Genomic DNA, 56,695 nt, shown 5'->3' with positions numbered 1-56,695 from the left:
CTTGCGGGGCAGTTGGATTTTCGGCTCGTTGGCCTGACGATAGATGGTCAGCACGTGGCCGATGCTCTGTACTTTCACCGCGCCGGTTTCACGGACGATGGCATCCATAACCAGCTGTTTCATCTCACGATCTTCAGACGCAACCTTAACCTTGATCAGCTCGTGGTGGTTGAGCGCCAGATCGATCTCGGCCAGCACACCTTCGGTCAGACCGTGTTGTCCCAGCAGGACGACCGGCTTCAGACTGTGGGCAAGGCCCTTGAGGTACTGTTTCTGTTTATTGTTGAGAATCATGGCAATTTCTTCATAAGTCAGGGTTGAAAGGGGCGTATTCTACCCCCACTTAGCCCTTAATACTAATAACCCTTGTGGTTTTTTAAAGTCGACGATCATGACCCAGAAAAAACATTCCCCCAGTTCAACCCGCTGGTTAAAAGAGCATTTTGACGATCAATACGTCAAAAAAGCCCAGAAGTTGGGACTGAGATCCCGTGCCGTGTTCAAGATCGACGAGATCCAGGGCAAGGACAAACTGCTCAAACCGGGCATGACGGTGGTGGATCTGGGGGCGGCCCCCGGTGGCTGGTCCCAGTTTGCCATCGACCAGGTCGGTGACAAGGGCCGGGTGATCGCCTGCGATATTCTGCCGATGGATTCCATCGCCGGTGTCGATTTCCTTCAGGGCGACTTTCGGGAGGAAACTGTACTGGGCGCTCTGCTTGAACGGGTTGGTCCGGACAAGGTTGACGTCGTCATGTCCGACATGGCGCCCAACATGAGCGGTACCCAGCAGGTGGATCAGGCCCGTTCCATGTATCTGGTCGAACTGGCGCTGGACATGTGCAATCAGGTCCTGCGTGCCAACGGCAGCTTCGTGGTCAAGGTGTTCCAGGGGGAGGGGTTTGATATCTATCTCAATGAAATCCGTAAACTTTTCACTGCCGTCAAGATTCGTAAACCAGACTCGTCTCGTGCCCGTTCACGAGAAGTCTACATTGTGGCTACCGGTTTTAAACTGTAGTACCCTAACCTTCATCGTTAACTGTCAGTCTGCGAGGTTACTGATTTGAGTGACATGGCGAAAAACCTAATCCTGTGGCTGGTCATCGCCGTCGTGTTGATGTCGGTGTTCAATAGCTTCAGCCCCAGCGATACCACCAGTCGCCAGCTGGACTATTCCAGCTTCGTTAAAGAAGTGACCCAAGAGCAGATCCGTGAAGTGCGGATGGATGGCAAGGTCATTAATGGCGTCAAGCGCACCGGTGAACGCTTCACCACCATCATCCCGGCGCCGGATCCCCAGCTGCTCAACGACATGCTCAATCACAATGTCAAAGTGATGGGCGAGAAGCCGGAAGAGCCGTCTCTGCTGACGTCCATCTTCATATCCTGGTTCCCGATGCTGCTGCTGATCGGTGTCTGGGTCTTCTTCATGCGTCAAATGCAGGGCGGTGGTGGCAAGGGTGCCATGTCGTTCGGCAAGAGCAAGGCTCGCCTGATGAGTGAAGATCAGATCAAGACCACCTTTGCCGACGTGGCTGGCTGTGACGAGGCCAAGGAAGAGGTGAAGGAGCTGGTCGACTATCTGCGCGATCCGAGCAAGTTCCAGAAACTGGGCGGCAAGATCCCGACTGGCGTGCTGCTGGTTGGTCCTCCCGGTACCGGTAAGACCCTGCTGGCCAAGGCCATTGCGGGCGAGGCCAAGGTGCCCTTCTTTACCATTTCGGGTTCTGATTTCGTCGAAATGTTCGTGGGTGTCGGTGCCTCCCGGGTACGCGACATGTTCGAGCAGGCCAAGAAGTCTTCTCCCTGCATCATCTTCATCGACGAGATCGATGCGGTCGGCCGCCAGCGTGGCGCCGGTCTGGGCGGTGGTCATGACGAGCGTGAGCAGACCCTGAACCAGATGCTGGTCGAAATGGATGGTTTTGAAGGCAATGAAGGCATCATCGTCATCGCCGCCACCAACCGTCCTGACGTACTGGACCCGGCCTTGCTGCGTCCGGGTCGTTTTGACCGCCAGGTTGTGGTCGGTCTGCCGGATGTGCGTGGTCGCGAACAGATCCTGAAAGTGCACATGCGCAAGGTGCCGCTGGCGGATGATGTCAATCCGGCGCTGATTGCCCGCGGTACCCCCGGTTTCTCTGGTGCTGATCTGGCCAACCTGGTCAACGAAGCCGCCCTGTTCTCGGCCCGCGAGAGCCGTCGCGTGGTCTCCATGGCCGAGTTTGAAAAGGCCAAGGACAAGATCATGATGGGTGCGGAACGTCGCTCCATGGTGATGAAAGAGTCCGAGAAAGAGATGACGGCCTATCACGAAGCCGGCCACGCCATCATTGGTCGTCTGGTGCCGGATCATGACCCCGTCTACAAGGTCTCCATCATTCCGCGCGGTCGTGCGCTGGGTGTGACCATGTACCTGCCGGAGCAGGATCGCTGGAGCCACTCCAAGCAGCATCTGGAGTCCATGATCTCCAGCCTGTACGGCGGCCGTCTGGCGGAAGAGCTGATCTACGGTGCCGAGAAGGTATCGACCGGTGCGTCCAACGACATTGAGCGCGCCACCGACATAGCTCGCAAGATGGTGACTCAGTGGGGTATGTCCGAGCGTCTCGGCCCCATGCTCTACGCGGAAGAAGATGGCGAGGTGTTCCTCGGTCGCAGCATGGCCAAGGCCAAGCACATGTCCGATGATACTGCGCGCGTCATCGATGCCGAGGTCAAGCAGGTCATCGATCGCAACTACGCCCGCTCCAAGCAGATCCTGCTGGACAACATGGACGTGCTGCACAGCATGAAAGATGCGCTGATGAAGTACGAGACCATCGATGCCAAGCAGATCGATGATCTGATGGCTCGCCGCGAGGTGCGTGCCCCCAGCAACTGGCATGATGAGCACGGTGATACCCCGCAAGGCGGTGCCACGGTTGCAGCAGAAGCCAAGCCGGCGGTAGCCGAGACCGAGCAGGTGGCTGATGTCGATATCGATAAGGCCAACGATCTGCCGGCCAAATAAATCGTGATGATACAAACCCCGGGCTGGCCCCGGGGTTTTTCTTTATATCAACGGAAGTAACGATGCAGCTAACCAGCAAGGGGCTTAGCCTCTCCCTCGAACGTCCCCACGTCATGGGGATCCTCAATGTGACACCGGACTCCTTTTCCGACGGCGGTCATTTCAATCAGCTGGAGCGGGCGATGACCCATGCGCGCCAGATGGTGGCGGAGGGGGCGACCCTCATCGACATCGGTGGTGAGTCGACCCGTCCCGGTGCTCCCGATGTGAGCGAGCAGGAGGAGCTGGACAGAGTCATTCCCGTGGTGGAGCGCATGGTCGCCGAGTTGGAGGTGATGATCTCCCTGGATACCTCCAAGGCGGCGGTGATGCGGGAAGGCTGCGCGGCGGGTGCCCATCTTATCAACGACGTACGAGCCCTGCTCGAGCCGGGGGCCCTGGCCGCGGCCGCCGTTGCCGACGTTCCGGTGTGCCTGATGCACATGCAGGGACAGCCGAGAACCATGCAGGCAGAGCCGTATTATGACGATCTGCTGGGGGAGGTGAGGGCTTTCTTCGACGAGCGGATCGCCGCCTGTCTGGCAGCGGGAATACGGAGGGAGCAGTTGTTGCTGGACCCCGGTTACGGTTTTGGCAAGACGCTCGCGCACAACTATCAGCTGCTTGCCCAGCAGGAGAAGTTGCTCGATTACCAGCTTCCGCTCTTGGTCGGTATGTCGCGAAAGTCTATGATAGGCAACCTGCTTGGCTGCCCGGTTGATGAACGGCTGGCCGGCAGTCTGGCCTGTGCGCTCATCGGGATGCAGCGCGGTGCCCGGATCATTCGGGTGCACGATGTGCGAGCGACCATGGATGCCTTGCGTACCGGCTGGATGGTCATGACGGGACAAGATTTCATATCCAAATAAAAAACGAGAACAGACAATGGCAAGAAAGTATTTTGGCACCGACGGTGTACGCGGCAAGGTGGGTGAATACCCGATCACCCCGGATTTCGTGATGAAACTGGGCTGGGCTGCGGGCAAGGTGCTCTCCAAGAAGGGTACTCGCAAGGTGCTGATCGGCAAGGATACCCGCATCTCCGGCTACATGCTGGAGTCCGCACTGGAGGCGGGTCTGTCCGCCGCGGGTCTCAAGGCCATTCTGATGGGCCCCATGCCCACCCCGGCCGTCGCCTACCTGACCCGCACCTTCCGGGCCGAAGCCGGCATCGTCATCAGCGCTTCCCACAACCCCTATTACGACAACGGCATCAAGTTCTTCTCCGCCGACGGTACCAAGCTGCCTGACGAAGTCGAGATGGCCATCGAAGCCGAGCTGGACCACGAGCTCAAGTGCGTGGAGTCCGCCGAGCTTGGCAAGGCCCTGCGCATCGATGATGCCGCCGGTCGTTACATCGAATTCTGCAAGAGCACTTTTCCCTCCAATCTGAGCCTGGAAGGGCTGAAGATGGTGGTTGACTGTGGTCATGGTGCGACCTACCACATTGCGCCTTCCGTGTTCCGCGAGCTGGGGGCTGAAGTGATCGCCATCGGCTGCAGCCCGGATGGTCTCAACATCAACGACGGTGTCGGTTCGACCGCCCCCGAATCCCTGGCGGCCAAGGTGCTGGAGTGCAAGGCAGATCTGGGGGTGGCCTTCGATGGTGATGGCGACCGTCTGGTGATGGTGGACAACACCGGCTATATCATCGACGGCGATGAAATCCTCTACATCATCGCCCGCGATGCACTGCGCAACGGTCGCCTCAAGGGCGGTGTGGTGGGCACCCTGATGGCCAACATGGGTCTGGAACTGGCGCTGCAGACTCTCGGCATCCCGTTCGCCCGTGCCAAGGTGGGCGACCGCTACGTGCTGGAGATGATGAACGAGAAGGGCTGGCGCATCGGCGGCGAGAATTCCGGTCACATCATCTGCCTGGATCAGACCACTACCGGGGATGGCATCGTCGCCGCCCTGCAGGTACTGACTGCCATCTGCACTGCCGAGATGCCGCTGGCCAAGCTGCGCTCCGGCATGAACAAGTTCCCGCAGGTGCTGGTCAATGTGCGCTTTGCCGAAGGCAAGGACCCGCTGGCGGCCGACGCCGTGCAGCAGGAAGTGGCCAAGGTGGAACAGGAGCTGGCTGGTCGTGGCCGTGTGCTGCTGCGCAAATCAGGCACCGAACCCCTGATCCGCGTGATGGTGGAAGGGGAACATGAACAGCAGGTGCGTGATATGGCCCAACGCATCGCACAACAGGTTGAATCGGCGTTTTAATGAACAAAAAGGGCGGCTTTTAAGCCGCCCTGGTTGTATCTTGTTCAAACGATTCGAAAGTTTGAAAATAGCGCTTGTCAGCTGACAATCCTCTGGATATTATCAGCCCCGCTTTCGCAAGGGAGTTGCCGATGGGACATCGCAAGCCGTTTGTAGCAGCCAACTGGAAGTTACACGGTAGTAGGTCGCAGTTAGAGCAGTTTACCGGTCAATGTCTGAAGGACGTTGATGAACGAGTAGACGTGGTCTTGTGTCCATCCCATGTGCATCTCGACTTTACGGCCGCACTGCTCGGTGAGCAGCGGGCAATGAAGTTGGGGGCTCAGAACGTGAGCCAGCACAGACAGGGCGCTTACACGGGGGAAATCTCGTGTCAGATGCTGGTCGAGGCAGGGTGTCGATACGTACTGGTAGGGCACTCCGAGCGCAGGCGTCTCTTTGGTGAGACCAGTTTTATCGTCGCAGAGAAGTTTGCGGCAGCCAGAGCGGCAGGTCTGATTCCCATCCTCTGTTTGGGTGAATCAGGGGCTGCGAGGCAGGCGAGAAGAACTTTCGAGGTGATCGCCGAAGAGCTGGACATCGTCATAGAGAAAAATGGCGCGATGGCTTTCGATAATGCTATCATCGCCTACGAGCCGATTTGGGCTGTAGGTACAGGTAAGTGCGCCACACCCGAGCAGGCACAAGAGGTTCATTCCTTTATACGTGGTCGCTTGGCGGAGGATACTCCGGTCATAGGTGAGAAAGTCAGAATCATCTATGGTGGGAGCGTGACGCCGGCCAATGCGAGAGAGTTGTTTGCCCAGCCCGACGTTGACGGCGGCCTGATTGGTGGAGCAAGTCTCGATGACCAGACGTTTTTAGGAATTGTTGAAGCGGCAAAGGGTGCAAGTTAAATGTACGAGATTCTTTTGGTCGTTTATCTGCTGGTGTCACTGGCTCTGATTGGTCTGGTGATGATTCAGCAAGGTAAAGGGGCTGACATGGGCGCCTCCTTCGGCGCAGGGGCATCGAATACCGTATTCGGCTCCGGTGGTTCAGGCAGCTTCCTGACCCGCACAACAGCGATTTTGGCTACTCTGTTCTTCTTGATTAGCTTGGTGCTTGGCTCTATGTCCAGCAACAAGGTCAAACAGGGTAGTGAATGGGAAAATCTGCAACAAACCCAACAGGTTGAGCAGAGCAAAGCGCCAGTCAAGAAAGACACTGACGTTCCCGAGTAAGAGTTTTGCCGTGGTGGTGGAATTGGTAGACACGCTATCTTGAGGGGGTAGTGCTCTAGGGTGTGCGGGTTCGAGTCCCGCCCACGGCACCAATTAAGCAGTGAGCCCGGGTAACCGGGTGTATTATAGCCAGTCAGTCTTGTGTGACGAGGGTGAAGTGGCTATAATCTCGCACGATTTCGGACGCGGGGTGGAGCAGCATGGTAGCTCGTCGGGCTCATAACCCGAAGGTCGTCGGTTCAAATCCGGCCCCCGCAACCAAATTTCACGCATTTCCTACGCTCAGGAAGGCGGTCGCTGCGAGGCGACAATCAGGGTAAAGCGCCAAGCCCCGATTTGACATCGGGGCTTTTTGTTATGTGCAATTTACTCTGAACTAATTTCTATCTGGGCTTTATGCCCTTTTTTTGTTTTTTCGGAGGGTGACTTTGGCTACGTTGGAACAACGTTTGACCGATCTGCTCGAGGCTCCTGTCGTTGCCTTGGGCTTTGAACTGTGGGGTATTGAGTTTATCCGTGCGGGTAAACACTCCACCTTGCGCGTCTATATCGACGGCGAGCATGGCGTGAGCGTCGAGAACTGTGCTGAGGTCAGCCATCAGGTTGGCGCCATCATGGATGTCGAAGATCCCATCACCGAGGAGTATTACCTCGAGGTGTCTTCCCCGGGTCTGGATCGTCCCCTGTTCAAGGTTGCCCAGTTCGAAAAATACGTTGGCCAAGAGGCGGCGGTAACGCTTCGGATGGCAACAAACAACCGCCGCAAGTTCAAAGGCGTAATCAAAGCTGTGCAGGGCGACATGATCACCCTGACGGTAGATGGTAAGGACGAAGTGTTGGCTTTCACCAATATCCAAAAAGCGAACATAGTGCCGAACTTTGGTTAACGAGGCTATCGGATATGAATAAAGAGATTTTGCTGGTCGTTGACGCAGTTTCCAACGAGAAGGCGGTACCCCGCGAGAAGATTTTCCAGGCTCTGGAAACCGCGTTGGCGACAGCGACCAAGAAAAAGTACGAAGGCGAGATTGAAGTTCGGGTCGAGATCGATCGCAAGACCGGTGACTACGACACTTATCGCCGCTGGGTCGTCATTGCAGATCAAGCTGCGATGGAAAACCCCTACGCCGAGATTACCCTGGAAGCTGCCCAGATCGAGCAGCCAGAAATCCAGATCGGTGAATACGTTGAAGATCAGATCGACTCTGTCACCTTCGACCGCATCACCACCCAGACTGCCAAGCAGGTCATCGTGCAGAAAGTGCGCGAAGCCGAGCGTTCCCAGGTCGTTGACCAGTTCAAGGACAAGGAAGGCACCATCATCAGCGGCGTGGTCAAGAAGAGCAACCGCGACAACGTGATCCTGGATCTGGGCAGCAACGCCGAAGCCGTGATCTTCCGCGACGACATGCTGCCGCGCGAGACCTTCCGCCCGGGTGACCGCATCCGTGGTCTGCTCTACGCCGTGCGTCCGGAAGCCCGTGGTTCCCAGCTGTTCGTCAGCCGTTCCAGCCCGGACTTCCTGAAAGAGCTGTTCCGCATCGAAGTACCGGAAATCGGTGAAGAGATGATCGAAATCATGGGCGCAGCCCGTGATCCGGGTTCTCGCGCCAAGATCGCGGTGAAGACCAACGATCGTCGTATCGACCCGATCGGTGCCTGTATCGGCATGCGTGGTGCCCGTGTTCAGGCGGTCTCCGCCGAGCTGAGCGGTGAGCGCGCCGACATCGTGCTGTACGATGACAACCCGGCCCAGTACGTGATCAATGCCATGGCGCCTGCCGATGTGGCCTCCATCATCGTTGATGAAGACAACCACACCATGGACATCGCCGTGGAAGCCGCCAACCTGGCCCAGGCCATCGGTCGCAACGGTCAGAACGTGCGTCTGGCTTCCCAGCTGACCGGTTGGGAGCTGAACGTGATGACCGTCGAGGACATGCGTGCCAAGCACCAGGCCGAGAACGACCGCATCCTGACGCTGTTCACCAGCACTCTGGACATCGATGACGATTTCGCCAGCCTGTTGATGGAAGAGGGTTTCTCCACTCTGGAAGAGATCGCCTTCGTGCCGGTCAACGAGCTGCTGGCCATCGATGGCCTGGACGAAGACATGGTGGAAGAGCTGCGCAAACGCGCCAAAGATGCTCTGACCACCAAGGCTTTGGCCAAAGAAGAATCCTTTGAAGGTGTAGAACCTTCCGAAGAACTGCTCAATCTGAACGGCCTTGGCCGTGAAATGGCGTACGCACTTGCCGCTCGCGGCATCGGTACCCTGGAAGATTTGGCAGAGCAAGGCATCGATGACCTTGCTGATATTGAAGGGCTGACGGCAGAGAAAGCCGGTGAGCTGATTATGGCTGCTCGTAATATCTGTTGGTTCGGAGAAGAGCAGTCTGAGTAAGATCAAACGGAGGAAAATGAATGGCAGAAGTATCAGTCAAACAACTTGCCACTGACATCGACACACCGGTTGATCGTCTTCTCCAGCAGTTTGTCGATGCCGGTATCAGCAAGAGCAAGGCCGACGACATGGTCAGCGAGTCTGAGAAACAGACACTGCTGGCCCATCTGAAGAAACAGCATGGAGGTGACGAGGTCGCCGCACCTGCCCGCATGACCTTGCAGCGCAAGACCAAGAGCACCATCAGTGTTCAGGGGACTGGCGGCAAGAACAAGGAAGTGCAGGTAGAAGTGCGCAAGTCTCGCACCTATGTAAGACGTTCGGCGCTGGAAGATGAACAGCGCCAGGCGGAAGCCGAGGAAACAGCGCGTTTGGAAGCAGAAGAAAAAGCTCGTCGCGAGGCCGAAGAGAAGGCCCGTCTCGACGCTGAAGAGAAGGCTCGCCGTGAGGCTGAGCAGGCTCGTCGTGAAGCTGAGGAAAAGGCGCGGATCGAGGCACAACAAAAGGCTCGACAGGCTCAACAGCCCGCCAAAGCAGCCGGTAGCACAGCTCAGCAAGAGGCAGAAAAGATGGCCAAGCGCGAAGCAGAAGAACTGAAGCGCCAACAAGAACAAGCAGCCTTGACCAAGGCTGAGGAACTCGCCGCGAAGAAAGCCGAAGAGGCTCGTGTCATGGCGGAACAGAACGCAGCCCGCTGGGCTGAAGAAGAAGCCGCTCGCGCCAAAGAGAGCAGCGATTACCATCTGACCACCAACAAGCACGCTCAGGCGGCTGAAGATGAGTTGGATCGTAAGGAAGAGACCAGCCGCCGCACTGCCGCTGCTGCCAAGGGCCCGAAAAAGGCCGGTCGTCGTGAAGACGATCGCGATGCGCGCAACCCGCGTGCTCGCAAGGGCAAGCGTGGCAAGGTTGCCACTCCGAACGCCATGAAGCACGGCTTCAACAAGCCGGCGGCCGCGGTGAACCGCGACGTGGTGATCGGCGAGACCATCACTGTGGCCGACCTGGCCAACAAGATGGCCGTCAAGGGCGTTGAAGTCATCAAGGTGATGATGAAGATGGGTGCCATGGCCACCATCAACCAGGTGATCGATCAGGAGACCGCTCAGCTGGTCGCCGAGGAGATGGGTCACAAGGTGGTGCTGCGCCGCGAGAACGAGCTGGAAGAGGCGGTACTGTCCGATCGTGACGAGACCTCCGAAGCCAAGCCGCGCGCGCCGGTCGTGACCATCATGGGTCACGTTGACCACGGCAAGACCTCGCTGCTGGACTACATCCGCAAGGCCAAGGTTGCCGCGGGCGAAGCCGGTGGTATTACCCAGCATATCGGTGCTTACCACGTCGAAACCGACAGTGGCATGATCACCTTCCTGGATACCCCGGGTCACGCGGCGTTTACCTCCATGCGTGCTCGTGGTGCCAAGGCGACCGATATCGTGGTGCTGGTCGTTGCTGCCGATGATGGCGTGATGCCGCAAACCATCGAAGCCATCCAGCACGCCAAGGCCGCTGAAGTGCCCTTGGTGGTGGCGGTCAACAAGATCGACAAGCCGGAAGCGGATCCGGATCGCGTGAAGACCGAGCTGGCCCGTTACAACGTCATGTCCGAAGACTGGGGTGGCGATTGCCAGTTCGTCCATGTCTCCGCCAAATCCGGCCAGGGCATCGATGACCTGCTGGAAGCCATCCTGATCCAGTCCGAAGTACTGGAGCTGAAAGCGGTGGTTGACGGCATGGCCAACGGCGTCGTGATCGAGTCCTTCCTGGACAAAGGTCGTGGCCCGGTTGCTACCGTACTGGTACAAGAAGGCACCCTGCGTCAGGGCGACATCGTGCTGTGCGGCCTGGAATATGGTCGTGTCCGTGCCATGCGTGACGAGCTGGGTCGCGAGATCAAGGAAGCGGGTCCGTCCCTGCCGGTGGAAATCCTCGGCCTGTCCGGCGTTCCCTCTGCCGGTGACGAAGCCACTGTCGTGCGTGACGAGAAGAAAGCCCGTGAAGTGGCGCTCTACCGTCAAGGCAAGTTCCGCGAAGTCAAGCTGGCTCGCCAGCAGAAGGCCAAGCTGGAAAACATGTTCGCCAACATGACCGAGGGCGAAGTGTCCGAAGTGAACGTGGTGATCAAGGCCGACGTACAGGGTTCCGTGGAAGCGATCTGCGATGCCCTGGTCAAGCTCTCCACCGACGAAGTGAAGGTGAAGATCGTGGGTTCCGGCGTGGGTGGTATCACCGAGACCGACGCTACCCTGGCTGCCGCGTCCAGCGCCATCCTGGTGGGCTTCAACGTCCGTGCCGATGCCTCTGCACGCAAGGTCATTGAGGCCGAGAGCCTGGATCTGCGTTACTACTCCGTCATCTATGACCTGATCGACGAAGTGAAGCAGGCCATGAGCGGCATGCTGGCCCCCGAGTACCGTCAGGAAATCATCGGTCTGGCCGAAGTGCGCAGCGTGTTCAAGTCACCGAAGTTTGGTGCCGTGGCCGGCTGTATGGTCACCGAGGGTGTGGTCAAGCGTTCCAACCGCATTCGCGTTCTGCGCGACAACGTGGTTATCTATGAAGGCGAGCTGGAATCCCTGCGTCGCTTCAAGGATGACGTCAACGAAGTCAAGAACGGCTACGAGTGTGGTATCGCGGTCAAGAACTACAACGACGTACGCGAAGGCGACCAGATCGAAGTTTACGAGACCGTTGAAATTCAACGGACTCTGTAAGGCTGGAGTCAGATTAAATAGGGGGCCGCGGCCCCCTTTTATCGCAGGATAGAATATGGCCAGAGAATTTAGCCGGACCCGTCGGGTCGGACAGCAGATCCAGCGTGAAATCGCGCTCATTCTGCAGCGCGAGGTCAAGGATCCGCGCATCGGCATGGTGACCGTTTCCGATGTGGAAGTGTCCCGTGACCTCAATTACGCCAAGGTGTATGTCACCTTCTTGCAGCTGGAAAATGATGCCGAGCGCATCAAGGAAGGGCTCAAGGCGCTGACGGAAGCCGCTGGCTACATCCGCAGCCTGCTGGGCAGCGCCATGCGTCTGCGTGTGGTGCCCGAGCTGCGTTTCTTCTACGACCAGACCCTGGTCGAGGGGATGCGTCTCTCCAACCTGGTGACCAACACCATCCGTGAAGACAAGCGTCGCATGGCCGAATCCGGTCGTGAAGAAGACGATGCCGCGCCGGATGAAACTACTGAGGATAACGCCTGAGATGTCTCGTAGACGTCGTTTCAAGGGCCGTGACGTACACGGTATCCTGCTGCTGGACAAGCCGACCGGGCTGACCTCCAACGATGTGTTGCAGAAGGTCAAGCGGATCTACAACGCCGCCAAGGCTGGCCACACTGGCGCCCTGGACCCGCTGGCAACCGGCATGCTGCCGATCTGCCTCGGCGAAGCCACCAAGTTCTCCCAGTATCTGCTGGAAGCGGACAAGCGCTACGAGGTGACCGCCAAGCTGGGCGAGCGCACCAATACCAGCGACTCCGATGGCGAGGTGGTCTCCACCCGGCCGGTGAACGTGGCCGTGGGTACCCTGATCGAGTCGCTGGACCAGTTCCGCGGCCCCATCATGCAGGTGCCGTCCATGTACTCCGCCCTCAAGCACAACGGTCGCCCGCTCTACGAGTACGCCCGTGAAGGCATCGAGATCGAGCGGGAAGCCCGCCCCATCACGGTGTTCGAGCTCAAGCTCATCAGCTTTGAAGGGGATGAGGTCAAGCTGGAGGTGCACTGCAGCAAGGGTACCTACATCCGCTCTCTGGTGGACGATCTGGGGGAGGTGCTGGGCTGCGGCGCGCACGTCACCCAGTTGCGCCGTACCCAGGTGGCCAGCTATCCCTATGAGCGGATGCTGACCCTGGAACAGCTCGAGTGCATCTTCGAGCAGGCCAAGGCCGAAAGCATTCCGCCGCGCGAACAGCTGGATCCGCTGCTGCTGCCGATGGACACCGCCGTGGCAAGCCTGCCCGAGGTGAACATGCTGGCCGCCGTGGCCGCCTATGTGAACCAGGGCCAGGCCGTGCAGGTCGCCGGAGCGCCACAGAGCGGTCAGGTGCGGATGACGGTCGGTCCGGAGCGCGAGTTCATCGGCGTGGGCGAGATCGACGACGAGGGGCGCGTGGCGCCCAAGCGTCTGGTGCGTTATCACGACGAACACGACGAGGAGTGATCCTCAGGCGGTATCGACGCGTGTTGGCCGTTGTGGCGCTTTCCCGTTGCGAAAAGTGACGGGGACGATTATGATACCGCCCTCATTTCACGGCTGAATTAGAGATTGGCTGTGAACCTTTAAACACTCTACTGGAGTAATACCATGTCTCTAAATGCTGAGATCAAAGCTCAAATCGTTGCTGACAACGCTCGTTGCGCCAACGACACTGGCTCCCCCGAAGTGCAAGTTGCCCTGCTGACTGCCCAGATCAACCATCTGCAAGGTCACTTCAAGGAGCACTCCAAGGATCACCACGGTCGTCGCGGTCTGCTGCGCATGGTTTCCCAGCGTCGTAAGCTGCTGGACTACCTGAAGCGTAAAGACGTTCAGCGTTACGCTGCTCTGATCGCCAAGCTGGGTCTGCGTCGTTAATCGACCATCAGATTTCGCGAAAAAGGGGAACCTCCGGGTTCCCCTTTTTTATTGCGCGTCAGGCTGTTGCCGCCCTCACAGAATTTGTGTCGCTGCTTACCTTTTGCATCGAATCAAGTATACTTGCACGCGAATTTAAAGCGCCAAATTGTAAAAAGGAAATTCACGTGAATCCTATTGTAAAGTCATTCCAGTACGGTCAACACACCGTCACTCTGGAAACCGGAGTGATGGCCCGTCAAGCCACTGCGGCCGTCATGGTCAGCATGGACGATACCTGCGTATTTGTGACCGTAGTTGGCAAGAAAGAGGCCGATCACGGCCGTGATTTCTTCCCGCTGACCGTCAACTACCAGGAGCGTACCTATGCTGCTGGTCGTATCCCGGGTGGTTTCTTCCGTCGTGAAGGCCGCCCGAGCGAAGGCGAGACCCTGATCTCCCGTCTGATCGACCGTCCTATTCGTCCGCTGTTCCCGGAAGGCTTCCTCAATGAGGTTCAGGTGGTTGCCACCGTCATGTCCGTGAACCCGGCCGTTTCTCCCGACATCGTTGCCATGATCGGTGCCTCCGCGGCGCTGGCCATCTCCGGTATCCCGTTCGGCGGCCCGATCGGTGCAGCCCGCGTGGGCTACATGAACGGTCAGTACGTGCTGAACCCGACCACTACCGAACTGCCGCAGAGCGATCTGGACCTGGTAGTGGCCGGTACCGCCAACGCCGTGCTGATGGTTGAATCCGAAGCGGCCATCCTCTCCGAAGAGGTGATGCTGGGTGCCGTGGTGTTCGGTCACGAGCAGATGCAGGCCGTTATCAACGCCATCAACGAATTCGCTGCCGACGTCGGTACCAAGCCGTGGAACTGGACTGCTCCTGCCGTCAACGAAGCGCTGAAAGCCAAGGTTGCCGAGTTGGCGACAGCTGAGCTGGGTGAAGCCTACCGCATCACCGAGAAGGCCGTGCGTTACGAAACCATCGGCGCCATCAAGGCTCGCGTGGTTGAGCAAGTCATCGCTTCCGGCGTGGAAGAAGATGCCAAAAAGATCGGCGAAGAGTTCCATAGCCTGGAAAGCCGCATCGTCCGTGGTCGCGTCGTCCGTGGCGAGCCGCGCATCGATGGTCGCGATCCGGAGATGATCCGCGCCCTGTCCGTCGCCACCGGCGTACTGCCGCGAGCCCACGGCTCCGCCCTGTTCACCCGTGGTGAGACTCAGGCCATGGTCGTTGCCACTCTGGGCACCGAGCGTGACGCCCAGAACATCGACGAGCTGACCGGCAACCGTGCCGATCGCTTCATGCTGCACTACAACTTTCCGCCATACTGCGTCGGTGAAACCGGCATGATGGGTAGCCCGAAGCGTCGTGAAATCGGTCACGGTCGTCTGGCCAAGCGCGGCGTTGCTGCCGTGATGCCGAGCGCCGACGAGTTCCCGTACGTGGTACGCGTGGTGTCTGAAATCACCGAATCCAACGGTTCCTCCTCCATGGCCTCCGTCTGTGGTTCCTCTCTGGCGCTGATGGACGCCGGTGTGCCGATCAAGGCCTCCGTTGCCGGTATCGCCATGGGTCTGGTGAAGGAAGAAGAAGGTTTCGTCGTGCTGTCCGACATCCTGGGTGACGAAGATCACCTGGGTGACATGGACTTCAAGGTTGCCGGTACCACCGAAGGTGTGACCGCACTGCAGATGGACATCAAGATCGAAGGCATCACCAAAGAGATCATGGAGATTGCCCTGAAGCAAGCTCGTGGTGCTCGCCTGCACATCCTGAAAGTGATGGACGAAGCCATCCAGGCACCGCGTGCCGAGATCTCCGATTTCGCCCCGCGCATCCACACCATCAAGATCAACCCGGAGAAGATCAAGGACGTCATCGGCAAGGGTGGCTCCGTGATCCGCGCCCTGACCGAAGAGACCGGCACCAACATCGAGCTGGATGATGACGGTACCGTCCGCATCGCCGCCGTTGACGGTGATGCCGCCAAGGAAGCGATCCGCCGTATCGAGGCCATCACCGCCGAGATCGAAGTGAACCGCATCTATGAAGGCAAGGTTGTCCGTCTGGCTGACTTCGGTGCCTTCGTCAACATCCTGCCGGGCAAAGACGGTCTGGTGCACATCTCCCAGATCACCGATGCACGCGTGCAGAACGTGGCCGACTACCTGAAGATCGGTGACGTGGTGAAGGTGAAGGTACTGGAAGTGGACCGTCAGGGCCGTGTGCGTCTCTCCATCAAGGAAGCGAACGCCCCGACTGAAGCCGCCGCCGAGCCGGCTGTTGCCGCCGTCGAAGAGCCGGCCGCCGAATAAGCCGCCGAGCCGTGAAAAAGCCGACCTCAGGGTCGGCTTTTTTTATATTTGCGACTTGGCGTTGTTGCTTTTGAGACCTGTTGTTATAACGATAGGCTTCCCGTGCGACGGGCAACAAGGAGCAGTGTGATGTCGTGGGCCCTCCTAAGGCAGTTTCCTCCCCTGGTCTGGACCGTGATCCTGGGCACCTTCATGGTGCGCACCAGCTATTACATGGTCTGGCCGTTTCTCTCCATCTTGCTCTATCGGGAGTATGGCCTCTCGGCGACCGCCATCGGCGCCATGCTGGGGGCGACTGCGGCCATCTCCACCCTGGTCAGCTTCTATGGCGGCTGGCTGTCCGACAAGCTGGGGCGGCGCAACATCCTGCTGGCGGGTTGTCTGGTCTCGGTGCTCTGCTACGGCCTGCTCGGCTTCTCCCATTCGGTGTTCTGGCTCGGACTCGGGGTACTCGGCAGCGGCCTCTCCTCCGGGCTCATCGATGCGCCCGGCAAGGCGCTGATGGCTGACAGCCTGGCTTCGGCCAAGGCGCGCGAGCTGGCGCTGCACCTGCGCTACTTCCTGCTCAACCTGGGGGCGGCTCTCGGCCCCCTGCTGGGGGTGACCCTCGGCATCAGTGCCCAGCAGCAGACCTTCCTGCTGCTCAGTGGCAGCTATCTGCTGCTGGGGGCTGCCTTCCTCTGGGGATTTGCGCAAAGCAGGGTAGTGGCGACCCACGGCAGCGAGCTGGGCTTGCGTGCGGCCATCAAGGTGCTGTGGCTGGACCGGGGCTTCTTGCTGCTGGTGCTGGCCAACCTGCTGATGAACCTGGTCTATTCCCAGTTCCACTCACCGCTGGTGCAGTATCTGACCCGGGCCGGGACGCCAGAAGTAGCGAGCCTCATCGCCCTTCTGGTGGCCACCAACGCCCTGACCGTGGTGCTGCTGCAGTTTCCCCTGCTGCACTTCCTGGCCCGCTGGCCGGGCAAGGTGCGCCTGCAGGTCGGCATCACCCTGTTTTTGGGGGCTCAGGTGCTGTTTGCGCTGGGGGATCCGCAGCAGTGGTCGCACTGGGTCGGGGCAGTACTGATGCTGAGCGTGGGGGAGACCATACTGTTTCCGCTGCTCAACGTGCTGATCGATCAGATGTCGCCCCCGCACCTGAAGGGGAGCTACTTCGGTGCCGGTGCGCTGGCCGGGCTGGGTGGCGCCATCGGCGCCTTGCTGGGGGGCTGGATCCTTGCCGTGTGGGGCGGTCAGGCGCTCTACATGCTGATGGCGGTGCTCTGCCTGTTTACCTTCCTGCTCTATGAGTGGGGCGCCCGCATTGCGCGCCCGGAACGGATTCAGGTCAGGCAGGATTGAACCTCAGTGGGTACTGTTCTGGTTGACCTGCTTCATCGCCTTCTTGGCGGCATACATGCGCTCGTCGGCCAGCCGGATCAGGCTGTTGCCCTCGTCGAACTGGACCGGCCCGGTCTGTACCAGACCGATGCTGAGGGTGACGTCACTGAGCTGCTCGGCCAGCGCATTGGTCAGCCGCTGCAGGTAGACGTCTCTGGCCTGCTCCTCGTTGCAGTTGGGCAGGATCAGGCAGAACTCGTCCCCGCCGTAACGGAAACAGCAATCCTCCGCCCGTGAGACCTTGCGAATGCAGTCGCCGACGATGCGCAGGATCTCGTCCCCGCGCTGATGGCCCTGGCTGTCGTTGATCTGCTTGAAGTCGTCTATGTCGAGATAGGCGATGACCACCGGCTCTGAGCGGCGCTGGCAGGTACGCAGGGTGCGGGTCAGGTTCTCCTGCAGGTGGCGCACGCTGAGCAGGCCGGTGAGGGCATCGATCCGGCTCATCTCCTCCAGCTGCTGGGTGCGCTCGCGCACCTTCTCCTCCAGCGACTTGGCGTAGATCTCCGATTTCTCCTTGGAGGACTCTATCTCCGACACCAGGCTGCGAATATAGGTCTCGAACACCAGGGTGATGTCGAACAGGAACAGCTTGTCGAGGGCGGTCAGCATGGTGATGCGGTCCGGCTCATGGTCTATCTGGGTAAAGATATCCTCGATGAGCAGCCCCTTGAGGGTGTTGATGGCAGCCAGATAGAGCTTGGGCTCCACCCCGATCCGCTTGTGCACCAGCCCGATCCGCAGCCGGTTGTTGACGTATTCCAGGTCGTACAGGCCGCTGAACAGGTCGAGAATGTAGCGGCGCTGGGCGGCCCGCAGCCGGGTGAGGGTGTCGGCGTCGCCGATCAGCAGGGCAATTTCGGTGATCCCGGTCTGCAGGGTGTAAAACTTGTCGACCAGGGCGTCGATGTGGGGCTCGATTTTGGGACGGTAGCTGGCGAGCAGGGCGAAATCCCGTTCATCCAGCAGCAGCAGCTCCTTGCGATGAGCGATTTCGAACTCGGTGATCCGCATTTGTTCCAGCAGAGTCTGTTCGGTTGGATTCATGGCAGTTCCCTGAACGAAAATGAAAGCGCGCACGTTGTTATCTAACTGACAGTGTAGACATTAACAGCTGTGAACAGGTTTTCAAATGGCGCAGGATTGTTGCAGATAAATGCCTGCGCCCGGTTCTCGCTCCGCTAGAAGGTCAACACCTTGTCGGCCGCCAGTATCCACTGGGCCAGCAGCGGCAGGGTGCCTACCTCGATCCCCTCGATGAGCGGCAGCGCCGTGATGCCACGGGCATCGGTACAGGTTTTGCAAAGGCGGATGCTGATCCCCTGAGCCAGCAGGATCTCCAGCATCTGGCGCAGGTTGTAGCCCTCGGCCGGGGCCTGGCCCGCCAGTGCGGCGCTGACCGCATCTGACATCAGAAACAGTTTCAGGTTGGCACCGCCCTGTTCGCGCAGGGCGATGGCTAGGCGCAGGGCATTGAACAGGGATTCGCTGCCATAGGGGGCGCCGTTGGCGATGATGACAATCTCTTGATTCATAACAGACTCCTTGATGAAAGTAGCCATTGTAGGCCCATCGGTACCCGGTTGGCGTGATGTCGCACAAACTCTGTCGTAGCGGTTTGCCCGCGCCTTGACCCGGCCGGCCGAGTACGGTCTGATAGGCGGCCATCAAACATGACAGGGGAACGAGGTCGTTATGTGGAAGGTTATCGGAATGAGCATGCTGCTGTTGGCCGGCCAGGCCTATGGCAGTGAGGCCGTTGGCTGCAAGGCGCGCCAGCAGGCCGTCAAGGATCAGCTGGTGTTTGCCAAGGCGCACGACAATGCGGATCAGGTCGCCGGGCTGGAGCGGGCTCTGCGCAATATCGAGACTCACTGCACCGACGCCGGCCTGTTCAAGGAGCAGCAGCAGCGGGTGGCCGAACTCAAGGTGCAGGTCAACGAACGGTTGGTCGAGCTGCAAAACGCCAGGGTGACGGGCAAGCCCGACAAGATTGCCAAGAAGCAGGCCAAGCTGGAAGAGGCCCAGACCAAGCTGCTGGCCGCCCAGCGCGAGCTGGATGCCCTGAGCAAGCTGATCAAACCCTGACTCATCGATGAAAAAAGAAGCCGGCGCAGTCCGGCTTCTTTTTTATCTCGTGTTTCCCGCCGGGCTGGCTCAGCCGCCGCGCCGACCCACCATGCCGGCCGGCACCACCCAGGCATCGAACTGCTGCGCCGTCAGGTGGCCGGAGGCGATGGCCGCCTCCCGCAGACTGAGCCCCTCATGGTGGGCCCGCTTGGCGATCTCTGCTGCCTTGTCATAGCCGATATGGGGGTTGAGCGCCGTCACCAGCATCAGGGAGCGGGCCAGCAGCTCGTCGATGCGGGGCCGGTTCGGGGTGATGCCGACGGCGCAGTGATCGTGGAAGCTCTGCATGCCGTCCGCCAGCAGCCGCACGCTCTGCAGGAAGTTGTGGGCGATCATCGGCCTGAACACGTTGAGCTCGAAGTTGCCGCTGGCGCCGCCGATGTTGATGGCCACGTCGTTGCCCATCACCTGGGCGCACAGCATGGTGAGCGCCTCGCACTGGGTCGGATTGACCTTGCCGGGCATGATGGAAGAGCCAGGCTCGTTTTCCGGGATGAGCAGCTCCCCCAGCCCGCTGCGGGGACCGCTCGCCAGCCAGCGCACGTCGTTGGCGATCTTCATGAGGGAGGCGGCCAGCGTCTTGAGGGCGCCGTGGCCATGGACCAGGGCATCGCTCGCCGCCAGCGCCTCGAACTTGTTGGGGGCGCTCACCAGCGGCAGACCGGTCTGCTCGGCCAGGGTGGCGGCCACCGCCTCGGCAAAGCCGGGCGGGGTGTTGAGGCCGGTGCCGACGGCGGTGCCCCCCAGCGCCAGCTCGCACAGATGGGGCAGGGCGGCCCGGATATGGCGCTCCCCTTGCTCGAGCTGGGCGACCCAGCCGGAGAACTCCTGCCCCAGTGTGAGCGGGGTGGCATCCTGCAGATGGGTGCGGCCTATCTTGACGATGTCGTCGAAGGCCGCCGCCTTGCCGGCCAGGGTGGTGCGCAGGGTGGTCAGGGCGGGCAGCAGGTGCTGGGTGATGGCCGTGACGGCCGCCAGGTTCATGGCGCTCGGGAAGACGTCATTGCTCGACTGGCTCTTGTTCACCTCGTCGTTGGGGTGCACCAGTCGCCCCTCGCCACGGGTGCCGCCGAGCAGTTCGCTGGCCCGGTTGGCCAGCACCTCGTTGAGGTTCATGTTGGTCTGGGTGCCGGAGCCGGTCTGCCATACCCGCAGCGGGAACTCCTCATTATGCTGGCCGCACAGGATCTCGTCGGCGGCGCTCATGATGGCCTGGGCCGTGCGGGCGGGCAGCAGCCCGTTGGCGTGGTTGACCCTGGCACAGGCCGACTTGATGCGGGCCAGGGCGTGGATCAGCGCCATCGGCTGGCGCTCGCCGGAGATGTCGAAGTGTTGCAGGGAGCGCTGGGTCTGGGCTCCCCACAGCCGATCGGCCGGCACGGCGATCGCGCCGAAGCTGTCGTGTTCAGTCCTGCTCTTCATCTCATCCTCCCTTCATTGCGAAAAAAGGGGCGACATCCTGCGCCCCTGTGGGTTTTCAGCCGGTCAGCACCATTCAGCTGCGCGGGCGAAACGGCGTCAGCTCGGCCAGCGGCGCGGCTGTGCTGAACTCCTGGGTGGTCTCGGCGTGTTTGAAGATTTTGAAGCCTTCGCCGCGGGCGCTCCAGTATTCGATGTGCTCACCACTGACCTGGAGCAGGCTCGCCTCGCGCAGGGCTACCACGTGTTCGCTCGGGTTGATGGCGCAGAACTCGGCCAGGCGCTCGTCGCGGGTCTCCCCCATGTGGCCGCTGATGCTGGCATCCAGATAGTGCGGATTGATCTGCAGCGGGAACAGCCCCAGTGCAGGCAGCACGGCGGCGCTGCAGACCGGCATGTCGTTGGTGGTGCGGATGCTGGGGGTCGCCACGTTGCAACCTGCGCTCCAGCCCACATAGGGCACGCCCCGCTCGCGCACGGCGCGCTGGATGGGCACCACCAGGCCGTTCTCGTGCAGCAGCTGGTTGAGGCGCCAGGTGTTGCCGCCGCTGATAAAGATGGCATCGGCATGGTTGATCGCGTCCACCGGGTCATCGAACTGATGGATGCTGATGGCCTCCACCCCCAGGCTCTCGCTGAGCTCCAGGGCGCGGGCATCCCAGTCGCTGCGGATCACCGCGTAGGGGATCAGCAGGATGCGCTTGACCTGTTTGCGGGCGAGCAGGGTCTGCACCCGATCCCGGGCCCAGCCGAGCAGGCCCGGGCATTCGGTGGCTTTGCCGTTGCTGAGAAGAAGCAGTTCCATGAAGCGTGTCCTCGATAAGTGAAAGCGCGAAGAGGTCACCGGCCCCAGGCCGGGTGACGGAAGCCCCCATTCTAGCCCGATCGCTGCTCGGGTTCTGTGATCGATGGCGCCATGTATCCTGATGAGGCCGTTTTTTGACCGCAGATGCAACAAACCCCGGCATGCCGGGGTTTGTTGTTGCAGCGGATGGGTCAGCTGGCGCTGGCCGGGGCAATCCGGAACTCGGGTTGCTGGCGCAGTTTCCACAGCTCAATCCACTTGCGGATAGCCGACACCAGGATGACGGCGCCCAGCCCCAGCATCAGCAGCGAGATGCCGCCGTTGAGCAGGTTGTAGCCCTTGGCTTCCGGGTTGAAGTAGACGTGGCTGACCATCCAGTAACCGGCGTAGTTGACGGTGACGAACAGGTAGGCCAGCGGGATCAGGCAGGTCAGCATGTAGCGGCGCTTGCTGGCCAGTCGCAGGATGATGGTGGCACCTATGATGAGGCCCACCGAGGCCATCAGCTGGTTGGAGACCCCGAACAGCGCCCACACAGATCCGATATCGCCGGACATCAGCAGATAACCCCACATCACGCAGGCGAGCACGCTGGCCCCGATGGCGCCCGGCATCCAGTCGATGCGCTTGAGGGGCGGGTAGAACTCGCCGAAGAAGTCCTGAATGAGGTAGCGGGAGACCCGGGTGCCGGAGTCGACGGCGGTCAGGATGAACACAGCTTCAAACATCACCACGAACTGGAAGAAATAGGAGGCGAGGTTACTGAACCAGGGCACCTTGGTGAAGATGTAGGACATGCCCACCGCCAGGGTGACGGCGCCGCCGGTGCGACCGTTCAGATCCATGCCGATCTCCTGGGAGAGGAACGGCAAGTCCACCACCTGCATCCCCAGCTTGGCGAAGGCCTCCGGGGTGGCGTTGATGGCGAAGTAGTCGGCAGGGTGCAGGGCGGTGGCGGCGATCAGTGCCATCACGCCCACCACGCACTCGGCCAGCATGGCACCGAAGGCGACCGGCAGGATGTCGCTCCATTTGTCCACCAGTTTCGGGGTGGTACCTGAGCCGATGAAGGCGTGGAAGCCTGAGATGGCGCCACAGGCGATGGTGATGGAGATGAAGGGCCAGACCGGGCCGCCCAGTACCGGGCCGCCACCGTGGACGAACTGGGTCATGGCGGGGAACTGGATCTCGGGGTTGATGCAGATGACGCCGATGACCAGGGCGCCGAATACGCCGATCTTCATGAAGCTGGAGATGTAGCCACGCGGGGTGAGCAGCAGCCAGACTGGCAACGCGGTGGCGAAGAAGGCGTAGATGGGCAGCGCCAGACTGATGGTCTCGGCGCGCAGGGTCAGCCAGGCACCGAAGGCGCTCTCCTGCACGTAGGGGCCGAAGAAGACGCAGGCCAGCACGGCGATGAAGCCCACCCAGGAGGCGGCTTGCAGGTTGCCGGTCAGCTTGTGCCAGATCCCCACCACCATGGAGATGGGAATGGTCATGAACACCGCGAACACGCCCCAGGCGTTACGCTCCAACGCGTGCACCACCACCATGGAGAGACCCGCCATGGTGATGGTGATGATGAACAGCATGGCGAGCCCCGTGCACCAGCCGGCGATGGGGCCGAGCTCGGCCTTGGCCACCTCGGAGAGTGACTTGCCCTGATGCTTCATGGAGGCGAACAGCACGACTGTGTCGTGCACCGCGCCGCCGATGACGCAGCCGATCAGCAGCCAGAGAAAGCTCGGCAGGTAGCCGTACTGGGCGGCCAGGACCGGGCCCACCAGCGGGCCGGCGGCGGCGATGGCCGCGAAGTGCTGGCCGAAGTTGACCCACTTGTTGGTTGGCACATAGTTTTTGCCATCTTCCAGCTGGTGGGAGGGGGTGACCAGCTTGTCGTCGGCCATCAGCACCTTGCGCACAAAGAACACGCCGTAGAGGCGATAGGCGATGGCGAGGATGCAGAGGGCCGCAATGACGAAGGTGATTGCGTGTTGCATGACGGAGTTTCCTTTTCCTGCGGCCAATCTGGCCGGGCTCAGGCTGCACTCTACCGATGCGGCAGGGAAAGGGGAGCGCAGAAAAGGTCAGTGGCAGAGGGTCGCCAGCGAGCGGCAGAAAAGCGGCCCCGAGCGGTTTGAGGGATGAGCCGGCGGGCGTGGGAGGCGGGTGAGTGGTAACGGGCAGAGCAGGAGCGGAGTGAGTGGCCCGCTCCCTCCCTCAGGGGATCTCCAGCAGCTCCTTGAGGGGCTTGAGGTAGCGGCGGCTCACAGGCACCTTGTGGCCGCCCTGGGTCACCACCTCCGCCAGCCCGCCGTCGAGCAGCAGGATCTCGCGGATCTGGCCGGGGTTGAGCAGGTACTGGCGGTGACAGCGCACGAAGCCGGTCTTCTCCTCCAGGGTGCGCAGGGTCAGCTCTGTGGTGCCCTGCTGCTGGGCGCTCACCACCTTGTTGCCGGCCAGATCGCTGTGGACGAACTCCACCTCGCCAAGAGGCAGCAGCAGAATGCGGTTGTGGCCGCTGCAGGGAATGCTGCGCAGGGGCTGGGCGATGCGGGTCGGATCCGGCAGCGGTTGGCCCGCCAGCTCACCCTTTGGCGAAAGCAGCCGCTGGATGCGCTCCAGCGCCTTGTTCATCCGCTCTGCCGTGACCGGCTTGAGCAGGTAGTCGAGAGCGTTCTCCTCGAACGCGCGCAGGGCAAACTCGTCGTAGGCGGTGATGAAGACGATGTGGGGGCGCAAGTCCGGATCCAGCATGCTCACCAGCTCCAGCCCGCTGATGCGCGGCATCTGGATGTCGAGAAACAGCAGGTCGGGTTTGAGGCGATGGATGGCGGGCAGCGCCTCCATGGCATGGGCACACTCCCCCAGCAGGCGGATGTTGCCCGCCTGCTCCAGCAGTAGCCGCAGCTCCTCGCGGGCGAGGGGTTCATCGTCGACGATCAGGGCGGTCAGCATGGGCTCTCCTGCAGGGGAAGGGTGATCCTCACCCGGGTGGATTGATGGGGCTCGCAGCGAATGGTGACCCCGTACTCGGCGCCGTAACGGGCCTTGATGCGCCGGTCCACTATGTTCATGCCAAGTCCGCTCTCCTCCCGTTTGGCCTGATAGAGGCCGGCGTTGTCACACACCTCCAGCACCAGCTGCTCGCCCTCCTGCCGCGCCGTCAGGGTGAGCCGGCCGGGCTCGAACATCTGGGAGATGCCGTGCTTGATGGCGTTCTCGACGATGGGCTGCAGGGAGAAGGTGGGCAGCCGGTACTCCAGCAGCGGCTCGGGAATCTGGATCTGCACGCTCAGGTGCTCGGCGAAGCGGGCCTGCTCGATGTGCAGGTAGGCGTTCACGTGCTCCAGCTCGTCGGCCAGGGTCACCTCGTCCCCCTGGCGCTTGAGGTTCTTGCGAAAGAAGGTGGAGAGGTGATGCACCAGGGTGCGGGCATCCTCGGGGTCGCGCCGGATCACCGCCGCCAGGGTGTTGAGGGCGTTGAACAGGAAGTGGGGGTTGATCTGCGCCTGCAACAGCTTGATCTCCGACTGGGCCAGCAGCCGCTTCTGCTCGTTGTACTTGCTGGCCAGGATCTGGCCGGAGAGCAGCCGGGCGATCCCTTCCCCCAGGGTGCGGTTGATGGAGGAGAAGAACTTGCGCTTGGGCTCGTAGAGCTTGATGGTGCCCACCACCGACCCCTCTTCCCCCCGCAGCGGAATGACCAGCGAGGAGCCGAGCCGGCACTGGGGATGCAGGTTGCAGCTGTAGGGGATGAGGTTGCCGTCGGCATAGACCACCTCGTTGTGCTGGATCGCCTTGAAGGTGTGGGCCGAGTTGATGGCGGTGCCCGGCAGGTGGTGATCCTCGCCGATGCCGATGAAGGCGAGCAGTTTCTCCCGATCGGTGATGGCCACCGCGCCCACCCCGGTCTCCTCGTAGAGGATGCGCACCATCTGCTGGCACGCCTCCTGGGTAAAGCCCTTGTCCAGTACCCGCATCGCCCGCTCGGCGATCTTGAGGGCGCGGGCGGAGAAGGCGACCGAGTACTTCTCCAGCATGGCGCGGTGATCGAGGATCATCCGCATGAACATGGCGGCCCCCAGGGTATTGGCCACCAGCATGGGGGCGATGATGTTCTCGATGAGGTGGACGGCGTCGTCAAACGGGCGGGCCACCAGCAAGATGATGCCCATCTGCATCAGCTCGGCGATGAGGGCCACCGAGCCGACTACCCAGGGGCTGAACAGCAGGTCGAGCCGGTGGCGGGCGATGAAGTGGCGGTGTACCAGGCCGCCGAGCAGCCCCTCGGCGATGGTGGAGAAGGTGCAGGCCAGCGCGGTAAAGCCCCCCAGCGAGTAGCGATGGATGCCGCCGGTGAGCCCCACCAGCAGCCCCACCACCGGGCCGCCGACGATGCCACCCAGCACGGCGCCGATGGCGCGGGTGTTGGCGATGGAGTCCTCGACTCTCAGGCCAAAATAGGTGCCCATCACGCAGAAGCCGGAGAAGATGAGGTAGCAGAGGATCTTGTGGGGCCAGCTCAGGGTCACCTGGGTCAGCGGCATGAACAGCGGCGTCTTGGAGAGCAGCCAGGCGATCACCAGATAGACGCAGAGCTGCTGGAAGAGAGATATCACGAGCGCGAATTGTTCGAAAGCCACGGCACACTATCTCGAAAGGGGATGCTCATCCAATGGACGCGGAGTATTAGCAAACCCCGATTTGCGCTGCAAGCCGCGGGCGCCGGAATAGCGCGCCTGCGCACAGATTTGCCGGCACCCTGAGCCAAAGGCATCCCCTGCACAGGCAGACGGGAATGGGCATAGGCCCGGCAAGTGGGTCACTCTCCCGGCCTAGATCAGGGGCCTGGATTAGTGGCCCGGCTCAGGGAGCTGAATGGACGTTTGCATAGAGCAGCATCAGCTCGGCCAGGGAATCGACCTCAAGGCGTTTCATCAGGCTGGCGCGGCACACCTCGACGGTGCGCACCGAGATGCAGAGATCCTGCGCAATCTGCTGATTTTTGTGGCCCCGGGCGATGAGCTGCAGCAGCTGGTGCTCGCGCGGGGTGAGCCGCTGATAGGCGGCCAGCTGGGCGAAACGGGTGGCCGCACTCAGCGTCGCGTGCTCGGCCCGTGCGATGGCGGCGAGCAGGGGGGCCAGCTGCACCGGCTTTTGCAAGAAATCCACGGCCCCCTGCTTGAGGGACTCCACCGCCAGCGGCACCTCGCCGTGGCCGGTGAGAAACAGGATGGCGATGGGGCTCTGGGCCGCCTTCAGCCGCTGCTGCACCTCGGGGCCCGACAGCCCCGGCATGCGGCAGTCGAGGATGAGGCAGGCGGGCTGGTGCAGGTCGACCTCGGCCAGAAAGCGCTCGCCATCGGCAAAGCTGAACAGCTGCCGCTCGTCGCAGCTCTCCAGCATGAAGCGCAGGGAGTCGAGCACGGCCTCGTCGTCGTCGACTAGATAGAGCGGGGGGCGGGAGGGGGACGTCATCTCAGTTCCTCGGTGTCGGCGGGTGGGGGGGGGTGGCTGAGGCGGGATCCTCCGGTGGCGGCACGGGCAGGGTGACCCGGGCCAGGCAGCCTTGGGGGCTCAGGTTCTCCAGGCTGAACTGGCCGCGATGGCTCTCGACCACCTCCCGGCAGATGGCCAGCCCCAGCCCCATGCCATCCGGCTTGTCGCTGTAAAATGCCTGCTGCAGTTCGGTCGCGGGGACCCTCAGGCCGGCGCCGTTGTCGCGGATCTCCAGCAGCAGGCTCTGTGCCTCGAAGGCGATCAGCAGCTCGACCCGGGCAGGCGCCTGCGCCGATGCCTGCGTAGGGGGGTGAGCAGGAGAGTGAACAGCGGCGCGCGCCCTCTTCACCGCACTCTTCGCTACACTCTGCGCAGCACTCTCGGCGCCATTCTTGATGAGGTTGACCAGCAACTGCTCCATCCCGGTGCCGTCCAGAGGGAGCCGGCGCGGCTGGCCCCGCCAGTGGAGGGTGAAGGCGACGTCGAGCGGCGCCAGCATCTGCTCCAGCAGGGGGCGCAACTCCGCCACCAGGGTGGGCAGATCGCAAGGCGCGAAGCGGGGAGGGCGCTTTTGCAGCCTGGCTCTGAGCCGGTTTACGGTCTGGGTGATGCGCTGGACCTGGAGCCCTATCTGCTCCAGGGCCTGACGCAGGGAGGCTTGGGCGGCAACCTGGGCCGGATCCTGTGCCAATCTGTCCAGTCTCAACAAGGCCCCTGGCTGTAGTTGGCGATGGCGCTGAGGGGCTGATTGATCTCGTGGGCCACGTTGGCGCCCAGCTCGCCCAGTTCGGCGAGCCGTCTGGCCTGTGCCAGCTGGCGTCCCTTCTGCTCGAGCTGGTAGCGGGCTTTGAGCAGCCGGCGCTGGCTGCGGTTGAACAGGTATTGCAGCAGCAGGTGGTGGCCCCCCAGCAGCAGTACCAGCGCCAGGGCGCCCCAGCCCCACTGTTGATGCTGGCGCAGCCAGTGCCAGGCCGCTTGCCACCAGGGGCCCTGCAGCGGGTGGCGATCCAGCGCCTTGAGCAGGCGGTCGATGGCGAGCTCGCTGGTGGGCACGGTCCAGCCCGCCGAATCGGCAGCGATGGCCGCCTCGCTATCAGCGGGCAGGTCGAACAGCGCGCGGGTCACCGCCAGCGCCAGCGCGGGGGAGGCCCGCTCTGTCTTGGCGAAGGACCAGTTGGGGTAGAGCCGGGTCGAGCTCTGGCAGCCAAAGCCGGCTGGCGCCTGATCGTCCAGCACCCGATATGCCCCCCTGGCAACCTTGCCTTCCCGCTCCATGCGCTCCAGCTGGCACACCGGCACGATGGCGGCAGCCACCTCGCCTGCCGCCAGCCGCTCAATGAGCCGGTCCAGCGGAAAGCCGGTGAACTGCACGGTAGAGAAGAAACGCTCCAGCCTGATCCCCTGTTCGCCCGCCTCGAAGCGGTAGGCGAGGTAGCCGCCGAAGGCGTTCTCCGAAACGGCGGCGACCGCTTGCCCCTCAAGGTCACGCCAGTGTCGGTAGGGGGCCTGGGCGGGCACCACCAGGGCGGCGCCGATGGCGAGGTTGTCCCCCCCGGCCGGGCTCTTGAGGGTAGCGAGCCAAGCCAGCGGGTACTGGCGCGCCAGACTCACCGACTGGCCCGGGTTGGTGATGACGAAATCGAGGTGCTCGCGGGCGACGGCCTCGGCCAGTTCATCGAGCCCCAGCGGATGCAGCACGAAGCGATGGCCGGGCACGCGCTGTGCCAGCCAGTGCAGCAGCGGTTGCCACTGAGCTCTGGCCAGGGCCGGGCCGCGGGTCGCCAGCACGCCGATGCGTATCGGCTCGGCCAAGGTCCGCACCGGCGTGGCCTGGGATGGTGCGGATTCCTGTCGGGCCGGCGCTGGCGAAGAGGGGGTCGGGGCGGCCTGCACCCGCAGCGGCAGGGCTGACAGCGCGAGCCAGAGCAGCAGGCTGAGCAGGGGCAAGGGAACTGGGGCGTGCAGGGGGCTTTCCTCTCGATGCAAAGGGGGCAGTCTATCACCGGGACGTGCGCTTGCACGCGAACGGGGCCGGGAGGGGTGGCAAACGCCGCCCCGGTCACAGTTCAGCAGGGCTGGGGCATTTTTTATTGCGCTGGATCAACCCGGCTCCCGGTATGTGGAAAACCACAATAGAGGCGACTTCCTGCGTTGAGGACAATCGGCCCAACCCCTTTCAAGCCAGCTCAGCAGAAGGAAAGACGCCATGGAGCCCAGCAAGCGCCGATTGTTATCCGGGATCGCCGCCCTCACCGCAGGGGCGGCCCTGATCCCCGTCACCCAGGTTCAGGCGCAGTCCGCTCCCGCTCTCCGCAACGGGCGGGCGGCCATCAGCCGGGGGGACGGGCGCAAGCGTTACGGCATGCTGATCGACCTGCGCCGCTGCGTCGGCTGCCAGGCCTGCACCGTGGCCTGCACCATCGAAAATCAGCCTCCCCTCGGCCAGTTTCGCACCACGGTGAGCCAGTACGAGGTGAGCGACGTGGCCGCCCTTGAGGCTCCCGCCTCCCTCTTGATGTTGCCGAGGCTGTGCAACCACTGCGCCGAGCCCGCCTGCCTCGATGTCTGCCCCACCGGCGCCACCTTCCAGCGCGATGACGGCATCGTCGTGGTCAACAACGACTGGTGCGTCGGCTGCGGTTACTGCGTGCAGGCCTGCCCTTACGATGCCCGCTTCATCAACCACGAGACCAACACCGCCGACAAGTGCACCTTCTGCGCCCATCGACTGGAGGCGGGGCTCTTGCCCGCCTGCGTGGAGAGCTGTGTCGGCGAGGCGCGCATCATAGGCGATTTGAACGATCCCAAGAGCCGGATCAGCCGGCTGCTGCGCGAACACGAGCCGGCGCTCAAGGTGCTCAAGCCGGAGGCCAATACCCAGCCGCGGGTCTTTTATCTCGGCATGGACGAGGCCTTCGTCAGCAAGGTCGACGGCAATCCGGCCCTGCGCACCCTGCTCACCGACGATGGCAAGGAGATAGCCCATGGTCATTAACGAACTGCTGGCCCCGGCTCAGCCCATCACCTGGCTGCCCTGGGCGGTGCAATATTTCTTTCTGATCGGCCTCGCCTACGGGGCCCTCTGGCTCGGCGCGTTTGAGCTGTGGCGCAAGGCGCCGGACCCGCGGCTGCAGACCCTGGCGGCGGTGCTGATGGTGGCGGCCGGTCTGGTGGCTCCCATCGCCTTGACCGCGGATCTGCACCAGCCGGCCCGGGCCTGGCACTTCTACGCCCAGACGCGCTTTGGTTCCGTCATGTGGTATGGCGCCTATCTGCTGCCGCTGTTCAGCCTGCTCTCCATGCTGCTCGGCTGGCTGCTGCTAAGGCCAGCCCTGGTCCGACGCGGCGCAGAAGGGGACAAGATAGCCCGCCTTGCCCGGCTGCTCTGCCTGGGAAGCTGGTCGGGGCACGTCTGGCAGCGGCCCCTCTCTTTGCTGGCCGCCCTGAGCGGGCTCAGCATCGCCCTCTACACCGGGCTCGAGACCATGGCGGTGGCGGCGCGCCCGCTCTGGCATACCTCCTGGTTGCCCTGGCTGCTGGCCCTGAGCGCCGTGCTGGGGGCCCAGAGTGCCCTGCTGCTGCTCAACCGCTTGCTGACGGGCTGGGGGGCCGAGACCGAGTCGACCCTGCTGCGCCAGAGCGGCTGGACGTTAGGCCTGCTGGCGCTCTCCCTGCTGGGCTGGGCCCTGTTTGGCGGCGCCTCGGCGGCAGAGGCCGCAGCCCTCTATCGGCTCGACCCGAGCTGGCGGCTGGCGGCCCACTGGCTGTTGCTGACCCTGGGGCTGGCCAGCCTGCTGATGCTGGTGCGGCCAAGGATCTCTGCCCGCCTGTCACTCTGGGGGCTGGCGCTGCTGGGGCTGCACCTGGTGTGGGGCCTGCGCTGGCTGGTGCTGATCCAGGGACAGCTCGCGCCCAAGTACGGGGCCGGCGTCTATCTCTATGAAATCGCCTGGGGGCCGGCCGGTGTGCTCGGCATTCTCGGCACCTTCGGTCTGCTGCTGGCCCTGCTGGTGGCCCTCTCGGAGCTGGTGCGCCCCTCTGTTTCCCCCGCCATCAAGGCATCCACAACTTTTGCACGCGAGGCACTCTGATGGATCACAGCAAACGCAAATTTCTCAAGGGCGCCGCCATCGCTGGTGGCACCGGATTGTTCGTCGCCGGTTACAGCGACACCCTCAAGCAGGTGGCGACTGGCCTCGCCACCGGCAGCTCGGGCCAGCCGACCCGGGATCCCATCCATGGCAACTCGCTGGCCGTGGAGTACCGGGTTGACGAGCGGGGGGAGTTACATCCCAACCCGGCCCAGCGGGTTGCCAATACCATGTGCCTCGGCTGCTGGACCCTGTGCGGAGTGCGGGCCCGCATCGACAACGAGCGCGACCAGATAGTGCGGATCCTGGGCAACCCCTATCATCCCCTCTCCGCCCGCCATCACATCGACTTCAAGACCCCGGTCAAGCAGGCGCTGCTCGCTACCAGCGGCTACCAGGAAGGGGGGCTGGACGGGCGCTCCACCGCCTGCGCGCGGGGCAATGCCATGCTGGAGCAACTCGACAGCCCGCAGCGAGTCACCCGTTGTCTCAAGCGGGTGGGGCCCCGTGGCAGCGGTCGCTGGCAGAGCATCCCCTTCGAGCAACTGGTGGCCGAGGTGGTGGAGGGGGGCGATCTGTTTGGCGAGGGCCAGGTTGATGGGTTGCGGGCCATTCGCAACCTCGCCGAGCCGCTCGACCCGGCCAACCCGGAGTACGGCCCCAGGGCCAACCAGCTGCTGGTGAGCAACGCCTCGGACGAGGGGCGGGATCACTTCATCAAGCGCTTCACCTTCAACAGCTTCGGTACCCGCAACTTCGCCAACCACGGTGCTTACTGCGGCCTGTCGTTCCGGGTCGGGGCCGGCGCCCTGCTGGACGATCTGGAGAAGAACGCCCACCTCAAGCCGGACTGGGACGAGAGTGACTTCCTGCTGTTCATGGGCACCTCGCCCCAGCAATCGGGCAACCCCTTCAAGCGTCAGTCACGCCAGCTGGCGGCGAACCGGGCGCGACCGGGCAAGCCATTCTCCTACGTGGTGGTGGCCCCCAGCCTGCCCAATACGGTGAACATGCCGTCCGCCCCCGCCAACCGGTGGCTGCCCATCCGCCCTGCCACCGACTCGGCGCTGGGCATGGCCATGCTGCGCTGGATCATCGACAACCAACGCTACGCCGAGCCCTTCCTGACGGCACCCCATGCCGCTGCCGCCGAGCGAGCCGGCTATCGCGGTTTTTGCAACGCCAGCCACCTGGTGCTCTGCGACGAGTCCCACCCGCGCTTTGGTCAGATGCTGCGGGCCAGCGATCTTGGCTTGCCCTTTGAGGGGGAAGCCTATGGGGAGGGGGACGCCATGCTGGTAGAGGAGGAGGGCAGCGGCGAGCCGAGACCCGCCGACCAGTGTGAGCGGGCCAACCTCTGGGTGGATCGCCTCATTCAGGGCCCCAAGGGGGAGTTCGTGGTCAAGAGTAGCTTCCAGCTGCTGGCCGAGGCGTGCCGGGAGCACTCCCTCGCGCAATACAGCGCCGAGTGTGCCGTGCCAGTGAGCGATATCGAGGCGCTGGCGCGGGAATTCACCAGCCACGGTACCCGCGCGGCGGTGGTCTCCCACGGCGGCACCATGAGCGCCAACGGCTTCTACTCAGCCTGGGCCATCATGATGCTCAACGTCATGGTAGGGAACTTGAACGCAAGGGGCGGCGCCGTGGCGAGCGGCGGCAAGTTCGATCCCTTCGGGGCGGGGCCGCGCTACGATCTGGCGAGCTTCCCCGGCATGGTCAAGCCCGCCGGGGTCTTCCTGTCGCGCTCCAAGTTCCCCTACGAGAAGACCTCTGAGTATCGGCGCAAGCGCGAGGCGGGCCAGAACCCCTATCCGGCGCAAGAGCCCTGGTTCCCCATCTCCGGCCCACTGCTCGGCGAACACCTGACTGCGGCGGTGAACGGCTACCCCTACCGGCTCAAGGCCTGGATCAATCACATGGGCAACCCCCTCTACGGTCAGGCCGGGCTCGCCAAGGCCATCGGTGAGCAACTGAAAGACCCCAAGGTGCTGCCGCTCTTTATCAGCATCGACAGCTTCATCAACGAGTCGTCGGCGCTGTCTGACTACCTGGTGCCGGACACCTTGACCTACGAATCCTGGGGGTGGGCCACCGCCTGGCACGGGGTGCTGACCAAGGTCTCCACCGGCCGCTGGCCCATCGTGGAGCCCCGTGTCGCCAAGACCGCCGAGGGTGATCCGGTCTGCATGGAGTCCTTCTTTATCGCGGTGGCCAAACGGCTGGGGCTGCCGGGCTTTGGCGAGGGGGCACTCAAAGGGGCGGACGGCAAGCTGCACGGCTTGAACCGGGCGGCGGACTTCTCCCTCTACGGGGCGGCCAACGTCGCCTATCTCGGCGAGCCGGTGCCTGCCATAGAGCCTGAGGATCTCGCCTGGTCCGGGGTGGAACGGATCCTGCCGGTGTTGAATGCCACCCTGAGCGCGGAGGAGGCGGGCCGCGCCGCCTACCTCTTCGCCCGTGGCGGGCGCTTCGAGCCGGCGGCCAAGGGGCGCGACGACGCGGGTCAGCCGAGCAAGCGCTGGCCCAAGCCGCTGATGGTATGGAACCCCGAGGTGGGCAGCCGCCGCCACAGCCAGAGCGGCCAGTTCCTGAGCGGCACCCCGAGCTTCTTCCGCCCCCAGCTGGCGGACGGCACGCCGCTCAATGAGGCGTTCAAGTCGGCCCAGTGGCCGCTGCTGCTTACCAGCTACAAGTCCCACACCATGAGCTCCATGAGCATCGGCTCGGATCGCCTGCGCCAGGTGAACCCCAGCAACCGGGTGCGGCTCAATGCGCAGACGGCGGCGCAGCTGGGAATAGAAAGTGGGGACAGGGTGCGGGTCAGCACCCCGGATGGCAGCGTGATCGGGGTGGCCGAGTGCGTGGCCGGGGTACAGGCGGATGCCATCGCCATCGAGCACGGCTTCGGCCACAAGGAGCTGGGGGCGCGGGAGCACTGGATAGACGGCCAGAAAGTGGTTGCCAACCCGCTGCGCGGAGCCGGGGTCAACCTCAACGATCTGGCGGTGCTGGATCCCAGCCGCCATGGCCGCTACCCCCTGGTGGACTGGGCCATCGGCTCGTCGGCCCGCCAGGGGCTGCCGGCCCGGGTGGAGAAGCTGGTATGACGATCCAATGAAAACGGGGCCTGCGGGCCCCGTTGCTTATCTGCTCTGCGTCACTGTCACAGTTTGAAGTCGACCCACACCAGGCGGTGATCCGAGCTGACCCCCTTGGCGATGCCCAGCTTGGCGTCATACACCAGGTGGTAGCCCGGCTCGAAGCTGGCCGGCCAGAACACGCCGGAGGCGACCGCGTTCAGGTTGGCGGAGGGCAGCACGTGGTCGAGCTGCAGGCCGCTGCTGCTGGTGATGCGCTCCGGGGTGGGGCGGTTGTTGTTGCGCTTGCACTGATCCGGCTGGCTGGCGAGGCACTCGGGGCCGCCCTGGCTGACCGGGATCAGGGCGCCGTTGGTGACCGCCTGATTGACCAGCACATGGTTGTGCAGATCCTGAATGGCGGTGAGATCCCCATCGCCAATCTGGGGATCGGCATTGAGATCACCGGCGATGACGAACTTGGCACCCTCGGCCAAGCCACCCGCCTTGCCGGCGTCATCCACCATGTAGCTGGCGGTCTCTACATAGTCCTGCCAGAAGGCGACTTCGGCCCGGTTGTGCTTGACGTTGTGGCGCGCCGCGTTGCCGAAGATGGGCGGAGTCGGGTGGGAGATGAGGAAGTGGATCACCTCCTCCTTGTTACCGCTCTTGATGCGCACCGGCACGTCGGCGTGGTTCTTGGACGAGAGCGGGAAGGCCTGCCAGGCGGCGTCGTCATACCAGGCATCGCCGCACTGGCGGCCGGCCGGGATCGGCGCCTTGGCATTGTTGCAGTCGTCGATGACGGGGTTCACTTCGCCCGGCATGTCCTTCCACTTGAATTTCTGGAAGGTGCGGATCTGCTTGGTATCGATGGGGTACTGGGACATCACGGCGAAGGCGTATTGGCCGTGGTAGTTGCCAAAGCCCCAGGCGTCGTCCGGCCCGTTGTTGACCTTGCCGTCCAGGTTGAGGTCATGGCCGCTCATCAGGCCGGTGTTGGTGGCGAAGTTCTGCAGCACCGGGTAACTGATGGCCTTCACCTCGTCGTGCTGGGCGTGGGCCAGGTAGTTGTCGTTGAAGGCTTTGAGGTCCGTGGTGTCGCTGCCATTGCCGTCATTGTCGAATTCGTTGAGCAGGAACACGTCCGGCCGGGTGCGCTGGATGATTTCGGCGATGTTGCGGATCTGCTGCACGTCGAGGGCCTTGGTCTTCTCGGCGCCGCTCAAGGTGCCGTCGGCGAGGCGTGCCAGCAGGGCATCCTGCTCGGTGCGACTGAGGGCCAGTTCACCGGCGAGCATGCCGGCGGCGGTGCGATCGAAGGAGAGGTTGAAGGTAGCGAAGCGAACCATGGGGGTCGGGGTCTCGGGGTCATTTTGGCTGTTACAGCCTGCCATCAATCCGAGGGAAATGGCAGCGGCCAGTAGGGATTTGCTGATATTTTTCATTGTAATATTCCGTAGCATCAATAAGTTATACCTTGCTCATGGGGAGCGAAGGCGTGCCCATTATAGGGATCCCGGCCGGCAGCCGGGCTCTGAATGGGCCAAAGTGTGAGACCATTCACAGAGCAAAAACGGGGAGGTGAGATGAGTCGGCGACAGACGGCCCTGGTGGTCGAGGGGGGCGCCATGCGCGGCATTTTCGCCGCCGGGGTGCTGGATGCGTTTCTGGCCAAGGGCCGCACGGCATTTGATCACTGCATCGGCGTATCGGCCGGGGCGGTCAATCTGGCGGCCTTTCTGGCCGGTCAGCAGGGGCGCAACCACAACGTCATCACCGACTACTCCTGCCGCCCCGAGTTCATCAACCTGGCCAAGTTCTTGCGCGGCGGCCACTGGCTCGATCTCGACTGGCTGTGGGCGATCACCATCCGCGAGTGCCGGCTCGATCTGGCGCGCTTTGCCGCCAACCCGGTGCCGCTGACCGTGGTGGCCACCCGGGTAGCGGACGGTCAGGCCGCCTACCTCAAGGCCAACGCCGCCGAGCTGGAGCAGCAGATCAAGGCCTCCTGCTCGGTGCCGCTGGTCTACCGGGACTTCGTGCGCATCGACGGGGAGGCCATGACGGATGGCGGGGTGGCCGACTCCATTCCGGTGCGCCACGCCTATGAGCAGGGGGCGCGCGACATCACTGTGGTGCTTTCCCGGCCGTTGGGCTATCGCAAGCGGGCGCCGCGCCTGCCAGCCCTGCATCGCTATCTGCTGCGCGAGACGCCAGCCCTGGCTCGGGCCAGCCTGTCGCGTCATCAAAGCTACAACGATGCCATCGACTTCATCCGCCAGCCGCCGGCCGATTGCCGCATCCGGGTCATAGTGCCGCCGGCGGGTTTTCGGGTCGGCCGAATGACCACAGACAAGGGGCGGCTGGAGCAGGGTTACCAGATGGGCTGGCAGGCGGCCCTCGACTACCTAGGGAGCGCTTAGGCGCTCTGTGCACACCATTGCGGCCCCGGTCGGGGCCGCCACCATGAAAGCGTATGGCGATGGCGCAGCAGATCTGCGACGCGTCATTTCGCCCGCTCATTCCCCCCCTTGCGCGGCGGTGGCTGCACTCCGTTCGTCTGCTTAATATGTAGCTGGATAATTATTTGCGATATTTACAGCGAAATGGTCAGGATTGCCGCCATGAAAAAATATCACTATTAAGTTGTGCTAAATAATCCACGAGTCAATTTTTGACTGAATAATAAAGCGGTTGGGGAACTTTTCTGATTGGTGATATTTGATACGCATCAATTTAAATGAAATCTGTTTTTATTCATATGCATAGTTCAGCTTAACTTATGCGAAATAGATTATTCGCTGCGGGTTGAATCTGTTTACATCAATGGCGAATTGATAGCCTGACTTCATCTCGGCTACTGTCCCCTCTCGATTCGTTTGGGTAGCAAACGGATACAAAAATAATAACGACAGAGACTGGACGCATTGATAAAGAGTCATCTTTATTGATTTTAATCCTGCCAAAGGAGCCGGAATAATGAGTGGTTTATCTTCCCGTCATATTGCCCAAAATATATTTGCCGAGCTGTTGCCTTATCGCCGCCGCTTCCCCGATCCCATTCTGGATCGGCAGCAGGAGGAAGCAGAGGTGGCCGCCATCCAGATCCCCCGTCTGCAGGCCTTCATCGAGCGGGGCGAGACCATCACCTGCGTGCTGCCCGCCTTCCCCACCAAGTCGCCCAATCCGAACAAGGTGCTGGGCACTCTGCCGGACATGGCGGAGCGGCTCTCCCTCAGCTTTCTCAACCACCTCTGCCAGCGCATTCAGCTGCACTATGCGCCCGGCATGCGGATCCTCATCTGCTCGGACGGCCACGTGTTCGGTGACCTCATCCGGGTGGCGGACCCGGCCATCGACGCCTATCAGGCCCACATCGAGCAACTGATCCTGGAGCTGGGGGCGACCCACCTCGGGGTCTTCCACCTGGGGATGGTGGCGGGCATGGCCGAGTTTTGCGCCAGCCGCGACTTCGACACCCTGCGCGAACAGCTGGTGGAGCGTTATGCCGAGCCGCTGGCACAGATCACGGAAGAGGTGAGAAGCACCGAGGAGGGCATTCGCCTCTATCGGGCCATGACCCGCTTCCTCTATGAAGACAGCCAACTGCCGGATACCCCGCTCTCCAACACGGCGTTGCAGCGGGATGCCAAGGCGCGCACCCATGCGGTGATCCAGCGCAGCCGCGCCTGGGGCAACCTGCTGGCGGAGCGCTTCCCCGAGGCGATCCGTCTCTCCATCCACCCCCAGGCGAGCCACAGCCTGAAGATGGGCATCCACATGCTGCCGACCCGGGATGACTGGCTCACCCCCTGGCACGGGGTGGCGGCCAACCTGGATGGCCAGTTCGTGCTGATGAAGCGGCGCGACGTGCTGGCGATGGAGCATGAGCTGGTCCATATCCACGGCCGTCCGAGCCACTACCTGATCAACGGCAAGCAGGCCGCCGCCTGAGGAGTTTCCCATGACTGCATCCATCGTTACCCTCGGCGGCGAGCGCTGCCGCATCCTGCCACAGGCCCCGTTCGGCCTGCTGATTGAACCGGCCCGCAACGCCCAGCCGGTGCAGAGCCTGGCTATCGAGACGCTGCGCGAGCTGGCCCGCCGCCACGGCGTGCTGATCCTGCGCGGGTTCGAGTCAGGCTTCACCGATCCCGAGCGGCTGACCCGCTACGGCGAGGAGTGGGGCGAGATCATGATGTGGCCCTTCGGCGCCGTGCTGGACGTCAAGGAGCACGAGAACGCCACCGACCACATCTTCGACTCCAGCTATGTGCCGCTGCACTGGGACGGCATGTACAAGCCGACCCTGCCCGAGTTCCAGCTGTTTCACTGCGTGCACGCCCCGGCGGCGGACGAAGGGGGGCGCACCACCTTCATCAATACCCGCCAATTGCTCACCGAGCTCGACGGCGAGCGGCTGGCCCGCTGGGAGCGGGTGCACATTACCTATCGCATCAAGCAGGTGGTGCACTACGGCGGCCAGGTGCGCTCGCCGCTGCTGGTGCCCCACCCGGTGAGCGGCGAGACGGTGCTGCGCTACAACGAGCCGCCGCGCGAGGGGGTACGTTTTCTCAACCAGCATGCCCTCGAGATTGAGGGGGTGGCCCCGGCCGAGCAGGCTGCCTTCCTGCAGGATCTGCACCAGCGGCTCTACGACCCGCGCTACTTCTATGCCCACCAGTGGCAAGGGGGGGACGTGGTGATCGCCGACAACCTCGGCCTGCTGCACGGCCGCGAGGGGTTCACCGCCCGCTCGGCCCGCCACATCCAGCGGGTCCACATCCAGGCCAGCCCGGTCTGCCTCAACCCGGCGCTGGCGCCGCAAGGGGCGGCGTGATGGCGACCATTTTGCTGGCGGCCACCGCCACCCCGGGCCACGTCAATCCCATGCTGGCGGCGGCCCGTCTGCTGGTGGCGCAGGGGCATAGAGTGCTGATGCTGTGCGGCGCCCTGTTCGAGCAGCGCATCCGCGCAACCGGTGCCGAATTCGTGCCCTTCGCCCCCGAGGTGGACTTTGACTACCGGGCGCTGGAGCGGCATTTTCCCGAGCGGGCCAGCCTGAGCGGCACCGCCCAGATGGCGCTGGCACTCAAACGCTTCTTCGCCGCCCCCATGGCACAGCACGACCGCCATCTGCGGGCGCTGATCGCGGCAGAGGGGGTGGATCTGCTGCTGGTAGAGAACGGCTTCTACGGCGTGCTGCCGCTGTTGCAGCAGGGGGACGGGCGGCGCCTTCCCATCCTGATGCTGGGGGTGAACCCGGTCTCCTTCTCGAGTCCGGATGCCATCTTCTACGGCCCGCGCATTCCTCCCGAGCTGCGCCGCTCCCTTGGTGAGCTGCTCTGGCTCGACGAGCCGACCCGGCAACTGCAAAGGGAGGTTCAGCAGAGCTTCGATGCCGCGCTGGTCGAGGCGGGGGCGCCGCCGCTGACGGTTCCCTTCACCGACGTGATGGTGACGGCCCCCGATGCCTTTTTGCAGCTCTCCTGCGCCGGCTTTGAATACGAGCGACCGGAGCTGGAGGGGGTGATCCGCTATGTCGGCCCGCTGCAGCCACCCCGGATTGAGCTGACGCCACCGCCCTGGTGGGAGCGGCTCGATGAGCGGCCGCTGGTCATCGTCAGCCAGGGCACCCTGGCCAACGTGGATTTGGGGCAACTGCTGTTGCCGGCCATGCAGGGGCTGGCCGGCGGCGAGCTGCAACTGCTGCTGACCACCGGCGGGCGGGATCCGGCACTGCTCGGCGCCGCCGTCCCGGCAAATGCCATCGTCACCGAACACGTGCCGTTCGAGCTGGCGCTGCCCCGCGCCGCCGTGCTGGTGACCAACGGTGGTTATGGCTCGGTGCAGGCCGCGCTGGCCCACGGGGTGCCGCTGGTGGTGGCGGGCACCGGGGAGGACAAGGCGGAGGTGGCCACCCGGGTGGCGTGGAGCGGCGCCGGCATCAATCTGCACAGCAACGAACCGACGGCGGACGCGGTGGCGGCGGCGGTGCGCAAGCTGGTGCACGAGCCGCGCTATCGGGCCAGGGCCCGGCTGCTGGCCGACGAGATGGCTGCGCTCGATGCCCGCGCCGCCATCGCCGGGACGGTGGCGGCCCTGCTCGGCGGGCAAGGGTGATCCCGTGATGAAACAGGGAGGCTCGATGGCCTCCCTGTTGTTCAGCTTGCGCTCAGTTTGTGGCTGCTAGGGTGGCAAGGGTGACAAGAGGCGGCGTCAGCGGCGCCGGATGCGCTTTTTCATGCAAAAAGAGCGATCCCGACGTTGAATTTTTGGCCGACTCAGGAAAGAATGCGCGCTCGGTAATCGACCTCGGACGCAAGGTGACTCGTCACGGGCCAGACCGAGGATGAAATGGCCGTCGGCCAACTTGGTACAGGAAACCACACAGGAATTTTATGAATCCCCTTCGCACTGCCGCTTCGGCTCTTTTATGTACTCTGGCGCTGGTCAGCCAGCAGGCCGCCGCCGTTGAATACCAGCTGCCTGCAGCCAACAGCCGTCTGATCGGTGAGAACCAGGAGTACGTGGTACCCGCGGACAACCGTCCGCTGGAGCAGATCGCCTCCGACTTCCAGTTGGGTCTGACCAACATCATGGAAGCCAACCCGGGTGTCGACCCCTACCTGCCCAAGGCGGGCAGCAAACTGGTCATCCCCCATCAGCTGATCCTGCCCAACGCTCCCCGCGAAGGGATCGTCATCAACGTGGCGGAGATGCGTCTCTACTACTACCCGAAAGGCAAGAACGTGGTGCAGGTGCTGCCCATCGGCATCGGCCAGCTGGGGGTCAACACCCCGGAAAACTGGATCACCAAGGTGGAGCGCAAGCGCGCCAACCCGACCTGGACCCCGACCGAGAACATCCGTCGCCGCTACGCCGCCCAGGGCAAGACCCTGCCGGCAGTCTGGCCGGCCGGTCCGGACAACCCCATGGGTCTGCACGCGCTCTACATCGGCAACCTGTACGCCATTCACGGCACCAACGCCACCTTCGGCATCGGTCTGCGGGTGAGCAGCGGTTGCGTGCGTCTGCGCGCCGACGACATCAAGTACCTGTTCGACAACGTGCCGGTCGGCACTCGCGTCCAGTTCGTCAACCAGCCGGTCAAGACCACGGTCGAGCCGGATGGCGGTCGCTACATGGAAGTGCACGAGCCGCTGTCACGCAACGAGGAGGAGTTCAACTCCACCGCCTCCGTGCCGCTGCCTATGACCCAGGCCACCACCCGCTTCATCGCCCACATGGACAGCGACTCCAATGTGGTCAAGCAGGTGCTGGAACAGCGTACCGGCATGCCGACCCGTCTCAACCCGCAGGTTTGATGACCGGGAAGACTGGCTAATGCACAACGGCGACCATGAGGTCGCCGTTGTTGTTTCTGGCTTTGCCACCGGTCATCAGCTGGCGGGGGGCGCATAGAGGGCCAGCCAGTTGCCCTCGGTATCTTCGATGATGACCCGGGAGCCATGGCCGCTGCCGATGCTGTGCAGGGGCTCGAGCACCCGTCCGCCGATCTTGGGCACCAGCTGTTCAGCCTCCTGCAGACGCTCGCCAAGGGCGAGGTAGATGAGGGGGCCCGTGTGCCCCGGCTGGTGGTACTTGTCCATGGGGCCGAGACAGGCCGCCGCGTTGTTGCCATCGTGGCGCAGCATGGCGAAGCGGATCTCCTCCTGTATCGGCGTGACCGGCACGTCGAGCAGGGCCGAGTAGAAGGCCATGGCGCGATCCAGATCCCGTGTCGGAATGTCGGCCCAGACCAGGGTATTGTCCATCTTGGTGATCTCCAGCATGTTCCGGCCGATGCGACCGGCGGCTCTGTTCCTTGCTGACGGCCTCTCGCGGCAGCTCGCAGGCAGCTTCCTAGAGGTTAGGAGCAGCCCATGAGGGGCGCCAGAGCTAAAAAAGCGGCGCCTGATGGCGCCGCTTTCGGGTGGGGAACTGGAGGTTTTTTCCCTCGATATACAGTTACTTGCCTGCGATGCTCAGACCGCCGAAACGAATAAGAGGCGCATAGAAGCTCTTGCCATCGTCGTGGTGCAGCACGTTGGCGACCGCTTCCAGCTCACCCAGCAGGCGATAGAAGTTGCCCGCCACCGTGATGCCGCGCACCGGTGCCACCCGCACGCCGTCCCGGCACAGGAAGCCGGAGGCGCCGAACGAGAAGTCGCCGCTCACCGCATCGGCGCCGGAGTGCAGGCCGTCCAGCTTGACCAGCTCCAGATACTCGCCGCCTTGCGCCTCGGCCTCGCTGTGGGGGCCGAGCCCGAACACCAGGTGGCGCGGGCTGACATCCAGTGCACTGCGGGCGCTGCGCGCCGCCGAACCGTTGCTGGCCAGGCCAAAGTGGTGGGCGGTGGCGCTGTTGTGCAGCAGGGTTTTGAGCTCCCCTTCGCCGATCAGCAGCAGATCCCGGGTGGGGGCACCCTCGCCATCGAAGGCCTTGATGTGCATGCCGCCCGGCATATAGGCCCGGCTCTCCAGGGTGAGCCAGCGGGAGGCCACCGACTGGCCCAGCTTGTCGCGCCAGGGGTTGATCCCCTGCTGGGCCCACTTGCCCGACAGCGCGGCCTGGAAGCAGCCGAACAGGCTGGCCAGGGCATTGGTGTCGAAGATGGCGCTGTAGTGGCCGCTCGGCACCGCGTCCCCCGCCAGCAGGCCGTCGGCCACGGCGTGGATCTGGCGGATGAGGGTCTGGCTGTCCAGCGCATCGAAGCGGCGCTCATACTGCCCCTGAGAGAACATGGACTGACGGCCGTCGCGCTCGATGAGGGCGGAGCTGTAGCAGCCGACGCTGAACGCCTGATGCTGGCAGAGGCTGCCCTGGCTGTTGGCGAGCCACAGCCGGCCCTCTCCCTCGAAGAAGCTGTTGTAGGGGGCGCCGGTCACGTCCGGCAGCGCCAGCATGTCCGACTCGAGCCGCAGGGCCAGGGCAATCTTCTCCTCCACTGGGGTGGTGTCAGGCTGATTGATCTCGGCGCAGTCGGTGGCGAGCCGGCTCTGCTGCACGGCGATGGTCTGATCCGGGTCCACCTTGGCGAAGCGGCTGGCATCCAGCGCATCCTGCAGCATGGCGGCCAGCGCCGACTGGTCGAGGGACTCCGAATAGGCGATGCCGACCCGGCCCTCTTTTATCAGCCGAATGCCGATCTGCTGGCTGCTGGTGACCTTGTATTCGCTGAGCTCGCCCTTGTCGGCCTTGAGGGAGAAGGCCTTGTCCTGGTTGGCGATGATGTCGGCTTCGGCACCGAGATCGGCGACCTGGTCCAGCAGGCGGGCAAGCAGTTGGTTCATATCGAGTTGGCTCATCAGGCGTTCCCCCCCACCAGAATGTTGTCAACCTTGAGCGGTGGCTGGCCGACCGAGGCGGGAATGGAGCCTGAGACCGAGCCGCACATGCCGGCGGAGAGGGCCAGATCGCGCCCCACCATGGAGATCTCCTTCAATACCTGCGGGCCGGTGCCGATCAGGGTGGCCGACTTGAGCGGCCGGGTGATCTTGCCCCCCTCGATGAGGTAGGCCTCCTGCACGTTGAAGTTGAACTCGCCGGTGCCGGGCTGCACCGAGCCGCCCCCCATCCGTTTGGCATAGATGCCGTGTTCCACGGTCGCCAGCATCTCGTCCAGGCTGTGATTGCCCGGCTCTATGTAGGTGTTGCGCATGCGCGAGGCCGGCGCGAACTTGTAGGATTCGCGCCGCCCGGAACCGGTACGGGCGTAGCCGGTGCGCAGGGCCCCCATCCGGTCCACCAGGAAGCCGGTGAGTACGCCATCCTTGATGAGCTGGGTGTGCTGGGTCGCCATTCCCTCGTCATCGACGTTGATGGAGCCCCAGGCGTTGCCCTGCAGCCCCTCGTCCACCGCGCTGACCGCCGGATTGGCGATGAGCTGGCCCATCTTGTCGTGGAACACCGAGGCCTTCTTGGCCACCGAGGTGGTCTCCAGCAGGTGGCCGCACGCCTCGTGGAAGATGACGCCGCCAAAGCCGCTCTCCATGATGACCGGCAGCTTGCCGCTCGGGCAGGGGGCGGCCCCCAGCTTCACCAGCGCCTGGCGGGTGGCGGTGAGGGCCAGCTCGCGGGGATCCACGCCGGCGGCGTGTTCCCAGCCCATCATGGCGCCGGGGGCTTCGTAACCCACGCTCTGTTCGCTGCCAAGGGCGGCGATGGTCTGGGCCATGATGCGGTTGTAGTGACGGCGATCGCTCACCTGTCCCCCTTCGCTGTTGAAGATCTCCACCTCCTGCTCCCAGCCCAGCACGTTGCCGGCAAACTGGCTCACCTTGGTGCTCTCGGCGCGGGCCGCAGCATCCATGGTGTGCAGGTAGGCGATCTTCTGTTCCAGCAGCTTGTCGGCCGACAGCGGCAAGGCCACCGGGTTGCGATCGCTCAGGCGACTGAAATCGAAGGCGGTGGCGGTCACCACGGGGTCACGCCGGTCCTTGGCCGCCAGCAGGCTGACGATGCGCAACAGCTCATCGCGGCTGGCCAGGTTGGTGTAGCCGTAGAGCACCTTGTGGCCGTAGCACAGGCGCACGCCGATGCCGAAATCGAGGCCGCCGCTGATGTTTTCTATCTGGCTGGAGAGCAGGCTGAGCTGGCTGCGGCGCTTGCGCTCTACAAACAGCTCGGCGAAGTCGGCACCCAGCGCCAGCGCGTGATCGAGCACGTCGCGAGCGATGGCAGGGGCCAACAGGGAGAATGGGGTCATAGAATTTCCTTATTCTGGTCTGTCCGTTTGCTTCCGATACCCGGCTGTGATTGTTATGGGGTACCGTTTCCATTGTTGCAGACCAGCACAAAAAAGTCGCTATAGCGTCATGCGATGATACCGATTGAGAAAATCGGTGCGATTTATGCGCCCGGCGGCCCGAAACCGGGGGCGGCAGTCAGGGAAGCGTCGCAGCTGACGTTTGTTCAAGGGGGCCTTTCACCAGGCCTTTTTCGTCATGCCGTGCGGGGAGAGGGCGATGGCTGGGGGCCATCGCCACTGGTGTCAGGCAACCCTGCGTGGCTGCTGGCTCACAGCAGCTCGTGGATTTCGCTCAGGATCTGGTCGACCCACTGCTCGATGCGGGATTCGGTCTGGTCGTACTGATTGGCGTCGTCGAGCGCCAGCCCGACGAAGTGACGGCCATCGTCGATCAGTGCCTTGGAGGCATCGAACTCGTACCCCTCGTTGGGCCAGTAGCCCACCAGCTTGACTCCCTTGGGGACCAGCTGATCGTGCAGCAGGCCGAGGGCATCCTGATACCATTCGCCGTAACCCAGCTGATCGCCCATGCCGAACAGGGCGATGATGCGGCCTTCCAGCTCGACATCCTGGATGTCTTCCCAGCGGGATTCCCAGTCTTCCTGCAGCTCGCCGAAGTCCCAGGTGGAGATGCCCAGGATCAGGATGTCGTACTCCTGCATGAGGGTGAGGGGCACATCCTTGATGTTGTGGAGATCAACCAGCTCGGGGCCAATGAGGGCGCGGATCTTCTCGGCGGCCATCTCGGTGTAGCAGGTGGTAGAGCCGTAAAACAAACCTATCTTCATCGCTCTTCTCTTGATCGCAGTCGGCAATGGGGGCGGGCAACCGCAGGGTGGCGCCCGGGGGAGGGCGTCAGTCTAGCAGATTGCCCGGCGCGCTTCACCGCCTGGCGGGCGATGGACAACGGTAACTTGCGGCGGCGGTGGGTCGGCACGTTACAATGGGCCATGTTTCCCCTGAGCGCGGCGCACCATGAGCAAGTCTGAATCCCATCCCCTGATCGAGCCGTTTCTGGACGCCCTCTGGCTGGAGCGGGGTCTCTCCGACAACACGATCAGCTCCTATCGCACCGATCTGGAAAAATTCTCCCTCTGGCTCGACGAGCAGGGTGGCTCCCTGCTGCTGGCGGGGCTGGATGACATCCAGCACTATCTCGCCTGGCGGGTGGACCAGCAGTTTGCGGCCAGCAGCACGGCCCGCTTTCTGTCGGCCCTGCGCCGTTTCTATCAGTACCTCAACCGGGAGAAGCTGCGCAGCGACGACCCCACCGTGCTGCTGGAGGGGCCCAAGCTGCCCAAGAAGTTGCCATCGGATCTCAGCGAAGCCGAGGTGGAGGCGCTGCTGCAAGCGCCGCAGGTGGACGAGCCGCTGGAGCTGCGGGACAAGGCGATGCTCGAGCTGCTCTACGCCACCGGGCTGCGGGTCTCCGAATTGGTGGGGCTGACCGCCGAGCATGTCAGCCTGCGCCAGGGGCTGGTGCGGGTGGTCGGCAAGGGCAACAAGGAGCGACTGGTGCCCATGGGAGAGGAGGCGGTGCACTGGCTGGAGCGCTACTACCGGGAGGCGCGTACCCTGCTGCTCGGCGGCACCAGCTCGGACGTGGTGTTCCCCTCCAAGCAGGCGCGCATGATGACCCGTCAGACCTTCTGGCACCGCATCAAGCTCTATGCCCAACGCGCCGGCATCCAGGGCGAGCTCTCGCCCCATACCCTGCGCCACGCCTTCGCCACCCATCTGCTCAACCATGGCGCCGATCTGCGGGTGGTGCAGATGCTGCTGGGTCACGCGGATCTCTCCACCACCCAGATCTATACCCACGTGGCCAACGAGCGGCTCAAGGCGCTGCACGGCCAGCACCATCCGCGCGCCTAGGCCAGAGAGAGGCGGTCCTTCCCTTCCTGCTTGGCGCGATAGAGGGCGGCGTCCGCCTGGGCAAGCACCTGGGCGGGGGGCGCGTCCAGCGCCTCGGCCAGCCCGCCGCTGAAGGTGACGGTCAGGCCGGGCTCGCGCCAGTTCTGCTTGCCCATGGCGCGGCGCCACTGCTCCATCTGCTGATGGGCCTCCTTCAGCCGACCCTGTTCGAAGATGGCGACCAGCTCCTCGCCGCCAAAGCGGCAGAGGGTAGCCTTGCCCTCCAGCAGCTTGCTGCCGAGGGAGGCGGTACGCCTGAGCACGCTGTCGCCGACGGGGTGGCCATATTTGTCGTTGATCTGCTTGAAGTTGTCGATGTCGATGATGGCCAGCACATAGGGGGTATGCTGCTGGTGCAGCTCGACCAGCAGGGTGTCCATGTAGCGGCGGTTGTAGAGCCCGGTCAGGGCATCGCGCTGGGCTTTTTCGCTCTCGGCCTGCATCTGGTCGGAAATCATGGTGATCTCCTCTTCCAGCTCTTCGATACCCGGAATGCGAGGAATGATGAGGGGCTGGCCCGGCGGGGTGATCCGCAGCTGGCGTACCACCTGCACCAGCATGCCGATGGTGTTTTCCAGGCGCTGATGGAAGATGACGGCCACCAGTATGTACATGGTGAGCGAGAGGAGCAGCCCGACCATCATGGTGGGCAGCAGCTCCTTGATGACGAAGGAGTTGCTGAACGGGTAGATGATGATGACCCGCCAGTTGGGGTTGTTGGTCAGGGTGTAGTAGGCGATCAGCTCGTCATTGTCGCTCAGCAGGGAGCCACTGCGTCCCTTGAGTTCGGCCAGCCGCTCGTCATCAAGCGGGGCGCCATTCTTGAGGGGATCGCTGTGGGCTACCACGCTGTGGTTTTTCATGTCGTACAGCAGATAGCTTATCTGGCGCCCTCCCTGCAGCAGCCGGCCAATCCGTTGCGATATCTCCGACAGGTCGATATCGATGCCGATCACCGCCAGCAGCTCCCCCTGCCGGTTCAGTACCGCCCGTGACAGGGTGATGACGGGGACGTGCTGAATGGCGTCGAGGTAGGGGGCACTCCAGACGTTGATACCGGGGGTCTTGATCGCCACCTGATACCAGTAGCGCCGGCTGGCATCGAACGAACCGGGAATGGGCAGATGGGCGAAGTTGACCAGCTTGTTGTCCCGCTGCACATAGTAAAGCCCCTTGAGCATGCTGCCGGTGCGGCTCAGTTGCTGCCACACCTGGTGATGGCGCTGGCTGAGCACGGGGGGCAGGATGCCGTCATTGAGCTCGAGATCCGCCGCCAGAATGTTGATCTGTGCATCGACGGAGGCCAGTGCGCCATCCCACTGCTGGGCTGAGCTGTTGCTGAAAAACTCGAACCGGTTGCGCATCGTCTCCTGTTGCTTGGTGACGAACAGATAGCCGCTGCCGGCAGTCAGCAGCAGCAGGGGCAGGGCGAGCAGCAGCAGATATCGCAGGATGAAGCTGTGATGGGGCCTGGCTGTCACTGTGAGGGGGGGCATGATGGCGACTCCGGTAGCGAATGCGGTTCGGTTAGGCTCGATATTACGCCCGTTCTGTCGGGCCGGGAGGGTGGGTGGCCCATTTCGTGATGGCAGGGGCCTTCATGCGTCTTGCTGGTTGCCCTCAGTCTAACTTCTGGTATCAAAAAAACCGCCAGAAGGCGGTTTTTTTCGAATACACGACAGGAGCTGGCGCTTATTTTCCCTGCTGGGATTTGAGCAGATCGCGGATCTCGGTCAGCAGCTCCTGATCCTTGGTCGGGCCGGCCGGGGCCGCTTCCTCTTCCTGCTTGCGCTTGAGGGTGTTGATGGCCTTCAGCCCCATGAAGATGGCGAAGGAGATGATCAGGAAGTCGATGATGGTCTGGATGAACTTGCCGTAGGCGATGACCACGGCCGGGGTGCTCCCCTCGGCGGCCTTCAGGGTCACGGCGAGGTCGCTGAAGTCCACGCCCCCCAGGATCAGGCCGATGGGCGGCATGATCACGTCCCCGACGAAGGAGGAGACTATCTTGCCGAAGGCGGCACCAATGATGATACCGACCGCCATGTCGATGACGTTGCCTCTGGACGCAAAGGCCTTGAACTCTTGAATCAGACTCATTTTCCCCTCCAAAAATGGGCAGGGTACGGCCAGCGCCGCACCGGTATTTAAATAATTAAAGCTTCAGGAAAACAGAGGATGACCGTCGTGTTTCCTGTCGTCCCGGTTAGCTTGCTGGGCCTTTGCCCGATTGGCAACCTGTCAGATCGGGATTTTTTGCGGTCCTTGCTATTAATAAATCGGTAATTAAGCGGTTGAGTAGAGAATATTCACTGAGTTACCTTGTGAGTCCATTCGTTCATGCCAAGTGAGTAAAAGAGTGAAGTATTTACTGCTGGGAATGATGCTGCTGGGCTCTTTTGCCGCCAGCGCGGGGATGGATCCCCAACTGTTGAAGCAGACCATAGAGCAACGGCTCGGGGTACAGGTCTATCTGGTAGACGAGACCCCCATGCCCGGTCTCTACATGCTGGGCACCGCCCAGGGGCTGCTCTATACCGATGCCAGGGGCGACTATGTGCTGCAGGGCACCATGCTGGATCTGGCCCACGACATGAAAAACCTCACCATGCTGGGGCTGCGTCAGCAGCGGCAACTGGCCCTGGCGCAGATCGGCGAGCGGCGGGTACAGCTGCGGGCCGAGCAGGAGCGCCATCGCGTCACCCTGTTTACCGATCTCGCCTGCAGCAGCTGTCGCACCACCCTGGCAGAGCTGCCGGTCCTGCAGGCGAGGGGGGTCAGCGTGCAGCTGCTGCCAGTGCTCGGCACCTTTGCCGATCTGGCCGAGGCGCAGGCGCGCTGGTGCGATCCCCGGCAGTTCGACGCACTGGATCTCAGTGATCGTTTGCCTGAGACCGGCTGTAATGAGATCCTTGCCCATCATATCGGCCTGAGCCAGTGGCTCGGGATCAAGGCGCTGCCGAGCTGGGTCCTGCCAAATGGCGACCTGGTACGCGGTTATCAGAGCCCTGAACAACTGCTCAAGATACTGGATCACATCAATGCCCCTGCAAATCCGTCGTCGTCCGCGAGTTGATGATTCCCATCTGCCCGCCACCCTGCACCCGCTGCTTCGTCAAATCTTCGCCAGCCGCGGGGTCGAAGATCCCGCTCTGCTGGAGCGCAGCGCCAGCCAGCTGCTGCCGCCCCAGCGTCTGTTCGGCATGGCGCAGGCGGTGCCGCTGCTGGCCGAGGCGTTGACGGCGCAAAAACGCATTCTCATCGTCGGTGACTTTGACTGCGACGGCGCCACCAGCTCGGCGCTGTGCGTGCTGGCCCTGCGCGCCATGGGCGGTCGTCACATCGATTTTCTGGTGCCCAACCGCTTCGAGTTCGGTTATGGCCTCACCCCTGAGATCGTCGAGCTGGCGGTGGCCCGCGGCGCCGAGTTTCTGATCACGGTGGACAACGGCATCTCCAGCATCGCCGGGGTGGCGGCGGCCAAGGCGGCCGGCATGCAGGTACTGGTTACCGATCACCATTTGCCGGGCCAGGAGCTGCCTGACGCCGATGCGATAGTGAACCCCAACCAGCATGGCTGCGACTTCCCCTCCAAGTCGCTGGCCGGGGTCGGGGTCGCCTTCTATCTGATGGCAGCCCTCAACACCCAGCTGCGCCAGAGCGGCTGGTATGAGCGTCAGGGGCTGCGCGTCCCCAACGTGGCGGATTACCTCGATCTGGTGGCGCTCGGCACCGTGGCCGACGTGGTGGCGCTCGATGGCAACAACCGCATCCTGGTCCATCAGGGCTTGCAGCGGATCCGGGCCGGCCGTTGTCGCCCCGGCATCCAGGCGCTGGTGGACGTGTCGGGCCGCGACGGTCGTCGCCTGTGCGCCGCCGATCTCGGCTTTGCGCTGGGGCCGCGCCTCAACGCGGTGGGCCGGCTCGACGACATGTCGCTCGGGGTCGCCTGTCTGCTGAGCGAGGACATCAATCTGGCGCGCCAGCTCGCCTCCGAGATGGACAGCCTCAACCAGGAGCGCAAGGAGATAGAGCAGGGGATGCAGCAGGAGGCGCTCGCCACCCTGGAGCAGATCCGTTTTCGCGACGGCGAGGTGCCCTCCGGCATAGTGCTGCACCGGGACGAGTGGCATCAGGGGGTGGTGGGGCTGGTGGCCTCCAAGGTGAAGGAGAAGTACTACCGCCCGGTCATCGCGTTTGCCGAGAGCAGCGAGACCGAGCTCAAGGGCTCCGGGCGCTCCATCCCGGGGGTGCACCTGCGCGATGCGCTGGAACTGCTCGATACCCGCCACCCCGGCTTGATGGGCAAGTTTGGCGGCCACGCCATGGCGGCCGGGCTGACCCTGCCCAAGGCCAATATCGAGGCCTTCGGCCGTGCCTTCGAGGCGATCATCGGCGAGTTGGTGACCCCTGAGCTGTTGACCGGGGTGCTGCTCACCGATGGCGAGCTGCTGCCCGATGAACTGAGTCTGGAGCTGGCGGAGCTGATCCGCGCCTCCGGCCCCTGGGGTCAGGCCTTCCCCGAGCCGCTGTTTGATGGCGAATTCGTGCTGGTGCAGCAGCGACTGGTGGGGGAGAAGCACCTCAAGATGATGTTGACCACGGATTCCGGCCACGCGGTGGATGCCATCGCCTTTGGCGTCGACTTGCAGCGCTGGCCCGATGCCTCGGTGAAGCGGGTGCGGCTGGTCTACCGGCTCGACGTCAACGAGTGGCGCGGCAACCGCAGCGTGCAGCTGCTGGTGGAGCATCTGGAGGCGGCCGGCCTCTGATCTCGTGAGTCTGTTTGACTGCCGATGACGGCCACCTCAGGGTGGCCGTTTTTTATGGTGTGAACCCGGATTTTGCCGTTGACCCGTCTATTGCTTCACAGTTTAAGCTTTCCTGCATCGGGTCACAGACCCCTCAGCGAGTGGTTGTCATGAAAATATCCGAACTGGCCCGGCGCTGCGGCCTGGCCCGCTCCACCCTGCTCTATTACGAAAAGCTGGGGGTGATTGCGGGCACGAGGGCCGCCAACGGCTATCGCCATTACGACGATGAAGATCTGCAGCGGTTGCTGATGGTGCAGGCCCTGCAGGCCGGCGGGCTCAGCCTCAAGCAGTGCCTCGCCTGTCTGGCGGGTGAACTGGAACAGGCAACGCTGCAGGCCCGGGTCAGGGAGCTGAATGAGGAGCTGGCGCAGATGCAGCGCGCCCGGGATCTGCTGGCGGATCTCGCCGGTTTGCGTGCGCACTCCGGCGACGAGTTCAAGGCCTGGCAGCGGCAACTGCAGCATCAAGCCCCGCAGGCCTACTTTGCTTGGGTGATGAAGCAGGGGTTCAGTGAAAAAGAGCGCTACCACCTGCAGTGGCTGAGCAAAGACATGAACGAACACGAGCGTTACATCCGGGATTTCAAGCTGCTGCTGGATGGCATGAGCTATTGGGGGCCGGGCGATAGCCTCTTCACCCAGCAGCAGTTTGCCGCGCTGTCCAGCCAACCTCGCCGGATCCTCGACATGGGCTGCGGGCGCGGCGCCGCCACCCTGGCGCTGGCACAGGTGACGGACGCCACCATGGTGGCCATCGATCTGGACGAGGAGGCGCTGGCCGCCGTGGCCCGCAGCGCCAGTGCGGCGGGGCTTGGTCAGGTCACCACCCTGTGCGCCAACATGGCGGCGCTGCCGGCGGACCTGGCCCCTGCCGATCTCATCTGGGCCGAGGGGAGCGCCTACACCATAGGGGTGGCCAACGCCTTGCAAGCATGGCGGCCGTACCTTGCCGGTCCTGCTGCCTGCCTGGTGCTGAGCGACCTGGTGTGGCTGACGGACACGCCGCCAGAGGAGGCGCTGGCGTTCTGGCAACGGGATTATCCCGCCATGCAGACGCTGGCGGGCCTGCTGAAGACGGTGCAAGAAGCGGGTTATCGCTGTCTGTCGCACACCCCGTTGCCGCAAAGAGGCTGGCGCAACTATCTGGACCCCATCGAGCGCAATCTGGCGCGCCATCGCGCCGAGCTGGGGGATAGCCCCGCCTGGCAGGATTTGAGCCGGGAAGTGGCCATCCACCGCCAATACCTGGGCAGCTACGGCTATGTGATCTGCTGCCTGCAGGCAGTCTGATCAGGCCATCCATTGCAAGAGAACAAACGGAGAAAACCTATGAACATCCTCATTCGGCCCGAAACAGGCGCCGATCACGACGCCATTGAAGCGCTGACCGTGGCCGCGTTTCTCAATGCCCCCCATACCGATCACAACGAGCAGCGGATCGTGCGCGACCTGCGCCAGGCCGGGGCGCTCAGCCTGTCGCTGGTGGCGGAGCAGGAGGGGCGGGTGGTCGGCCACCTCTGCTTCTCGCCGGTGACCATCAGTGATGGCAGCCCGCACTGGTATGGTCTTGGCCCTATTTCGGTCTCTCCTGCGCTGCACGGCAAGGGGCTGGGTTCTCGGCTGATGGAGGTGGGTCTGGCACAGCTCAAGGGGATGGGAGCGGCCGGCTGCGTGGTGCTGGGGGAGCCCGGCTTCTACGGCCGTTTCGGCTTCGTGTCCGAGCCGGGGTTGACGCTGCCCGGCGTGCCGGCGGAGTACTTCATGGCTCGCTCGTTCGGCGCCGCCATACCCCGTGGCGAAGTGTGCTACCACCCGGCCTTTGTGCAGGAGTGAGGGGCACCGTAAGGGCAAAGAGGATGTTCCTTGCGCTCATTGTGGTTTTTAATTGCCGGCTTTATTGATAACGAGGGTTTTTAGTATCAATTCGTGGGTGTTTGCAGGGTTTCAAATTCAATAAAAAGATGAATTGTGATATATTCGGCCTCGCTGAATCCTCTTTTAAAGAAGGAACTCCCCGCTTGTCACCCGCTGGCCGACGCTCGACCTGGCCGATGGCCCTCGCCATCGCCTGCCTTCTGTGGCTTGCCGCCTTCGCCGCGGCAGAGGTCGGTGCAGCCGTACGTCAGGCCGCGGTCGGTCAGGGTGCCTCGATGCAGTTGCATGAGCCGGCCGATCCCGGGCTGGTCAACAGCGTCAGCCTGCCACCGGGCGGCCAGTGGCGGCTCAGCTTCGAGCAGGGTCGACGGCTGGAAGGGACTGCTCAAACCGAGCTCTATCAGGTGCTGCTGGCCTGGTTCCAGCACGATATCCTTGGCCTGCTCTGCGGCCTGCTGTTCTTCCTGCCCCTCATCTACCTCAGACAACTGAGCGACTACTTCGGTTATCTGCACCGGTGGCGCTTGAGCTGCCATCACCTGCAATTTCGTTTCTGCCACAGCGACTCGTACCCGGCTGCTTGCTGAGCGCCCGTCCGCCCAAGGCTTGCTCCCTCGCTGATTGATGTCAGCCGCGAAGGCATGCCCGTGCGGTCCGGTGCCCTCCTTGCACCGTCTTCGTGCCTGCCCGCCGGCGAGCGCGAAGGCGGCTCCCGCCCCGTACACGTTGTGAGCCGACCCGATGGATTATTATGTAAACCTGTTTATTCACTCGATTTTTGTCGAAAACCTGGCGCTGGCCTTCTTCCTTGGCATGTGCACCTTCCTGGCTGTTTCCAAGAACATCAACACCGCCTTCGGCCTTGGCATGACGGTGCTGGTGGTCATGGTGATCGCCATCCCCCTCAACAACCTGATCTACCGCCATATCCTGCGTCCCGAGAGTACCTTCCTCGGCGAATTTGATCTGAGCTTTCTCGATTTCATCGTCTATATCGGGGTGCTGGCGGCGCTGGTGCAGGTGATGGAGATGGTGCTGGACAAACATTTCCCGGCGCTCTATCACGCGCTCGGCATCTATCTGCCGCTGCTGACGGTGCATTGCGCCATCTTCGGCGGGGTGATGTTCATGGCCCAGCGGGATTACGATTTCATCGAATCCGTGGTGTACGGAGCGGGCTCAGGGCTGGGCTGGCTGCTGGCCATCGTCGCCATCGCCGGTCTGCGCCAGAAGATGAAGTATTCGGATGTGCCGGAGGGGCTGCGCGGCATCGGCATCACCTTCATCGTGGCCGGGCTGATGTCGCTAGGCTTCATGTCTTTTTCCGGCATCTCGCTCTAGCCTGCTGAGTGTTGCAACGGCCACGCAAGTGGCCGTTTTGTTATCTATTGGTCTTCGATCATCCCCAGCAGGCGGTCGTGTACCAGCGGTAGCTCCAAAAAACCGTCCCGGTCGAGGAAGTGACCGCCATGCTCCAGGCTGTAGAGCGGTGCGGCCAGCTGTTCGCTCAGATGCTGGCAGTAGCGATAGGGCACGATGGCATCGTCGCGGGAGGCGACTACGACCCGGCGGGGCGCCAGCGCCATGATGTGGGCCGGGTCGTAACCCTGGGTCATGAAGGGATCCAGCTCAGGCAGGGTGTGCAGCGGCTGATCGAAGCCGGATACCAGCAGGATCCCGCCCACCCGGCAGGAGGCGGGCAGGTGGCTCAGCTGGCGCAAGATGGTGATGCAGCCGAGGCTGTGGCCCAACAGAAAGGTCCGCTCATCGTGATCGCGCACCAGGCTGTCCATGGCGGCGTCCCAGGCGGCGGGTTGCGGATGGTGGGGGTCAGGCATGGCCAGCACCTCGACCCGGATATCGCGGGCTTCGAGCCGTGCCTTGAGCCAAGGGAACCAGTGGGAGTGGGGGGAGGCGGTATAGCCGTGCACGATGAAGACGCGGATGTGTGACATAAGCAGGATCCTGAAACGGGGCGACAGGGAACAAACAGGGCGTGCGCAGCGACGCAGGCCGGGGCGGCCTCATCATATCAGCGCCAGCCGGGTGGTGGCACGCCCCTGTCCGGGTGGTACAAGGGCGGGACAAGGCGTTCAACCCAGCCGTTTGGCCATGTTGTAACCGGTGATGGCGAAGCCTGCCTCCTGGTAAAGCGCCAGGGCGCGCGGGTTGTCGTGGGCGACCCGCAGGGTGATCTGGTGGATACCGCTGCGTTTGAGCTCGGCTTCCAGCAGCGCCATGGCTGCCTTGCCTATCCCCCGGCTGCGGTGGGTCGGCGCGACATAGAAGTCATAGATAAAGGTGGCGGCGCCGTCGCTGTCGATGGCGTGCCAGAGATAACCCAGTGGCTCCTCCTCGGCGGGGGCAACCGCTTCCTCTGCGGGCAGGATGCAGAGCAGGCGATGGCCGGCACTGGCCACCCCTTGCGGCAGATAGCGCTGCAGAGAGGCTTCCGCCTTGTGGCGGGCGGTGGCGAGGTCGTGGCCGTGGTTGCTGGCGAGATCCTGCGCGTACTCCTCGATGAAGCAGGCGCAATAGGCGGGGTAGTGCTGCTCGCTCATGGGCAGCAAGCGGATAAGCGGTGTCGGCATCCTGCAGATCACTCAAGGGGAGAAGGGAGGCTCACGTTAACCCGGCGGCGAAGTGAGTGCAAACGGCGCTGGTCGTGGTCGGCAGCTGGAACGGCGTCCGCCTGCGGCCGGCCCATAAAAAAGAGCGCCCAAGAGCGCTCTTTTTGACCAGGGGGAGCGAGGTTATTTCACCTCTTCGCCCTTGGCTTGCAGGTCAGCATGATAGGAGGAGCGGACGAAGGGACCGCAGGCGGCGTGGGAGAAGCCCAGCCCCATGGCAACGTCTTTGAGCTCGTCAAACTCTGCGGGCGGCACGTAGCGCTTCACCGGCAGGTGGTGGCGGCTCGGCTGCAGATACTGGCCCAGGGTCAGCATGTTGACGCCGTGCTCGCGCAAGTCCTTGAGTACCTGCACGATCTCTTCGTTGGTTTCGCCCAGACCCATCATGACGCCGGACTTGGTCGGCACATGTGGGTGCATCTCCTTGATGCGGCGCAAGAGCTCCAGCGACCACTTGTAGTCGGCACCCGGACGGGCGACCCGGTACATGCGCGGGGCGGTTTCCAGGTTGT

General features: G+C 63.0%; 51 protein-coding genes and 2 tRNA genes (2 of these 53 cut by a window edge). 32 read left to right on the top strand and 21 right to left on the bottom strand.

The genetic code is table 11. The features are described from left to right. On the bottom strand, positions 1-294 hold the 5' portion of the coding sequence (gene yhbY, locus E5E97_RS22300; RefSeq protein ID WP_005298134.1) for a ribosome assembly RNA-binding protein YhbY. It extends 3 nt beyond the left edge of the window; the window shows 294 of its 297 coding nt (coding positions 1-294); the start codon lies at positions 292-294; the stop codon falls past the left edge of the window. 97 nt (positions 295-391) lie between these two features. Here yhbY and rlmE point away from each other — a divergent pair, with 97 nt between their 5' ends. The 16 genes from rlmE (at position 392) to E5E97_RS22220 (ending at position 17,131) form a co-directional block, all read left to right on the top strand. Next, complete coding sequence (rlmE, locus tag E5E97_RS22295; protein ID WP_011707081.1) at positions 392-1,021, top strand: 23S rRNA (uridine(2552)-2'-O)-methyltransferase RlmE; 630 nt, start codon at positions 392-394, stop codon at positions 1,019-1,021. Between the two features lie 45 nt (positions 1,022-1,066). Next, positions 1,067-3,016: an ATP-dependent zinc metalloprotease FtsH gene (gene ftsH, locus E5E97_RS22290; protein ID WP_011707080.1), complete on the top strand. Its 1,950-nt coding sequence runs from the start codon at positions 1,067-1,069 to the stop codon at positions 3,014-3,016. Between the two features lie 62 nt (positions 3,017-3,078). Continuing rightward, positions 3,079-3,924, top strand: coding sequence for a dihydropteroate synthase (folP, locus tag E5E97_RS22285; protein ID WP_045789159.1), 846 nt, complete (start codon positions 3,079-3,081; stop codon positions 3,922-3,924). Positions 3,925-3,940: 16 nt separating this feature from the next. After that, positions 3,941-5,275, top strand: coding sequence for a phosphoglucosamine mutase (gene glmM / locus E5E97_RS22280; RefSeq protein ID WP_171281122.1), 1,335 nt, complete (start codon positions 3,941-3,943; stop codon positions 5,273-5,275). A 131-nt stretch (positions 5,276-5,406) separates the two neighbouring features. Next, the gene (gene tpiA, locus E5E97_RS22275; RefSeq protein WP_171281121.1) at positions 5,407-6,171 is read left to right on the top strand and encodes a triose-phosphate isomerase; all 765 of its coding nucleotides are present in this window, start codon (positions 5,407-5,409) and stop codon (positions 6,169-6,171) included. Next, positions 6,172-6,498, top strand: a complete 327-nt coding sequence (gene secG, locus E5E97_RS22270) for a preprotein translocase subunit SecG (protein ID WP_010633113.1) — start codon at positions 6,172-6,174, stop codon at positions 6,496-6,498. A gap of 7 nt (positions 6,499-6,505) precedes the next feature. Beyond that, positions 6,506-6,590: transfer RNA gene (locus E5E97_RS22265), tRNA-Leu, on the top strand. A gap of 92 nt (positions 6,591-6,682) precedes the next feature. Continuing rightward, positions 6,683-6,759: transfer RNA gene (locus E5E97_RS22260), tRNA-Met, on the top strand. Positions 6,760-6,926: 167 nt separating this feature from the next. After that, entirely contained in the window at positions 6,927-7,385 is a 459-nt protein-coding gene (gene rimP / locus E5E97_RS22255; protein WP_016351719.1) for a ribosome maturation factor RimP, read from the top strand. Between the two features lie 14 nt (positions 7,386-7,399). Beyond that, complete coding sequence (nusA, locus tag E5E97_RS22250) at positions 7,400-8,902, top strand: transcription termination factor NusA (protein ID WP_011707075.1); 1,503 nt, start codon at positions 7,400-7,402, stop codon at positions 8,900-8,902. A 20-nt stretch (positions 8,903-8,922) separates the two neighbouring features. Continuing rightward, positions 8,923-11,616 carry a translation initiation factor IF-2 gene (infB, locus tag E5E97_RS22245; protein ID WP_016351718.1) on the top strand — a complete coding sequence of 898 codons (2,694 nt, stop codon included), beginning with the start codon at positions 8,923-8,925 and terminating at the stop codon, positions 11,614-11,616. A 55-nt stretch (positions 11,617-11,671) separates the two neighbouring features. After that, positions 11,672-12,106, top strand: a complete 435-nt coding sequence (rbfA, locus tag E5E97_RS22240; protein WP_011707073.1) for a 30S ribosome-binding factor RbfA — start codon at positions 11,672-11,674, stop codon at positions 12,104-12,106. A 1-nt stretch (position 12,107) separates the two neighbouring features. Beyond that, positions 12,108-13,067: a tRNA pseudouridine(55) synthase TruB gene (gene truB, locus E5E97_RS22235; RefSeq protein WP_016351717.1), complete on the top strand. Its 960-nt coding sequence runs from the start codon at positions 12,108-12,110 to the stop codon at positions 13,065-13,067. A 144-nt stretch (positions 13,068-13,211) separates the two neighbouring features. Continuing rightward, positions 13,212-13,481, top strand: a complete 270-nt coding sequence (gene rpsO, locus E5E97_RS22230) for a 30S ribosomal protein S15 (protein ID WP_005298162.1) — start codon at positions 13,212-13,214, stop codon at positions 13,479-13,481. Between the two features lie 167 nt (positions 13,482-13,648). After that, positions 13,649-15,787, top strand: a complete 2,139-nt coding sequence (pnp, locus tag E5E97_RS22225; protein WP_011707071.1) for a polyribonucleotide nucleotidyltransferase — start codon at positions 13,649-13,651, stop codon at positions 15,785-15,787. Between the two features lie 129 nt (positions 15,788-15,916). Continuing rightward, positions 15,917-17,131, top strand: a complete 1,215-nt coding sequence (locus E5E97_RS22220) for an MFS transporter (RefSeq protein WP_171281120.1) — start codon at positions 15,917-15,919, stop codon at positions 17,129-17,131. 3 nt (positions 17,132-17,134) lie between these two features. On the opposite strand, the gene E5E97_RS22215 is transcribed toward E5E97_RS22220, so the two are convergent. Together E5E97_RS22215 and E5E97_RS22210 are read right to left on the bottom strand one after the other, a co-directional pair. Next, positions 17,135-18,217: a protoglobin domain-containing protein gene (locus E5E97_RS22215; RefSeq protein ID WP_171281119.1), complete on the bottom strand. Its 1,083-nt coding sequence runs from the start codon at positions 18,215-18,217 to the stop codon at positions 17,135-17,137. Positions 18,218-18,351: 134 nt separating this feature from the next. Further along, on the bottom strand, positions 18,352-18,705 hold the full coding sequence (locus E5E97_RS22210; RefSeq protein ID WP_171281118.1) for a DsrE/DsrF/TusD sulfur relay family protein: 354 nt from the start codon (positions 18,703-18,705) through the stop codon (positions 18,352-18,354). 178 nt (positions 18,706-18,883) lie between these two features. Between E5E97_RS22210 and E5E97_RS22205 the strand changes: the two genes are divergently transcribed. Continuing rightward, positions 18,884-19,258 (top strand): DUF1090 domain-containing protein, encoded by a 375-nt coding sequence (locus E5E97_RS22205; RefSeq protein ID WP_171281117.1) that lies wholly within the window; start codon positions 18,884-18,886, stop codon positions 19,256-19,258. Positions 19,259-19,327: 69 nt separating this feature from the next. Here E5E97_RS22205 and fumC read toward each other — a convergent pair whose 3' ends face one another. The 8 genes from fumC to E5E97_RS23640 form a co-directional block, all read right to left on the bottom strand. After that, complete coding sequence (gene fumC, locus E5E97_RS22200) at positions 19,328-20,722, bottom strand: class II fumarate hydratase (protein WP_171281116.1); 1,395 nt, start codon at positions 20,720-20,722, stop codon at positions 19,328-19,330. A 73-nt stretch (positions 20,723-20,795) separates the two neighbouring features. Beyond that, positions 20,796-21,524 carry a dipeptidase PepE gene (pepE, locus tag E5E97_RS22195; RefSeq protein WP_016351712.1) on the bottom strand — a complete coding sequence of 243 codons (729 nt, stop codon included), beginning with the start codon at positions 21,522-21,524 and terminating at the stop codon, positions 20,796-20,798. 191 nt (positions 21,525-21,715) lie between these two features. After that, the gene (locus tag E5E97_RS22190; RefSeq protein WP_073351364.1) at positions 21,716-23,524 is read right to left on the bottom strand and encodes a carbon starvation protein A; all 1,809 of its coding nucleotides are present in this window, start codon (positions 23,522-23,524) and stop codon (positions 21,716-21,718) included. A gap of 220 nt (positions 23,525-23,744) precedes the next feature. Further along, positions 23,745-24,482 (bottom strand): two-component system response regulator BtsR, encoded by a 738-nt coding sequence (gene btsR, locus E5E97_RS22185; protein ID WP_024944259.1) that lies wholly within the window; start codon positions 24,480-24,482, stop codon positions 23,745-23,747. Beyond that, entirely contained in the window at positions 24,476-26,170 is a 1,695-nt protein-coding gene (locus E5E97_RS22180) for a sensor histidine kinase (RefSeq protein WP_171281115.1), read from the bottom strand. The genes btsR and E5E97_RS22180 overlap by 7 nt, the downstream gene beginning before the upstream one ends. Positions 26,171-26,393: 223 nt before the next feature. Further along, positions 26,394-27,005, bottom strand: coding sequence for a response regulator transcription factor (locus E5E97_RS22175; RefSeq protein ID WP_171281114.1), 612 nt, complete (start codon positions 27,003-27,005; stop codon positions 26,394-26,396). Position 27,006: 1 nt separating this feature from the next. Further along, positions 27,007-27,732, bottom strand: a complete 726-nt coding sequence (locus tag E5E97_RS23645) for a HAMP domain-containing sensor histidine kinase (protein WP_253265124.1) — start codon at positions 27,730-27,732, stop codon at positions 27,007-27,009. Next, complete coding sequence (locus E5E97_RS23640) at positions 27,729-28,973, bottom strand: PhnD/SsuA/transferrin family substrate-binding protein (protein ID WP_253265123.1); 1,245 nt, start codon at positions 28,971-28,973, stop codon at positions 27,729-27,731. Before E5E97_RS23640 ends, E5E97_RS23645 begins: the two co-directional genes overlap by 4 nt. 259 nt (positions 28,974-29,232) lie before the next feature. Here E5E97_RS23640 and dsrO point away from each other — a divergent pair, with 259 nt between their 5' ends. The 3 genes from dsrO to E5E97_RS22155 are packed head-to-tail and all read left to right on the top strand — an operon-like array spanning position 29,233 to position 34,224. After that, on the top strand, positions 29,233-30,021 hold the full coding sequence (gene dsrO / locus E5E97_RS22165; protein ID WP_171281113.1) for a sulfate reduction electron transfer complex DsrMKJOP subunit DsrO: 789 nt from the start codon (positions 29,233-29,235) through the stop codon (positions 30,019-30,021). Beyond that, a complete protein-coding gene (gene nrfD / locus E5E97_RS22160) occupies positions 30,011-31,117 on the top strand; it encodes an NrfD/PsrC family molybdoenzyme membrane anchor subunit (protein ID WP_171281112.1) in 1,107 nt (368 codons plus the stop codon). Before dsrO ends, nrfD begins: the two co-directional genes overlap by 11 nt. Beyond that, complete coding sequence (locus E5E97_RS22155; RefSeq protein ID WP_171281111.1) at positions 31,117-34,224, top strand: tetrathionate reductase subunit A; 3,108 nt, start codon at positions 31,117-31,119, stop codon at positions 34,222-34,224. Before nrfD ends, E5E97_RS22155 begins: the two co-directional genes overlap by 1 nt. Positions 34,225-34,280: 56 nt before the next feature. On the opposite strand, the gene E5E97_RS22150 is transcribed toward E5E97_RS22155, so the two are convergent. After that, positions 34,281-35,642 carry an endonuclease/exonuclease/phosphatase family protein gene (locus tag E5E97_RS22150; protein WP_171281110.1) on the bottom strand — a complete coding sequence of 454 codons (1,362 nt, stop codon included), beginning with the start codon at positions 35,640-35,642 and terminating at the stop codon, positions 34,281-34,283. 141 nt (positions 35,643-35,783) lie between these two features. Between E5E97_RS22150 and E5E97_RS22145 the strand changes: the two genes are divergently transcribed. From E5E97_RS22145 to E5E97_RS22125, 5 genes are all read left to right on the top strand, one after another. Further along, on the top strand, positions 35,784-36,620 hold the full coding sequence (locus E5E97_RS22145) for a patatin family protein (RefSeq protein WP_011707055.1): 837 nt from the start codon (positions 35,784-35,786) through the stop codon (positions 36,618-36,620). Positions 36,621-37,176: 556 nt separating this feature from the next. Next, the gene (locus E5E97_RS22140; RefSeq protein WP_016351701.1) at positions 37,177-38,151 is read left to right on the top strand and encodes an L-tyrosine/L-tryptophan isonitrile synthase family protein; all 975 of its coding nucleotides are present in this window, start codon (positions 37,177-37,179) and stop codon (positions 38,149-38,151) included. A gap of 10 nt (positions 38,152-38,161) precedes the next feature. Beyond that, positions 38,162-39,037, top strand: a complete 876-nt coding sequence (locus E5E97_RS22135) for a TauD/TfdA family dioxygenase (RefSeq protein WP_171281109.1) — start codon at positions 38,162-38,164, stop codon at positions 39,035-39,037. Further along, on the top strand, positions 39,037-40,320 hold the full coding sequence (locus E5E97_RS22130; RefSeq protein ID WP_171281108.1) for a glycosyltransferase: 1,284 nt from the start codon (positions 39,037-39,039) through the stop codon (positions 40,318-40,320). The genes E5E97_RS22135 and E5E97_RS22130 overlap by 1 nt, the downstream gene beginning before the upstream one ends. Positions 40,321-40,598: 278 nt before the next feature. Beyond that, a complete protein-coding gene (locus E5E97_RS22125) occupies positions 40,599-41,525 on the top strand; it encodes a L,D-transpeptidase family protein (RefSeq protein ID WP_011707051.1) in 927 nt (308 codons plus the stop codon). 75 nt (positions 41,526-41,600) lie between these two features. Here E5E97_RS22125 and E5E97_RS22120 read toward each other — a convergent pair whose 3' ends face one another. The 4 genes from E5E97_RS22120 to fldB form a co-directional block, all read right to left on the bottom strand. Continuing rightward, positions 41,601-41,993, bottom strand: a complete 393-nt coding sequence (locus E5E97_RS22120; RefSeq protein WP_171281107.1) for a VOC family protein — start codon at positions 41,991-41,993, stop codon at positions 41,601-41,603. A gap of 175 nt (positions 41,994-42,168) precedes the next feature. Continuing rightward, entirely contained in the window at positions 42,169-43,509 is a 1,341-nt protein-coding gene (locus E5E97_RS22115) for a TldD/PmbA family protein (RefSeq protein ID WP_171281106.1), read from the bottom strand. Then, complete coding sequence (locus tag E5E97_RS22110; RefSeq protein ID WP_171281105.1) at positions 43,509-44,909, bottom strand: TldD/PmbA family protein; 1,401 nt, start codon at positions 44,907-44,909, stop codon at positions 43,509-43,511. Before E5E97_RS22110 ends, E5E97_RS22115 begins: the two co-directional genes overlap by 1 nt. 311 nt (positions 44,910-45,220) lie before the next feature. Beyond that, complete coding sequence (gene fldB / locus E5E97_RS22105) at positions 45,221-45,739, bottom strand: flavodoxin FldB (RefSeq protein ID WP_011707047.1); 519 nt, start codon at positions 45,737-45,739, stop codon at positions 45,221-45,223. A 187-nt stretch (positions 45,740-45,926) separates the two neighbouring features. Here fldB and xerD point away from each other — a divergent pair, with 187 nt between their 5' ends. Then, positions 45,927-46,826 carry a site-specific tyrosine recombinase XerD gene (gene xerD / locus E5E97_RS22100; RefSeq protein WP_139392072.1) on the top strand — a complete coding sequence of 300 codons (900 nt, stop codon included), beginning with the start codon at positions 45,927-45,929 and terminating at the stop codon, positions 46,824-46,826. Here the strand turns inward: xerD and E5E97_RS22095 are convergent. Both E5E97_RS22095 and mscL read right to left on the bottom strand, forming a co-directional pair. Further along, positions 46,823-48,361 (bottom strand): sensor domain-containing diguanylate cyclase, encoded by a 1,539-nt coding sequence (locus tag E5E97_RS22095; protein WP_171281104.1) that lies wholly within the window; start codon positions 48,359-48,361, stop codon positions 46,823-46,825. The genes xerD and E5E97_RS22095 overlap by 4 nt on opposite strands. Before the next feature lie 196 nt (positions 48,362-48,557). Continuing rightward, positions 48,558-48,965: a large-conductance mechanosensitive channel protein MscL gene (gene mscL, locus E5E97_RS22090; protein ID WP_017409264.1), complete on the bottom strand. Its 408-nt coding sequence runs from the start codon at positions 48,963-48,965 to the stop codon at positions 48,558-48,560. Positions 48,966-49,224: 259 nt separating this feature from the next. Here mscL and E5E97_RS22085 point away from each other — a divergent pair, with 259 nt between their 5' ends. The 6 genes from E5E97_RS22085 (at position 49,225) to nqrE (ending at position 54,894) form a co-directional block, all read left to right on the top strand. Beyond that, on the top strand, positions 49,225-49,941 hold the full coding sequence (locus tag E5E97_RS22085) for a disulfide isomerase DsbC N-terminal domain-containing protein (RefSeq protein WP_024944245.1): 717 nt from the start codon (positions 49,225-49,227) through the stop codon (positions 49,939-49,941). Then, positions 49,907-51,637 carry a single-stranded-DNA-specific exonuclease RecJ gene (gene recJ / locus E5E97_RS22080; RefSeq protein ID WP_171281103.1) on the top strand — a complete coding sequence of 577 codons (1,731 nt, stop codon included), beginning with the start codon at positions 49,907-49,909 and terminating at the stop codon, positions 51,635-51,637. The genes E5E97_RS22085 and recJ overlap by 35 nt, the downstream gene beginning before the upstream one ends. 149 nt (positions 51,638-51,786) lie before the next feature. After that, on the top strand, positions 51,787-52,968 hold the full coding sequence (locus E5E97_RS22075; RefSeq protein ID WP_171281102.1) for a MerR family transcriptional regulator: 1,182 nt from the start codon (positions 51,787-51,789) through the stop codon (positions 52,966-52,968). A gap of 39 nt (positions 52,969-53,007) precedes the next feature. After that, entirely contained in the window at positions 53,008-53,511 is a 504-nt protein-coding gene (locus tag E5E97_RS22070) for a GNAT family N-acetyltransferase (protein WP_171281101.1), read from the top strand. A 185-nt stretch (positions 53,512-53,696) separates the two neighbouring features. Beyond that, positions 53,697-54,140: a hypothetical protein gene (locus tag E5E97_RS22065; RefSeq protein ID WP_253265122.1), complete on the top strand. Its 444-nt coding sequence runs from the start codon at positions 53,697-53,699 to the stop codon at positions 54,138-54,140. A gap of 154 nt (positions 54,141-54,294) precedes the next feature. After that, a complete protein-coding gene (nqrE, locus tag E5E97_RS22060) occupies positions 54,295-54,894 on the top strand; it encodes an NADH:ubiquinone reductase (Na(+)-transporting) subunit E (protein WP_011707038.1) in 600 nt (199 codons plus the stop codon). 44 nt (positions 54,895-54,938) lie between these two features. Here the strand turns inward: nqrE and E5E97_RS22055 are convergent, their stop codons facing one another. The 3 genes from E5E97_RS22055 to lipA all read right to left on the bottom strand — a co-directional run. After that, positions 54,939-55,508 (bottom strand): alpha/beta hydrolase, encoded by a 570-nt coding sequence (locus E5E97_RS22055; RefSeq protein WP_077096526.1) that lies wholly within the window; start codon positions 55,506-55,508, stop codon positions 54,939-54,941. Positions 55,509-55,646: 138 nt separating this feature from the next. Further along, the gene (locus tag E5E97_RS22050) at positions 55,647-56,144 is read right to left on the bottom strand and encodes a GNAT family N-acetyltransferase (RefSeq protein ID WP_171281100.1); all 498 of its coding nucleotides are present in this window, start codon (positions 56,142-56,144) and stop codon (positions 55,647-55,649) included. Between the two features lie 162 nt (positions 56,145-56,306). Continuing rightward, positions 56,307-56,695, bottom strand: the 3' end of a protein-coding gene (lipA, locus tag E5E97_RS22045) for a lipoyl synthase (protein WP_011707035.1). It continues 577 nt past the right edge of the window; only the last 389 of its 966 coding nucleotides appear in the window; the start codon falls outside the window, past its right edge; its stop codon occupies positions 56,307-56,309.

The organism is Aeromonas sp. 2692-1, assembly GCF_013085505.1.
Taxonomy (GTDB): Bacteria; Pseudomonadota; Gammaproteobacteria; order Enterobacterales; family Aeromonadaceae; genus Aeromonas; species Aeromonas hydrophila.
Note: the sequence above shows the minus strand (reverse complement) of the source record. Positions and strands in the feature narration are given on the sequence as shown.

Excerpts from the sequence above, each read along its gene's own strand:
- rlmE (WP_011707081.1), top strand. The coding sequence starts at position 392 with ATGACCCAGAAAAAACATTCCCCCAGTTCAACCCGCTGGTTAAAAGAG.
- folP (WP_045789159.1), top strand. The coding sequence starts at position 3,079 with ATGCAGCTAACCAGCAAGGGGCTTAGCCTCTCCCTCGAACGTCCCCAC.
- glmM (WP_171281122.1), top strand. The coding sequence starts at position 3,941 with ATGGCAAGAAAGTATTTTGGCACCGACGGTGTACGCGGCAAGGTGGGT.
- tpiA (WP_171281121.1), top strand. The coding sequence starts at position 5,407 with ATGGGACATCGCAAGCCGTTTGTAGCAGCCAACTGGAAGTTACACGGT.
- secG (WP_010633113.1), top strand. The coding sequence starts at position 6,172 with ATGTACGAGATTCTTTTGGTCGTTTATCTGCTGGTGTCACTGGCTCTG.
- nusA (WP_011707075.1), top strand. The coding sequence starts at position 7,400 with ATGAATAAAGAGATTTTGCTGGTCGTTGACGCAGTTTCCAACGAGAAG.
- infB (WP_016351718.1), top strand. The coding sequence starts at position 8,923 with ATGGCAGAAGTATCAGTCAAACAACTTGCCACTGACATCGACACACCG.
- rbfA (WP_011707073.1), top strand. The coding sequence starts at position 11,672 with ATGGCCAGAGAATTTAGCCGGACCCGTCGGGTCGGACAGCAGATCCAG.
- truB (WP_016351717.1), top strand. The coding sequence starts at position 12,108 with ATGTCTCGTAGACGTCGTTTCAAGGGCCGTGACGTACACGGTATCCTG.
- rpsO (WP_005298162.1), top strand. The coding sequence starts at position 13,212 with ATGTCTCTAAATGCTGAGATCAAAGCTCAAATCGTTGCTGACAACGCT.
- E5E97_RS22220 (WP_171281120.1), top strand. The coding sequence starts at position 15,917 with ATGTCGTGGGCCCTCCTAAGGCAGTTTCCTCCCCTGGTCTGGACCGTG.
- E5E97_RS22215 (WP_171281119.1), bottom strand. The coding sequence starts at position 18,217 with ATGAATCCAACCGAACAGACTCTGCTGGAACAAATGCGGATCACCGAG.
- E5E97_RS22210 (WP_171281118.1), bottom strand. The coding sequence starts at position 18,705 with ATGAATCAAGAGATTGTCATCATCGCCAACGGCGCCCCCTATGGCAGC.
- E5E97_RS22205 (WP_171281117.1), top strand. The coding sequence starts at position 18,884 with ATGAGCATGCTGCTGTTGGCCGGCCAGGCCTATGGCAGTGAGGCCGTT.
- fumC (WP_171281116.1), bottom strand. The coding sequence starts at position 20,722 with ATGAAGAGCAGGACTGAACACGACAGCTTCGGCGCGATCGCCGTGCCG.
- pepE (WP_016351712.1), bottom strand. The coding sequence starts at position 21,524 with ATGGAACTGCTTCTTCTCAGCAACGGCAAAGCCACCGAATGCCCGGGC.
- E5E97_RS22190 (WP_073351364.1), bottom strand. The coding sequence starts at position 23,524 with ATGCAACACGCAATCACCTTCGTCATTGCGGCCCTCTGCATCCTCGCC.
- btsR (WP_024944259.1), bottom strand. The coding sequence starts at position 24,482 with ATGCTGACCGCCCTGATCGTCGACGATGAACCCCTCGCCCGCGAGGAG.
- E5E97_RS22175 (WP_171281114.1), bottom strand. The coding sequence starts at position 27,005 with ATGACGTCCCCCTCCCGCCCCCCGCTCTATCTAGTCGACGACGACGAG.
- dsrO (WP_171281113.1), top strand. The coding sequence starts at position 29,233 with ATGGAGCCCAGCAAGCGCCGATTGTTATCCGGGATCGCCGCCCTCACC.
- nrfD (WP_171281112.1), top strand. The coding sequence starts at position 30,011 with ATGGTCATTAACGAACTGCTGGCCCCGGCTCAGCCCATCACCTGGCTG.
- E5E97_RS22155 (WP_171281111.1), top strand. The coding sequence starts at position 31,117 with ATGGATCACAGCAAACGCAAATTTCTCAAGGGCGCCGCCATCGCTGGT.
- E5E97_RS22150 (WP_171281110.1), bottom strand. The coding sequence starts at position 35,642 with ATGAAAAATATCAGCAAATCCCTACTGGCCGCTGCCATTTCCCTCGGA.
- E5E97_RS22145 (WP_011707055.1), top strand. The coding sequence starts at position 35,784 with ATGAGTCGGCGACAGACGGCCCTGGTGGTCGAGGGGGGCGCCATGCGC.
- E5E97_RS22140 (WP_016351701.1), top strand. The coding sequence starts at position 37,177 with ATGAGTGGTTTATCTTCCCGTCATATTGCCCAAAATATATTTGCCGAG.
- E5E97_RS22135 (WP_171281109.1), top strand. The coding sequence starts at position 38,162 with ATGACTGCATCCATCGTTACCCTCGGCGGCGAGCGCTGCCGCATCCTG.
- E5E97_RS22130 (WP_171281108.1), top strand. The coding sequence starts at position 39,037 with ATGGCGACCATTTTGCTGGCGGCCACCGCCACCCCGGGCCACGTCAAT.
- E5E97_RS22125 (WP_011707051.1), top strand. The coding sequence starts at position 40,599 with ATGAATCCCCTTCGCACTGCCGCTTCGGCTCTTTTATGTACTCTGGCG.
- E5E97_RS22120 (WP_171281107.1), bottom strand. The coding sequence starts at position 41,993 with ATGCTGGAGATCACCAAGATGGACAATACCCTGGTCTGGGCCGACATT.
- E5E97_RS22115 (WP_171281106.1), bottom strand. The coding sequence starts at position 43,509 with ATGAGCCAACTCGATATGAACCAACTGCTTGCCCGCCTGCTGGACCAG.
- E5E97_RS22110 (WP_171281105.1), bottom strand. The coding sequence starts at position 44,909 with ATGACCCCATTCTCCCTGTTGGCCCCTGCCATCGCTCGCGACGTGCTC.
- fldB (WP_011707047.1), bottom strand. The coding sequence starts at position 45,739 with ATGAAGATAGGTTTGTTTTACGGCTCTACCACCTGCTACACCGAGATG.
- xerD (WP_139392072.1), top strand. The coding sequence starts at position 45,927 with ATGAGCAAGTCTGAATCCCATCCCCTGATCGAGCCGTTTCTGGACGCC.
- E5E97_RS22095 (WP_171281104.1), bottom strand. The coding sequence starts at position 48,361 with ATGCCCCCCCTCACAGTGACAGCCAGGCCCCATCACAGCTTCATCCTG.
- mscL (WP_017409264.1), bottom strand. The coding sequence starts at position 48,965 with ATGAGTCTGATTCAAGAGTTCAAGGCCTTTGCGTCCAGAGGCAACGTC.
- recJ (WP_171281103.1), top strand. The coding sequence starts at position 49,907 with ATGCCCCTGCAAATCCGTCGTCGTCCGCGAGTTGATGATTCCCATCTG.
- E5E97_RS22075 (WP_171281102.1), top strand. The coding sequence starts at position 51,787 with ATGAAAATATCCGAACTGGCCCGGCGCTGCGGCCTGGCCCGCTCCACC.
- E5E97_RS22070 (WP_171281101.1), top strand. The coding sequence starts at position 53,008 with ATGAACATCCTCATTCGGCCCGAAACAGGCGCCGATCACGACGCCATT.
- nqrE (WP_011707038.1), top strand. The coding sequence starts at position 54,295 with ATGGATTATTATGTAAACCTGTTTATTCACTCGATTTTTGTCGAAAAC.
- E5E97_RS22055 (WP_077096526.1), bottom strand. The coding sequence starts at position 55,508 with ATGTCACACATCCGCGTCTTCATCGTGCACGGCTATACCGCCTCCCCC.
- E5E97_RS22050 (WP_171281100.1), bottom strand. The coding sequence starts at position 56,144 with ATGCCGACACCGCTTATCCGCTTGCTGCCCATGAGCGAGCAGCACTAC.